The organism is Terrabacter sp. NPDC080008, from assembly GCF_040702505.1.
In the GTDB taxonomy this organism is placed as follows: Bacteria; Actinomycetota; Actinomycetes; order Actinomycetales; family Dermatophilaceae; genus Terrabacter.
In genome coordinates, this window is record NZ_JBFBLC010000011.1 from 1 (window position 1) to 56,281 (window position 56,281).

At 73.2% G+C, this 56,281-nt stretch carries 54 protein-coding genes and 1 rRNA gene; 25 read left to right on the forward strand and 30 right to left on the reverse strand.

Annotated features, from left to right (window positions below):
- Nucleotides 1–91, forward strand: a 5S ribosomal RNA gene (rrf, locus tag AB0316_RS20325); the annotation flags it as partial.
- Nucleotides 92–202: 111 nt separating this feature from the next.
- Here the strand turns inward: rrf and arr are convergent.
- Nucleotides 203–1,144, reverse strand: coding sequence for an NAD(+)--rifampin ADP-ribosyltransferase (gene arr / locus AB0316_RS20330; protein ID WP_366275016.1), 942 nt, complete (start codon nucleotides 1,142–1,144; stop codon nucleotides 203–205).
- Between the two features lie 218 nt (nucleotides 1,145–1,362).
- Here arr and AB0316_RS20335 point away from each other — a divergent pair, with 218 nt between their 5' ends.
- Nucleotides 1,363–1,758 (forward strand): VOC family protein, encoded by a 396-nt coding sequence (locus AB0316_RS20335; protein ID WP_366275018.1) that lies wholly within the window; start codon nucleotides 1,363–1,365, stop codon nucleotides 1,756–1,758.
- Between the two features lie 47 nt (nucleotides 1,759–1,805).
- Here AB0316_RS20335 and AB0316_RS20340 read toward each other — a convergent pair whose 3' ends face one another.
- Entirely contained in the window at nucleotides 1,806–3,050 is a 1,245-nt protein-coding gene (locus AB0316_RS20340) for a M48 family metalloprotease (protein WP_366275020.1), read from the reverse strand.
- Nucleotides 3,051–3,110: 60 nt separating this feature from the next.
- On the opposite strand from AB0316_RS20340, the gene AB0316_RS20345 reads away from it, so the two are divergent.
- The 4 genes from AB0316_RS20345 to AB0316_RS20360 all read left to right on the forward strand — a co-directional run bounded on the left by AB0316_RS20345 (nucleotide 3,111) and on the right by AB0316_RS20360 (nucleotide 8,232).
- Nucleotides 3,111–3,527: a nitroreductase family deazaflavin-dependent oxidoreductase gene (locus tag AB0316_RS20345; protein WP_366275021.1), complete on the forward strand. Its 417-nt coding sequence runs from the start codon at nucleotides 3,111–3,113 to the stop codon at nucleotides 3,525–3,527.
- A gap of 124 nt (nucleotides 3,528–3,651) precedes the next feature.
- Nucleotides 3,652–5,667, forward strand: coding sequence for a phosphocholine-specific phospholipase C (locus AB0316_RS20350; RefSeq protein WP_366275023.1), 2,016 nt, complete (start codon nucleotides 3,652–3,654; stop codon nucleotides 5,665–5,667).
- 157 nt (nucleotides 5,668–5,824) lie between these two features.
- The gene (locus AB0316_RS20355) at nucleotides 5,825–7,432 is read left to right on the forward strand and encodes an alkaline phosphatase PhoX (RefSeq protein WP_366275024.1); all 1,608 of its coding nucleotides are present in this window, start codon (nucleotides 5,825–5,827) and stop codon (nucleotides 7,430–7,432) included.
- 131 nt (nucleotides 7,433–7,563) lie between these two features.
- Complete coding sequence (locus tag AB0316_RS20360) at nucleotides 7,564–8,232, forward strand: VOC family protein (protein ID WP_366275025.1); 669 nt, start codon at nucleotides 7,564–7,566, stop codon at nucleotides 8,230–8,232.
- A gap of 9 nt (nucleotides 8,233–8,241) precedes the next feature.
- Here AB0316_RS20360 and AB0316_RS20365 read toward each other — a convergent pair whose 3' ends face one another.
- From AB0316_RS20365 to AB0316_RS20380, 4 genes are all read right to left on the reverse strand, one after another.
- Nucleotides 8,242–9,006 carry an alpha/beta hydrolase family protein gene (locus AB0316_RS20365; RefSeq protein ID WP_366275026.1) on the reverse strand — a complete coding sequence of 255 codons (765 nt, stop codon included), beginning with the start codon at nucleotides 9,004–9,006 and terminating at the stop codon, nucleotides 8,242–8,244.
- 156 nt (nucleotides 9,007–9,162) lie between these two features.
- Entirely contained in the window at nucleotides 9,163–10,038 is an 876-nt protein-coding gene (locus tag AB0316_RS20370; protein ID WP_366275027.1) for a glycosyltransferase, read from the reverse strand.
- Complete coding sequence (locus AB0316_RS20375; RefSeq protein WP_366275029.1) at nucleotides 10,035–11,024, reverse strand: glycosyltransferase; 990 nt, start codon at nucleotides 11,022–11,024, stop codon at nucleotides 10,035–10,037. Before AB0316_RS20375 ends, AB0316_RS20370 begins: the two co-directional genes overlap by 4 nt.
- A 6-nt stretch (nucleotides 11,025–11,030) precedes the next feature.
- Complete coding sequence (locus AB0316_RS20380) at nucleotides 11,031–12,374, reverse strand: UDP-glucose/GDP-mannose dehydrogenase family protein (RefSeq protein ID WP_366275031.1); 1,344 nt, start codon at nucleotides 12,372–12,374, stop codon at nucleotides 11,031–11,033.
- Nucleotides 12,375–12,573: 199 nt separating this feature from the next.
- On the opposite strand from AB0316_RS20380, the gene AB0316_RS20385 reads away from it, so the two are divergent.
- Genes AB0316_RS20385 through AB0316_RS20420 form a run of 8 tightly spaced genes read left to right on the forward strand, consistent with a single transcriptional unit; the run spans nucleotide 12,574 to nucleotide 22,025 of the window.
- Nucleotides 12,574–14,208 carry a carbamoyltransferase C-terminal domain-containing protein gene (locus AB0316_RS20385; RefSeq protein ID WP_366275033.1) on the forward strand — a complete coding sequence of 545 codons (1,635 nt, stop codon included), beginning with the start codon at nucleotides 12,574–12,576 and terminating at the stop codon, nucleotides 14,206–14,208.
- Nucleotides 14,205–15,755, forward strand: a complete 1,551-nt coding sequence (locus AB0316_RS20390) for an HAD-IIIA family hydrolase (RefSeq protein ID WP_366275034.1) — start codon at nucleotides 14,205–14,207, stop codon at nucleotides 15,753–15,755. Before AB0316_RS20385 ends, AB0316_RS20390 begins: the two co-directional genes overlap by 4 nt.
- Complete coding sequence (locus tag AB0316_RS20395) at nucleotides 15,752–16,858, forward strand: glycosyltransferase family 9 protein (RefSeq protein WP_366275036.1); 1,107 nt, start codon at nucleotides 15,752–15,754, stop codon at nucleotides 16,856–16,858. The genes AB0316_RS20390 and AB0316_RS20395 overlap by 4 nt, the downstream gene beginning before the upstream one ends.
- On the forward strand, nucleotides 16,855–18,057 hold the full coding sequence (locus tag AB0316_RS20400; protein WP_366275038.1) for a glycosyltransferase: 1,203 nt from the start codon (nucleotides 16,855–16,857) through the stop codon (nucleotides 18,055–18,057). Before AB0316_RS20395 ends, AB0316_RS20400 begins: the two co-directional genes overlap by 4 nt.
- 53 nt (nucleotides 18,058–18,110) lie before the next feature.
- The gene (locus tag AB0316_RS20405; protein WP_366275090.1) at nucleotides 18,111–18,689 is read left to right on the forward strand and encodes an SIS domain-containing protein; all 579 of its coding nucleotides are present in this window, start codon (nucleotides 18,111–18,113) and stop codon (nucleotides 18,687–18,689) included.
- The gene (locus tag AB0316_RS20410) at nucleotides 18,686–20,173 is read left to right on the forward strand and encodes a PfkB family carbohydrate kinase (RefSeq protein ID WP_366275040.1); all 1,488 of its coding nucleotides are present in this window, start codon (nucleotides 18,686–18,688) and stop codon (nucleotides 20,171–20,173) included. The genes AB0316_RS20405 and AB0316_RS20410 overlap by 4 nt, the downstream gene beginning before the upstream one ends.
- Nucleotides 20,170–20,952 (forward strand): SDR family oxidoreductase, encoded by a 783-nt coding sequence (locus tag AB0316_RS20415; RefSeq protein WP_366275041.1) that lies wholly within the window; start codon nucleotides 20,170–20,172, stop codon nucleotides 20,950–20,952. Before AB0316_RS20410 ends, AB0316_RS20415 begins: the two co-directional genes overlap by 4 nt.
- The gene (locus AB0316_RS20420) at nucleotides 20,943–22,025 is read left to right on the forward strand and encodes a glycosyltransferase family 9 protein (RefSeq protein ID WP_366275042.1); all 1,083 of its coding nucleotides are present in this window, start codon (nucleotides 20,943–20,945) and stop codon (nucleotides 22,023–22,025) included. The genes AB0316_RS20415 and AB0316_RS20420 overlap by 10 nt, the downstream gene beginning before the upstream one ends.
- On the opposite strand, the gene AB0316_RS20425 is transcribed toward AB0316_RS20420, so the two are convergent.
- Both AB0316_RS20425 and AB0316_RS20430 read right to left on the reverse strand, forming a co-directional pair.
- Nucleotides 22,014–23,009 (reverse strand): UDP-glucuronic acid decarboxylase family protein, encoded by a 996-nt coding sequence (locus tag AB0316_RS20425; RefSeq protein ID WP_366275044.1) that lies wholly within the window; start codon nucleotides 23,007–23,009, stop codon nucleotides 22,014–22,016. The two genes, AB0316_RS20420 and AB0316_RS20425, sit on opposite strands and share 12 nt — an antisense overlap.
- Before the next feature lie 44 nt (nucleotides 23,010–23,053).
- Nucleotides 23,054–23,551, reverse strand: a complete 498-nt coding sequence (locus AB0316_RS20430) for a MarR family transcriptional regulator (protein ID WP_366275046.1) — start codon at nucleotides 23,549–23,551, stop codon at nucleotides 23,054–23,056.
- Nucleotides 23,552–23,591: 40 nt separating this feature from the next.
- Between AB0316_RS20430 and AB0316_RS20435 the strand changes: the two genes are divergently transcribed.
- The 6 genes from AB0316_RS20435 to AB0316_RS20460 all read left to right on the forward strand — a co-directional run bounded on the left by AB0316_RS20435 (nucleotide 23,592) and on the right by AB0316_RS20460 (nucleotide 29,626).
- Nucleotides 23,592–24,767, forward strand: a complete 1,176-nt coding sequence (locus AB0316_RS20435; protein WP_366275047.1) for an EamA family transporter — start codon at nucleotides 23,592–23,594, stop codon at nucleotides 24,765–24,767.
- Nucleotides 24,665–25,966, forward strand: coding sequence for an FAD-dependent oxidoreductase (locus AB0316_RS20440; protein ID WP_366275092.1), 1,302 nt, complete (start codon nucleotides 24,665–24,667; stop codon nucleotides 25,964–25,966). Before AB0316_RS20435 ends, AB0316_RS20440 begins: the two co-directional genes overlap by 103 nt.
- A gap of 157 nt (nucleotides 25,967–26,123) precedes the next feature.
- A complete protein-coding gene (locus AB0316_RS20445) occupies nucleotides 26,124–26,981 on the forward strand; it encodes an HAD family hydrolase (RefSeq protein WP_366275048.1) in 858 nt (285 codons plus the stop codon).
- Nucleotides 26,982–27,085: 104 nt separating this feature from the next.
- Complete coding sequence (locus AB0316_RS20450) at nucleotides 27,086–27,526, forward strand: YciI family protein (protein ID WP_366275049.1); 441 nt, start codon at nucleotides 27,086–27,088, stop codon at nucleotides 27,524–27,526.
- A 178-nt stretch (nucleotides 27,527–27,704) separates the two neighbouring features.
- Complete coding sequence (locus tag AB0316_RS20455; protein WP_366275093.1) at nucleotides 27,705–28,973, forward strand: RNA polymerase sigma factor; 1,269 nt, start codon at nucleotides 27,705–27,707, stop codon at nucleotides 28,971–28,973.
- A gap of 23 nt (nucleotides 28,974–28,996) precedes the next feature.
- On the forward strand, nucleotides 28,997–29,626 hold the full coding sequence (locus AB0316_RS20460) for a hypothetical protein (protein WP_366275050.1): 630 nt from the start codon (nucleotides 28,997–28,999) through the stop codon (nucleotides 29,624–29,626).
- Between the two features lie 16 nt (nucleotides 29,627–29,642).
- On the opposite strand, the gene AB0316_RS20465 is transcribed toward AB0316_RS20460, so the two are convergent.
- From AB0316_RS20465 to AB0316_RS20490, 6 genes are all read right to left on the reverse strand, one after another.
- The gene (locus AB0316_RS20465) at nucleotides 29,643–30,719 is read right to left on the reverse strand and encodes a TerC family protein (RefSeq protein WP_366275051.1); all 1,077 of its coding nucleotides are present in this window, start codon (nucleotides 30,717–30,719) and stop codon (nucleotides 29,643–29,645) included.
- A gap of 171 nt (nucleotides 30,720–30,890) precedes the next feature.
- Nucleotides 30,891–31,610 (reverse strand): NADPH-dependent F420 reductase, encoded by a 720-nt coding sequence (locus AB0316_RS20470; RefSeq protein ID WP_366275095.1) that lies wholly within the window; start codon nucleotides 31,608–31,610, stop codon nucleotides 30,891–30,893.
- A 27-nt stretch (nucleotides 31,611–31,637) separates the two neighbouring features.
- Nucleotides 31,638–33,035 carry a HAMP domain-containing sensor histidine kinase gene (locus tag AB0316_RS20475; protein ID WP_366275052.1) on the reverse strand — a complete coding sequence of 466 codons (1,398 nt, stop codon included), beginning with the start codon at nucleotides 33,033–33,035 and terminating at the stop codon, nucleotides 31,638–31,640.
- Entirely contained in the window at nucleotides 33,032–33,784 is a 753-nt protein-coding gene (locus tag AB0316_RS20480) for a response regulator transcription factor (RefSeq protein ID WP_366275053.1), read from the reverse strand. Before AB0316_RS20480 ends, AB0316_RS20475 begins: the two co-directional genes overlap by 4 nt.
- Before the next feature lie 78 nt (nucleotides 33,785–33,862).
- Nucleotides 33,863–34,351, reverse strand: a complete 489-nt coding sequence (locus AB0316_RS20485) for a VTT domain-containing protein (protein WP_366275054.1) — start codon at nucleotides 34,349–34,351, stop codon at nucleotides 33,863–33,865.
- A 10-nt stretch (nucleotides 34,352–34,361) separates the two neighbouring features.
- Nucleotides 34,362–34,784 carry a VOC family protein gene (locus AB0316_RS20490; RefSeq protein ID WP_366275096.1) on the reverse strand — a complete coding sequence of 141 codons (423 nt, stop codon included), beginning with the start codon at nucleotides 34,782–34,784 and terminating at the stop codon, nucleotides 34,362–34,364.
- A 177-nt stretch (nucleotides 34,785–34,961) separates the two neighbouring features.
- Here AB0316_RS20490 and AB0316_RS20495 point away from each other — a divergent pair, with 177 nt between their 5' ends.
- A complete protein-coding gene (locus AB0316_RS20495) occupies nucleotides 34,962–35,819 on the forward strand; it encodes a TrmH family RNA methyltransferase (RefSeq protein WP_366275056.1) in 858 nt (285 codons plus the stop codon).
- Between the two features lie 152 nt (nucleotides 35,820–35,971).
- Nucleotides 35,972–36,607, forward strand: a complete 636-nt coding sequence (locus AB0316_RS20500) for a VOC family protein (protein WP_366275057.1) — start codon at nucleotides 35,972–35,974, stop codon at nucleotides 36,605–36,607.
- A gap of 90 nt (nucleotides 36,608–36,697) precedes the next feature.
- Here AB0316_RS20500 and AB0316_RS20505 read toward each other — a convergent pair whose 3' ends face one another.
- From AB0316_RS20505 to AB0316_RS20545, 9 genes are all read right to left on the reverse strand, one after another.
- On the reverse strand, nucleotides 36,698–37,585 hold the full coding sequence (locus tag AB0316_RS20505) for a hypothetical protein (protein WP_366275058.1): 888 nt from the start codon (nucleotides 37,583–37,585) through the stop codon (nucleotides 36,698–36,700).
- Nucleotides 37,586–37,815: 230 nt separating this feature from the next.
- Nucleotides 37,816–38,142 carry a VOC family protein gene (locus tag AB0316_RS20510; RefSeq protein ID WP_366275059.1) on the reverse strand — a complete coding sequence of 109 codons (327 nt, stop codon included), beginning with the start codon at nucleotides 38,140–38,142 and terminating at the stop codon, nucleotides 37,816–37,818.
- 75 nt (nucleotides 38,143–38,217) lie between these two features.
- On the reverse strand, nucleotides 38,218–40,551 hold the full coding sequence (locus AB0316_RS20515; protein WP_366275060.1) for a heavy metal translocating P-type ATPase: 2,334 nt from the start codon (nucleotides 40,549–40,551) through the stop codon (nucleotides 38,218–38,220).
- Nucleotides 40,548–40,769: a heavy metal-associated domain-containing protein gene (locus AB0316_RS20520; protein WP_366275061.1), complete on the reverse strand. Its 222-nt coding sequence runs from the start codon at nucleotides 40,767–40,769 to the stop codon at nucleotides 40,548–40,550. The genes AB0316_RS20515 and AB0316_RS20520 overlap by 4 nt, the downstream gene beginning before the upstream one ends.
- 33 nt (nucleotides 40,770–40,802) lie before the next feature.
- A complete protein-coding gene (locus tag AB0316_RS20525; RefSeq protein WP_366275062.1) occupies nucleotides 40,803–41,084 on the reverse strand; it encodes a metal-sensitive transcriptional regulator in 282 nt (93 codons plus the stop codon).
- Between the two features lie 90 nt (nucleotides 41,085–41,174).
- On the reverse strand, nucleotides 41,175–42,587 hold the full coding sequence (gene purB / locus AB0316_RS20530; RefSeq protein WP_366275063.1) for an adenylosuccinate lyase: 1,413 nt from the start codon (nucleotides 42,585–42,587) through the stop codon (nucleotides 41,175–41,177).
- Between the two features lie 126 nt (nucleotides 42,588–42,713).
- Entirely contained in the window at nucleotides 42,714–43,487 is a 774-nt protein-coding gene (locus tag AB0316_RS20535) for a VOC family protein (RefSeq protein ID WP_366275064.1), read from the reverse strand.
- 44 nt (nucleotides 43,488–43,531) lie between these two features.
- A complete protein-coding gene (locus tag AB0316_RS20540) occupies nucleotides 43,532–44,302 on the reverse strand; it encodes a VOC family protein (protein WP_366275065.1) in 771 nt (256 codons plus the stop codon).
- Between the two features lie 26 nt (nucleotides 44,303–44,328).
- Complete coding sequence (locus AB0316_RS20545; RefSeq protein WP_366275066.1) at nucleotides 44,329–44,874, reverse strand: low molecular weight protein-tyrosine-phosphatase; 546 nt, start codon at nucleotides 44,872–44,874, stop codon at nucleotides 44,329–44,331.
- A gap of 139 nt (nucleotides 44,875–45,013) precedes the next feature.
- Here AB0316_RS20545 and AB0316_RS20550 point away from each other — a divergent pair, with 139 nt between their 5' ends.
- Entirely contained in the window at nucleotides 45,014–45,469 is a 456-nt protein-coding gene (locus AB0316_RS20550) for a nuclear transport factor 2 family protein (RefSeq protein ID WP_366275068.1), read from the forward strand.
- Nucleotides 45,470–45,478: 9 nt separating this feature from the next.
- On the forward strand, nucleotides 45,479–46,876 hold the full coding sequence (locus tag AB0316_RS20555) for an MFS transporter (protein ID WP_366275070.1): 1,398 nt from the start codon (nucleotides 45,479–45,481) through the stop codon (nucleotides 46,874–46,876).
- Between the two features lie 113 nt (nucleotides 46,877–46,989).
- On the opposite strand, the gene galE is transcribed toward AB0316_RS20555, so the two are convergent.
- The 7 genes from galE to AB0316_RS20590 all read right to left on the reverse strand — a co-directional run bounded on the left by galE (nucleotide 46,990) and on the right by AB0316_RS20590 (nucleotide 55,636).
- The gene (gene galE, locus AB0316_RS20560; protein WP_366275072.1) at nucleotides 46,990–48,006 is read right to left on the reverse strand and encodes a UDP-glucose 4-epimerase GalE; all 1,017 of its coding nucleotides are present in this window, start codon (nucleotides 48,004–48,006) and stop codon (nucleotides 46,990–46,992) included.
- Between the two features lie 69 nt (nucleotides 48,007–48,075).
- A complete protein-coding gene (locus AB0316_RS20565) occupies nucleotides 48,076–48,972 on the reverse strand; it encodes a M56 family metallopeptidase (RefSeq protein ID WP_366275073.1) in 897 nt (298 codons plus the stop codon).
- A gap of 47 nt (nucleotides 48,973–49,019) precedes the next feature.
- Complete coding sequence (locus AB0316_RS20570; RefSeq protein ID WP_343985707.1) at nucleotides 49,020–49,430, reverse strand: BlaI/MecI/CopY family transcriptional regulator; 411 nt, start codon at nucleotides 49,428–49,430, stop codon at nucleotides 49,020–49,022.
- Between the two features lie 12 nt (nucleotides 49,431–49,442).
- On the reverse strand, nucleotides 49,443–51,326 hold the full coding sequence (gene cydC / locus AB0316_RS20575) for a thiol reductant ABC exporter subunit CydC (RefSeq protein ID WP_366275074.1): 1,884 nt from the start codon (nucleotides 51,324–51,326) through the stop codon (nucleotides 49,443–49,445).
- Entirely contained in the window at nucleotides 51,323–53,083 is a 1,761-nt protein-coding gene (gene cydD, locus AB0316_RS20580; protein WP_366275075.1) for a thiol reductant ABC exporter subunit CydD, read from the reverse strand. The genes cydC and cydD overlap by 4 nt, the downstream gene beginning before the upstream one ends.
- A gap of 8 nt (nucleotides 53,084–53,091) precedes the next feature.
- Complete coding sequence (gene cydB, locus AB0316_RS20585) at nucleotides 53,092–54,141, reverse strand: cytochrome d ubiquinol oxidase subunit II (protein ID WP_366275076.1); 1,050 nt, start codon at nucleotides 54,139–54,141, stop codon at nucleotides 53,092–53,094.
- 16 nt (nucleotides 54,142–54,157) lie between these two features.
- Nucleotides 54,158–55,636: a cytochrome ubiquinol oxidase subunit I gene (locus tag AB0316_RS20590; RefSeq protein ID WP_366275077.1), complete on the reverse strand. Its 1,479-nt coding sequence runs from the start codon at nucleotides 55,634–55,636 to the stop codon at nucleotides 54,158–54,160.
- Nucleotides 55,637–55,822: 186 nt separating this feature from the next.
- On the opposite strand from AB0316_RS20590, the gene AB0316_RS20595 reads away from it, so the two are divergent.
- Nucleotides 55,823–56,188: a GntR family transcriptional regulator gene (locus tag AB0316_RS20595; RefSeq protein ID WP_366275078.1), complete on the forward strand. Its 366-nt coding sequence runs from the start codon at nucleotides 55,823–55,825 to the stop codon at nucleotides 56,186–56,188.
- The last annotated feature ends 93 nt before the right edge of the window (nucleotides 56,189–56,281 follow it).

The following is a 56,281-nucleotide window of genomic DNA, read 5'->3' on the forward strand; positions in this document are numbered from 1 at the left end:
GCCCGGCTCCATTCCGAACCCGGAAGCTAAGCCCTTCAGCGCCGATGGTACTGCACTGGTGACGGTGTGGGAGAGTAGGACGCAGCCGGACACACATTCAGACAACCCCGCCGGGTCACCCGGCGGGGTTGTCGCATTTTCGGACCGTTTCCGGAATGGCTTCCCCCCAAAAGAACTGCACTTCACGGGTGCTCGATGTGGCTCAGTCGTCCATCGCCTCGATGCCGAGCTCTGCCAGCTCGACCATCCCCTTGCGCATCCGCCGGATCAGCTCTGGATCGGGCCGCTCCCACCCAGTGATCTCCTCGATGACCCGCAGTGGCTCGGTGGTCCGGTAGGAGCGGGTCGGATTCCCCGGGAAGCGTTTGTCGGTCACGTTGGGGTCGTCCTCGATGCGGCCGAGCGGCTCCACTCGGTAGACGCGGCCCGGCCCGTCGCCCTGCGCGAGCTCCGCCGCCAGCGGTGCGCCCGCCAGCGTTGCTGTGAGGTAGATGTGGTTGGACTGTCGACGGGAACCGTAGTTCGAGCGCCACCCCGGCGTGAGCAGCTCGCCCGGGCGAACGTCGGCCCGGGTCCCGTGGAAGAAGGGCCCTGGGTCGTCGACGACGCGGGGAGGTGGAGGCGGGTCGCGCAGGAGGCTGTCGAGGCGCCGCATCAGTACCGCCACGCGGCTACGGCCCTCAGGCGCCCGTGGATAGCGCTCGAGCACGTCGAGCACGACCGGAGTCATCCGCTTGGCGGCCGCGGTCACGACGTACTCGGCGACGACGGGATCATCCCCGCGCGCGAGCTCTGCCGCACGTGCGGCGTGGGCGCCGGCCCCGAGGATGTGCCGTACCTGGGTCGCCGAGGCGAGGGGATGCAGGTATGCCGACGCGGCCGCGTCGCCGGCGGCGATCGCCGCATGCTGAGCCGGCCCACCCACGGCCTCCTTGCCGGCGCGATGCGCCTGCGTCGCTGTCGATCGCTGGAGCCGGGAGCGCGGTGCCCCGGTCGCGAACGCCCGCGCCGCCTCCAGCGCCTCGGCGGGCCTGGGGTCATCGGGCCGCTCCCGCTCGAAGAGGACGAGGGCGCGCTCGGCGCACGACACGGCATACGCGGTGACGGCTCGGATCTCGTCCATGGTCAGCTCGACGCCATTCATGCGCGACGCCCTACGGAGGATGGTCGGGGATGGGTCAGCATGTCGGCCTCCGGACCGCAGGGGGTGGTCTGCCAGCCTGTCACCGCTCGGGCCCTCATGGGGACGAATGGGAACGGTCCCGTGGATCGGCTGCGGCCTCGCCCGTGAGGGTGTAGAGCGGGATGAGGGCCGAAACGGCTCCCCGAACCATTCACGTGCAGCCCATCGGGAGGACCTCCATGCTCACACGTGCATCTGTCACCGCCAACATCCCCGCGGCCGATCTCGCTCGCGCCCGGACCTTCTACGCCGACACCCTGGGGATGGAACCCGCCGCAGACCTGAGCGACATCGGGATGCTGGTCTACCGCACCGAGGGAGGAACGGAGTTCAGCGTCTACCAGACCGAGTACGCCGGACAGGCCGGCCACACCGTGGCCCAGATCCACGTCGACGACGTCGAGGGGGAGGCGCGCGCCCTGCAGGGCAAAGGCGTCACCCTCGAGACCTACGACATGCCGGGCGTCGAGTGGGACGACGGCATCGCGACCCTCGGCAAGATCGGGAAGGCCGCCTGGTTCAAGGACAGCGAGGGCAACATCCTCTGCATCGACTCCGGCTTCCCGCAGGCCTGAGCTGCGCGGACTTCCGAGGCCGGCGGCCAGCAAGGTCAGCGCGGCGCTCACGTCGCCTCGCGCGCGGCTGCCAGGCGCTCGACCGTGTCGGGATGGGTGGCGAAGAGGACGTACTCAAGGCGCGGGGGCCGGACGTCGGCGACGTTCACCGTCGCCAGCCGCAGCTGCACGGCCGCGAACTGCGCGGGGTCGGCGGTGAGCCGGAGGGCGTGCTGGTCCGCCCGGGCCTCGGTCCGGCGCGAGGCGAGGTTCTGCAGTGGGCCGGTGACGAGCCCCGTGACTGCCGCCACGGCCAGGACGAGGCCGATCGCGCGCGGGGAGCCGATGGACGGCGCCCCCGCTCGTCGGAGCAGTGGCTCCCACTGGCCCACGACGAAGAGCAGGACCACGGCAGCCGCGGCGGCGACCGCGCCGAGCGCCGCACCCACCTCGGGGTCCCGTGCCCTGGCATGTCCCAGCTCGTGCGCCACGACGCTGCGCACCTCGCCGCTCGGTGCCTCGCGCAGCAGGGTGTCGTAGACGACGATGCGCCGGGTCGCGCCGAAGCCGGAGACGTACGCGTTGAGCCCGGTCGTGCGCCGTGACGCGTCCGCGACCAGCACCTCCCGCACCGGCAGTCCGTCGCGGGCTGCCAAGGCGACCAGCTCCTCGCGCAGCGGGCCGGCCGGCATGGGCCGGAACCGGTTGAAGACCGGCTCCACGAGTACCGGGAAGACGAAGGAGAACAACACGACGAGACCTGCCGCGGCACCGGCGCCCCACGCCCACCACCACGAGGGCACGAACCTCGCCAGCGTGTAGAAGCCGGCCAGCAACACCGCGCCCAGCACGAGCCCGAGACCCGCCCCCTTGAGCAGGTCGACGGCCCAGGCGCCCCAGCCCTGGGTGGACAGCCCCTGGCGCCTCAGCACGGTGTGCCGCCAGGCCGCGAAGGGGAGCGGCACCAGCCACACGATCGCCAGGACGGCGAGGCCGCCGAGGACCGCCTCCGCCAGCCACTGCCCACCGGAGGGAGCGGCCGCCCAGGCGACGACGTGGGCCCCGGCCGGCGTCAGACCGAGCAGGAGCGGAACCAGCAGGCCTGCCACGAGGGAGCCGTAGGTGCTCGGGCGCAGCGCGGCGTGCAGGGCCTTACCCCTCCCGACCACGTCGGCGGGGATGTCGAGCAGGGCGGCCGTTCGAGCGGCGTCGGTCGGTCCGGGCGTCGCGCGAGGCACGAGCGCCACCGCTGCACCCGCCAACGCGAGGACGAGGGCGGCCAGTGCGACCAGCGCCCACGAGATCGGGTTCACGGCTGCCCCCTCCGGGTCGAGGACGGGTTCAGGCTACGCGCCCCCGTAGGGTGCGGAGCCATGAGTGACTGGAACGACAGGGTCATCGCCGAGTTCCGTGCGAACGGCGGACGCGTCGGCGGCAACTTCGAGGGCGCGCCGATGCTGCTGCTGCACACGACGGGCGCCAGGTCGGGCGAGCCTCGCACCCACCCGATGATGTACCAGGCGGTCGCCGACGGCTGGGCCGTCTTCGCCTCGTACGCGGGGCTCGACGTCAACCCGGCCTGGTTCCACAACCTCAAGGCCCACCCCGAGGTGTCCATCGAGGTCGGCGTCCACGGCACGGTGGAGACCATCGACGTGCACGCCCGGGTGCTGGACCCCGAGGAGCGCGAGCCCATCTGGCAGGAGCAGAAGCGGCGCTACCCCGGCTTCGCCGACTACGAGAGGAAGACCGACCGTGTGATCCCGGTCGTGCTGCTCACGCGGCGCTGACCTCGGGCCTGACCAACGGCTGACCGTGACTTCGCGCGCCGGTCACCTGCGCGCCGAGCCACGTTCGCCGGGGGAGAGGAAGTTGGGGACGCTCCCCACACCGCCCTCCACCCCAGGAGAACCCATGGTCAACCTCGACCGCCGCCGCTTCCTCCAGATCGCCGGCGGCGCCGCTGCCGCCACGATGCTCGACCAGAGCATCGCCCGGGCTGCCGCCATCCCGGCCAACCGGGCCACCGGCTCGATCAAGGACGTCGAGCACATCGTCGTCCTCATGCAGGAGAACCGCTCCTTCGAGCACTACCTCGGCAGCCTTCGTGGCGTCCGCGGCTTCGGCGACCCGCACCCGGTCCAGCTCCCGAGCGGCCGGAACGTGTGGCACCAGTCCGACGGCACCCGCGAGATCCTGCCGTTCCACCCCACCGCCGACGACCTCGGCGCGGCCTTCCTCGAGGGCCTGCCGCACGGCTGGAGCGACGGCCAGGCCGCGGTCGACAAGGGCCAGTACAACGGATGGATCCCGGCCAAGGGGACGACGACGATGGCATACCTCCAGCGCGAGGACGCCGCCTTCCACTACGCCCTCGCCGACGCGTTCACGGTCTGCGACGCGTACTACTGCTCGTTCATCGGCAACACCGACCCGAACCGCTACTACATGTGGAGCGGCTGGACCGGCAACGATGGCAAGGGCGGCGGCCCGGTGCTCTACAACGACGAGGCGGGCTACGACTGGCGCACCTACCCCGAGCGCCTCGAGCGAGCCGGCGTCTCGTGGAAGGTCTACCAGGACGAGGGCAACGGCCTCGACGCGGCCGGCTCGTGGGGCTGGACCTCCGACCCCTACATCGGCAACTACGGCGACAACTCGCTGCTCTACTTCAACAGCTACCGCAACGCCGCCCCCGGCTCGGCCCTCTACGAGAAGGCGCGCACCGGCACCAAAGCGCGCGACGGGCAGGACTACTTCGAGCTGCTGCGCAAGGACGTCGCGGCCGGCACGCTGCCCTCCGTCAGCTACATCGCGGCCCCCGAGGCCTTCAGCGAGCACTCGAACTGGCCGACCAACTACGGCGCCTGGTACATCTCCAAGGTCCTCGACACCCTGACCTCCAACCCCGAGGTGTGGGCGAAGACGATCCTGCTCATCACCTACGACGAGAACGACGGCTTCTTCGACCACCTCGTGCCGCCGCACACGAACTCGCCTGTCATCCCCGGCGCCTCGACGGTCCCGACCGACAACGAGTTCTACGACGGGAAGTACGGCGCCGGCGACTACGGCATGGGCCCGCGTGTGCCGATGTTCGTCGTCTCGCCCTGGAGCACCGGCGGCTGGGTCTGCTCCGAGACGTTCGACCACACCTCGATCATCCGGCTCATGGAGACGCGCTTCGGCGTCAAGGAGCCCAACATCACGCCGTGGCGCCGCGCCGTCGCCGGCGACCTGACGTCGGCGTTCGACTTCTCCAAGACGGTGCAGGAGGTCCCGGCGCTGCCGAGCACGACGAGCTGGAAGCCCTTCGACGACAAGCGCCACCCCACCTACCGCCCCCAGCCCCCGGCGCAGGGCACGATGCCCAGCCAGGAGCCCGGCACCCGTCCCGCCCGTCCCATCGGCTACGACCTCGAGGTCCGCGAACGGCAGACCACGGGCGCCATCACGGTCGACCTCGACAACCGCGGCCGGCGCGGCGTCCACCTGCAGGCACGGCTGATCGCACCCGCGGGCTCGCCGCACAGCTACACCGTCGGCGCCGGCGACGAGCTGCGCGCGACGTGGCCCGTCACGGGTGAGTACGACATCCACCTGCACGGGCCCAACGGCTTCTTCCGTCGCTTCGCGGGCGGGCCGGGCACCGAGCACGTACGCGTCGAGCTGCGTCGCGAGGGACGCAGCCACCGCGTCTCCGTCGTCGTGGACGCCCCGCGCGGTGTCGAGGTGACGGTCGAGAACGCATACGGCGGACGCACCCGCGTGGGCCGGCGACCCGTCACGATCGACACCGCAAGCACGGGCGGCTGGTACGACCTGACGGTGGTGGCCGACGGCACGACCTTCCTGCGGGCCTTCGCCGGGCACCTCGAGAACGGTCGCCCGTCGACCAGCGAACCGGCGCTGGGTCGCCGCAACGCCTGACGGCCGCCCACGAACCCCGGCGACACCGCCACGTCGTGAAGTGATCGTCGGGTGTTCACGCAGTGTGAACGCTGCTGCCAGCCTGCACGGAGAGAGTCGGGGGTGTCTGAGAGCCAACTGTCAGACACCCCGACTCCCTTGCACGAGAGGCATCTCCGTGAAGACTCACACCACGCTCAAGGTCGGCCTCGTCGGCACGCTCGCCGCAGCCGCCGCCTTCGCCCTCGGCGGCTCCGCAGCGGACGCGCACGACGGCCTGCCGGTCGTGAACGTGCCGCACGCGAACCCGCGCTTCGGCATCCAGAACAACGTGCTCACCCCCTCCGCCACCCAGACGTCGGTGGCGTGGGGCAACCTGCCGCTGACGAACCCCGACGCCGCGAACGGGGTCACGCACTACGGCTACAACACCCTCGACGGCGCCCCGCTGACGCAGACGAAGGACGAGGCGCACAAGACCGAGCCCGACAAGAACGTCTACCTCGTCCTCGGCGGGAAGCACTACCTCTACCAGGGCCACGAGATCGGCCCGCGCGGCTACGTCACGCGCATCAACCTCGACGAGACCGACCCGCTCAAGCGGGTCACGCTCATCTCCGACACCGACACGGCGGGCGCCGCGTACCCGACCATCGACGGCATCACCTGGAACCCGTTCACGAAGCAGCTGCTGCTGACGGCTGAGTCGGGCTCGCCCAGGGGCGGCGTCTGGGCCGTGGGCCTCGACGCCAACGGTGACGCCGTCGACGGTGGCAAGGCGACGCGTCTGCCGGCGCTCGGCTCCGGAGGCTACGAGGGCATCCAGAACGACTCCGACGGGAACGTCTGGATCGTCGAGGACATCGGCGGCAAGGGCGCGAGCGGCGGCAAGGTGCCCAACAGCTTCGTCTACCGCTTCGTGCCCACCGACAAGACCGACCTGACCAAGGGCGGCAGCCTGCAGGCGCTGCAGATCCAGCGCCGCGACGGCTCCCCGGCCACGACCTCGCAGCTGCAGGCCAACCCCGCCGACAGCTTCATCGGCGAGCTGCACACCTACGGCACGTCCTTCGCCACGAAGTGGGTCACGATCCATACCGGCACGACGGAGGCCTTCGACGCGACGGCCGCCGCCAAGGCCGCGAACGCGACCCCGCTCAAGCGCCCCGAGAACGGTGTGTTCCGCCCCGGCACCGGGTTCAAGGAGTTCTACTTCACCGAGACGGGCGACACGAGCACGTCGAGCACCCTGCCCGGCGCGTACGGCGGCGTCTTCCGCATCTCGCAGGCCGGCCCCAGCGCCGACACCGGTCGCATCTCGATCGCCGCGGTCGGCGACAAGGAGCACACCGGCTTCGACAACATCGCCTTCGCGACCGCCGACGACCTGCTCGTGGTCGAGGACGCCGGCGACGGCCTGCACGCCCAGCGCGACGCGCTCGACTCCGGCTACGTCTTCCACCTCGGCAAGGGCCGTGGCGAGGAGAAGCGCTCGGACGCCGCCCGGGGTGGCCAGGCTCCCCGCCCGGTTCGCTTCCTGGCCGAGGGCCGTGACGCCTCCGCCACCTTCGACGCGATGAGCGGCCCGTCCTACAACGACGGCGACAACGAGATCACCGGCATCCACGTGTCCGACGGCGACCCCACGGTGGGTGGTCTCCTCGGCGCCAAGCTGCCGCAGCCGACGACGAACCCCGCGTGGCGCACCTTCTGGACCCAGCAGCACGGCGACAACACCACCTGGGAGATCCGTTGGAACGGCTCCCGCACGGGCGAGCGGGACTGACCCGCGCATCTCCTGCTCACGCGTGACCCAGGGCCCGGCAGCGTTCTCGAGCGCTGCCGGGCCCGGCGGCTGCCGGGCCCCGGCGGCTGTGGGGCCCGACGGCTGTCGGTCGGCGGGTCTACCGTCGCCCCATGGCAGACACACCCGAGAAGCTGACCCGGCAAGCGGCCTCCGACGCGCTGCCGAACTGGCGGTTCCTGCTCCAGCGCGTCCACCGCACCGTCCGGGCGGCCGACCCCGGAGCTGCGCTCCAGCTCGTCGCGCGCATCGGCGAGATCGGGCAGCGGCTGGGCCACCACCCCGACATCGACCTGCGCCGCGAGGTCGTGCACGTCGTGCTCTCGACCGGGGACGTGGACGGCGTGACGGAACGGGACGTCGCCGTGGCACGAGCGATCGACGAGGTGGTGGCCGAGCTCGACCTGAGGTCGGAGCCCGGTCAGCTGACCGTGGCCGAGATCGCGATCGACGCCCTCGACATCGACGCGGTGCGCCCCTTCTGGCAGGCCGTGCTCGGCTACGACGCCGTCGGTCGCGACGACCTGCGCGACCCGCTGCGGATGGCACCGGCCATCTGGTTCCAGCAGATGGACGAGCCACGTCCCCAGCGCAACCGCATCCACATCGACGTCACGGTGTCGCACGACGAGGCACCCGGGCGTCTCGAGCGGGCCCTCGCTGCCGGTGGCCGGCTCGTGTCCGACCGGCGCGCACCGGCCTTCTGGATCCTCGCCGACGCCGAGGGCAACGAGGCGTGCCTGTGCACCTGGCAGGGCCGCGACCCGGGCGCTGTCGGCTGACGGCCGCCCTCAGTGCGCGGTGGCTGCGTCCTGCGCGGCGAGCACGACGAGGTCGGCGACCTGCTCGGGATGGGTGAAGAGGTTGTTGTGCGAGCCGCCGAGCCGTGCCGTGCGCGTCCTCGGGGCCTTGACGGCCGACGCGGCGAGCCGGTCCAGCCACTCGAACGGGGCGTATGCGTCGTCGACCCCTGAGGTCAGCGTGACCGGTACCTTCAGGTGGGCGATGCGCTCGTCGGGCGCGTCCCGAAGTCCGGAGCCGAGGATGGCGAGGATCCCTGCCCGGCCGCGCCACGTCTCGGCGGGGTCGAGCTCATCCGGGCGGTCGCGCCGGTAGGCGAGCGTCGTGGCCAGGGCCAGGCCCGTGAGTCGGCGCTGCGGTGGGCAGAAGGTCGGGCCCGCCATGACCAGGGAGACGCCGGCGCGTCGCGCCCCCAGGGCGAGGGCTGCCGTGAGGGCCGCCTGCGCCCCGGTCGAGTGCCCCAGCACGACGACGGGACGTGCCGGCGCGTGGGTCTCGACCCAGCGCGCGGCCGTCAGGCCGATCGCGTTGATGTCGGGTCGCGCAGGCCAGGGCCGGTCCGACCCGAAGCCCGGCAGGTCGAGCACGGCGCACGACAGTCCGCGGGACGCCACGGCCGCCGCGGTCGGGCGCGTGTAGTGCGTCAGCCCGAGGCCGGGCAGCACGACGACGAGCGCCTTTGCGTCGCAAGGCCCGTCGTCGGCCCACAGGGAGCGGACGACGCGTCCCCGGATCGTCGACAGGTGCTGCTTCACGATCGCGACTCTAGGTCAGGCCCGCACGGTCGCCGCACACACCGGGGCAGTGCACACCTCGTGTCCGGCGTGTAGCGACCCCCGACGGGTGCAGCCGGCCCGGGCGTGCACCTCACCCGGGGCGTGGGCGGCTGGCCGGTGTGCGTGCGGCCGGAGTCAGTGGGGGAGCCGGGCGGGGGCCGGGGCGCTGGTGTCGAGCAGCGACCGGTCGGCCTCCACCGGCGCGGGGAGCAGGTGGCGGGCCCTCAGCGCGGCGGGCGCCCTGGGCGCCGCCGCCAGCACCCCGCGTACGCCATGAGGGCTGCGAGAGAGCCGGGCGGCGGTCCGCGCGACCACGCGCCACGGCCGACGCATCAGCGCGGTCAGCACGGTGTTGCGGGCGATGCGGACGTGCCGCGCCGCCACGTCGCGGGTCGCCGAGGGGAAGTGGCGGGCGACGAGGGCCGGGGCGTAGCAGACGGCCCAGCCGAGGGACGCGAGGTCGAGGGCCAGGCGCTCCTCCTCGCCGGCGAAGAAGACGACCGGGTCGAAGCCGCCCGCCTGCAGGTAGGCGGTCCGGCGGACGACCGCGCCGCAGGCGATGAAGCCCAGCACGCGCGGGCCCGGTTCCCCGTCGTGCGCGCCCAGCGGCGACTCGGCCATCTGCACGCACACCGGCTCGAGGGTCGCGTCGTCCCCGACGAGGATGCGGGCCCCGAGCAGCCCCAGCCCTGGATCCGCGTCGAGCAGGTCCGCGGCCAGGTCGAGCGCACCGGGCTCCCACCACGAGTCGTCGTCGGCGAACGCGACGTAGGGCGTGCCGGCCTGCTCCACCCCGAGGTTGCGGGCGACCGCGCCGGCGTTGCGCGGCAGCCGGATCACCCGCACCTCGGGGAAGGCGAGTTCGACCTCGTCGGGCGTGCCGTCGTCGGAGGCGTTGTCCACCAGGATGACGGGGTGGGGCGGATGGTGCGGGAGCGAGACGCGCAGGTCGTCCCAGCGGTTGCGGGTCGCGACGACGACAGTGACCCGGGCGCCCGAGTCGGTGCTCACGGTGCTGATCCCGGCAGTGACTGCCCGGCGTGGACGGCGGCGAGCACGGCGTCCCACTCGTGGAGGAAGCGCTTGAGCCCGAAGCGGTGCAGCGCGTGCTCCCGGGCGCGGGCACCCATCGCGCGGGCCAGGTCCGCGTCATGGAGCAGGTCGCGCACGCTGGCAGCCAGCTCCTCGGGACGGGTGCTGACGATCCCGGCCTCCGGCGGCACGGCGATCGCGCTCTCGGTGCTCGCGACGACGACGACCGGCATGCCCAGCGTCATCGCCTCGACGAGGGACAGCCCGAGCGACGTCCAGCGGTTCGGGTGCAGGTAGACGCGCCGCCGAGCCATCTCGGTGTGGAGCCGCTCCTGGTCGAGGTCCTCGAAGGTCCTGAGGCCGGCCGGGACGTCCGGCAGGTCCCGGAGCGCGTGGGCCTTCATGCCGAACACGTCGACCGGGTGTCGGCGCGCCAGGTCGACGACGAGGTCGGTGCCGACGGCCCGCCCGCGGCGCACCGGCTCGTTCACGACGACGGCGGCGCGCTCGAGCTCACCCGTGTAGCGGTGGCCCGGGTCGACGATCCCGTGGTCGATGACCGTGAACGGCGCCTGCCCGTTGTCCCAGAGCAGGGCGTTGAAGTCGGTGACGTGCACGACGGGGATGCGCCGCTGGTCGGCCAGCGGGTGCCGGTCGAAGGGCACCCGGCCCCCCGGCACGTTGTGCTCGAGGTAGACGGCCGGCAGGTCCTGGCCGGGTCGGCGCCCGGTCCACTGCCGGACGAGGTCGAGCTCGTGCGGGCGCTGCAGGACGACGACGTCGAGGTCCTCGTCGCCCAGGCGCTCCGGGGCGACCTCGCGCACGGTGTCGGGCCAGTCCCACGACTGGGCACGGCCGACGCCGTCCGGGCCGCGGTCGGGCAGGACGGGGACGACGTAGTCGTGCGGGCCCTGCACGAAACCGGTGGTCCACGAGCCGTGGACGTGCCAGAGGAGGATGCGCACGTGCCGTCACCCGGCCTTCCGGGAAGCCGCTCGCGGGGTGGTCTCACCGCGACCGAAGGCGTGGACCTGCCAGCCGGCGCGGGACCAGCGAGCGGGGTCGAGGACGAGGCGCCCGTCGACGACGACCCTGCGCGCGACGACGCGGCCCAACGTGGCCGGGTCGAGCTGCGCGAACTCGGGCCACTCCGTGAGGACCAGCGTGACTTCCGCTGCCGCACAAGCGGACTCGGCGCTGTCGGCCGTGTCCAGGTCGATGCGGTCACGGAGGTGGCGGGCAGCTTGGGGGTCGAAGACACGTACGCACGCACCAAGCCGGGCGATCGAGGTGGCCACGGCCAGCGCGGGGGAGTCGCGCACGTCGTCGGAGTCGGCCTTGAAGGCGGCCCCCAGCACCGCGACGTTGCGGCCCCGCGGGTGCCCGTCGAGCAGGCGCACGGTGAGGTCGACCGCGCGCTGTCGCTGGTGGATGTTGACCGAGTCGACGGCCCCCAGCAGCTCCGAGGCGGAGTCCACGCCGAGCTCGGCGGCCCGGCTCGCGAAGGCGCGGAGGTCCTTGGGCAGGCAGCCGCCGCCGAAACCGATGCCCGGGGAGAGGTACCGCGAGCCGATCCGGGCATCGAGGCCCAGGATCTCGGTGAGGCGCTCGATGTCCGCGTCGGCGACCTCGCACACCTCCGCGAGCATGTTGACCAGGGAGATGCGGCTCGCGAGCATGACGTTGGCCGACGCCTTCGCGAGCTCGGCGGTCTGCAGGTCGGTGCGGACCGCGCGTATGCCGTCGCGCAGCACCGGCGCGTAGACCTCGCGCAGTCGCGCCTCGGCGGCGTCGGAGGCAACGCCGAGCACCAGCCGGTCGGGGCGCAGCGAGTCCTCGACCGCGTGCGCCTCGCGGAGGAACTCCGGGTTCCAGGCGACCTCGACGCCGTGCCCCGGCGCCACGAGCTCGTCGAGTCGCTCCTGCACGAGGGAGGCGGTGCCGACGGGCACGGTCGACTTGCCGACGACCAGGGCTCCGCGGCGAAGGTGCGGGGCGAGCGCCTCGACCGCCTGCCAGAGCGCCCCGAGGTCGGCGCCGTGCCCGGAGTCCAGCTGGGGCGTGCCCACGCAGAGGAAATGGACGTCGGCGTCCGACACCGCCGACAGGTCGGTGCTGAAGGTGAGGCGTCCCGCGCGCACGCCGTCGCGGAGCAGCTCGTCGAAGCCCGGCTCGTGGAAGGGCGCCACGGCGGCGCCGAGCTGCGCCACTCGGGCCGGGTCGACGTCGATGCCGACGACGTTGTGGCTCCAGCTCGCGAGGGCGGCGGCGTGGGTCGCGCCGAGGTATCCGGCGCCGATCACGGAGATACGCACGCCCGGCTCTTTCCCGCTTCTCGGGTCGCCAAACGCCCAGGGCTTCGCGCCGGCCCGGCGCTCGCGTGCTGGCGCGGCCGGGCAAAACGGGCCAATCCGAGCACGAGAAGCACTTCTCCACCGAGAAGCGGTTTGACGGCACCGAGAAGTGGGCACCGCTTCTCCGAGAAGCACCACACCCACCTGTCCAGGAGGCGTCGTGAAGGTCCTCGGAGTCAACGCGCTGTTCCACGACCCCGCGGCGGCGCTCGTCGTCGACGGGGTCACGGTCGCCGCGCTGGAGGAGGAGCGGCTGTCTCGCCGCAAGCACGGCCACCGCCCGGTTCCCTTCGCCGCGTGGGAGGTTCCCGAGCTGGCGGCACGCTGGTGCCTCGAGGAGGCCGGCCTCGAGCCGTCCGATCTCGACGCGGTCGCCTACTCCTACGACCCTGCGCTCGCGGAGCCGGCGGACGAGCTGGGGCTGCACGACCCGTGGGACCACCTTCGCCAGACCTACGCACAGCGTGTCCCGTCGTTCCTCGCGAGCGCGCTCCCCGGGCTCGACCCCGCCTGCGTACGCTTCGTCCCCCACCACGTGGCCCACGCCGCCTCCGGGGCCCTCGCCGCACCGAGCGGTGACACCGACGTGCTCGTCCTCGACGGTCGTGGCGAGCGCGCCAGCCACCTCGCCGGGCACTACTCCGATGGGGCACTGGAAACGCTTGCGACGCAACGACTTCCGCACTCTCTGGGTCTGCTCTACGAGGACGTCACGCAGCACCTCGGCTTCCTGCGCAGCAGCGACGAGTTCAAGGTGATGGCCCTCGCGTCCTACGGCACCCCCCAGTTCGCCGACGAGCTCAGGCGGGCCGTCACGACGACCGGCGACGGCGGCTTCCGGACCGAGCCCATCGACTGGGGATCCCTGGCCAAGCCACGGGGCCCCGACGACCCGTGGACGCAGGAGCACGCCGACCTCGCGGCGAGCGTGCAGGCCCGGCTCGAGGAGGTGCTGCTCGAGCTCGTCGGCTGGCTGCACGACCGGACGGGCGCGCGCCGCCTGGCTCTCGCCGGCGGCGTCGCGCTGAACTGCGTGGCCAACACCCGCTTGCACGCAGACGGGCCCTACGACGACGTCTGGGTGCAGCCGGCGGCCGGTGACGCGGGCACGGCCCTCGGGGCCGCGCTCACCGTCGCCTCCGACGGCGGTGACCGGTGCGCCCCGATGCCGGGTGCCGACCTCGGCCGATCCTGGAGCGACGACGAGCTGGAGGGCGTGCTGCGGACGGCCCGGGTGCCCTACGAACGGTCGAAGGACGTGGCACGCGAGGTTGCCGAGTGCCTCGCGGCAGACGGCATCGTCGCGTGGTTCCAGGGGCGCAGCGAGTACGGTCCCCGAGCCCTCGGGCACCGCTCGCTGCTCGCGCACCCGGGGCGGGAGCAGAACCTGGAACGCCTCAACGACGTCAAGGGCCGCGAGCAGTTCCGGCCCGTCGCCCCGATGGTCCTGGCCGAGCGGGCGCAGCAGATCTTCGGCCGAGGCCCCCTGCCCTCGCCCTACATGCTCTTCGTGCACGACGTCGCCGCCGAGTGGCGCGACCGGATCCCCGCCGTGGTGCACGTCGACGGGACGGCTCGCGTCCAGACGGTCGATGCCCACGACGAGCCCCTCGTGGCCCGCATGCTCTCGGCCTTCGAGGAGCTGTCCGGCATCCCGGTCGTCGTCAACACCAGCCTCAACACCGCAGGCCGGCCCATGGTCGACAGTCCGCGGGACGCGCTGGAGTGCTTCGGCTCGGCTCCCGTCGACCTCCTCGCGATGGGCCCCTTCGTCGTGCGGCGGCCCCGGGCATGACGACCAGCCAGGCCGGCACCACCGACGGCACCGGCGAGCCGGGCGCTGGAGAGCCGGTCACCACGATCGTCGTCCCGACCATCGGTCGGGACACCCTGCTGACCCTGCTCGAGCGCCTCGCCGGGCAGTCCACCACGGTGACGGCCCCCGTCCTGCTCGTCGATGACCGCCGCGAGGACCACCCCGTGGCTCCGCCTGCGTGGTTCGACGAGCTGCCCTTCCCCGTGACGGTCCTGCGCAGTGGCGGTCGGGGTCCCGCCGCGGCGCGCAACCTCGGCTGGCGCCACGCCCGCACGCCCTGGGTCTCGTTCGTCGACGACGACGTGCTGCCCGGGGAGGACTGGTACGCACATCTTCTCGAGGACCTCCGCCGAGCCGGCCCCGACGTCGTCGGCTCGCAGGGCCGTCTGAAGGTCCCGTTGCCGGTCGACCGCCGTCCCACCGACTGGGAGCGCTCGACGGCCGGTCTCGAGGGAGCGCTGTGGATCACCGCTGACATGTCCTTCCGCCGTGCGGTGCTCGCGGCGGTCGGTGGCTTCGACGAGCGCTTCCCTCGCGCCTACCGCGAGGACGTCGACCTCGGGCTGCGGGCCACGGAGGCCGGTGGCCGCATCGAGTGGGGCGAGCGCGAGGTGCTCCACCCCGTGCGTCCCGCCGACGACTGGGTCAGCGTCCGCCGCCAGAACGGCAACCTCGACGACGCGCTGATGCGGCGGCTGCACGGTCGCGACTGGCGGGCCCGCACCCACGCCGCCCGGGGCCGGCTGCCGCTCCACGTGGCCACGGTGGCCGCGGGCATGACATCACTGGCGGCCACCGTGCTCGGACGCCGCCGCGCTGCCACCGTGGCCGGCCTCGGCTGGGCAGCCCTGACCGCTGAGTTCCTCACCGCCCGTGTGCGTCCCGGCCCGCGTGACCGCCGTGAGGTCGCGAGGATGGCCGCCACGAGTGTCGCCATCCCCTTCGCCGCCGTGGCGTATGCCGTCCGCGGCCGTCTGCGGCACCGCACGGTGGAGCCGTGGCGGGGCACCCCCGACCTCGTCCTGCTCGACCGGGACGGCACGATCGTGCACGACGTCCCGTACAACTCCGACCCGGACGCCGTCCGACCCGTCGACGGCGCCCGGGAGTCGCTGGACCGCCTGCGCGCCAACGGGATCCGGATCGGCGTGGTGACCAACCAGTCCGGCGTCGGCCGGGGCCTGCTCACCGAGGACGAGCTCCACGCCGTCAACGCGCGCGTCGAGCAGCTGCTCGGGCCCTTCGACGTCTGGAACCAGTGCCTGCACGCCCCCGACGAGGGCTGCGACTGCCGCAAGCCCGAGCCGGGCCTCGTCCTCGACGCCTGTGCCCGGCTCGGCGTGGACCCCGGCCGCACCGTCGTCGTCGGTGACATCCGCTCCGACATGGCCGCCGCAGGGGCCGCCGGGGCTGTCGGGGTGCTCGTGCCCAACGGCGCCACCCGCCGGGAAGAGGTCGACGAGGCAACGCTCGTGGCGCCCGACCTCGGCTCGGCGGTCGACGCGCTGCTGGGAGGTCGCTGGTGAGCCACGTGCTGGTCGTCCGGCTCGACAACGCCGGAGACGTCCTCGTCGCAGGGCCGGCCGTCCGTGCCGTTGCCGCGGGAGCCGACCGGGTGACGCTCGTGTGCGGACCCCACGGGGCCGCGGCCGGTGAGCTGCTGCCCGGCGTCGACGAGGTGGTGACGTGGGGCTGCCCCTGGATCGACCCGAGCCCGGCACCGGTCGAGCCCGCGCACATGGACGCGCTCGTCGAGCTGGTCCGGATGCTGGCGCCGGACCGGGCCCTCGTCCTCACATCCTTCCACCAGTCGCCGCTGCCGACCGCCCTGCTCCTGCGCCTCGCCGGCGTCCCCTGGGTCGGGGCCGCGAGCACCGACTACCCCGGCAGCCTGCTCGACCTGCGGCACCAGCCACCGGACGACCTCCACGAGGTGGAGCGGGCCCTGTCGCTCGTCCGTGCCGCCGGCTACGAGCTGCCCGACGGCGACGACGGCCGGCTCGCCGTGCGGCCACCGCAGGCGCCCTGGCTGCCGTGGGTCGCGTCGGCGCCGTGGTCCGACGGCTTCGTCGTCCTGCACCCCGGCGCCTCGGTGCCCGCCCGCGCGTGGCCCGAGCACCGGTGGCAGGAGCTTGCACGGCTCCTCTCAGACCGTGGACGCCAGGTCGTCGTGACCGGTGGCCCCGGGGAGCGGGCGCTCACGGCGAGGGTCGCGGCGGCATACGGCAGCGGTGACGTGCTCGACCTCGGAGGGCAGACGACGCTCGGCGAGCTCGCCGGTGTCCTCGGCGCCGCGTCGGTGGTCGTGGCGGCCAACACGGGTCCGGCGCACCTGGCGGCAGCCGTCCGGACCCCGGTGGTCTCGCTCTTCGCACCCACGGTGCCGTTCGAGAGGTGGCGGCCGTGGGGGGTGCCCGTCGTGGCACTGGGCCGGGGCGACGCGCCCTGTCGTGGAACCCGGGTCACGACGTGCCCCTTCCCCGGCCACCCGTGCCTGACGTCGGTCGCCGCCTCCGAGGCGTGCCAGGCCGTCGAGGCGCTTGCGCCGCAACGACGTCCGTCGCTCGCCTCGCCAGAACCATTGGAAGACAGAGCCGTCCGCCAGACCGTCCCAGGAGGTACGTCATGAGGATCGCCATGGTGTCGGAGCACGCCAACCCCCTCGCCCTGCTGGGCGGCGCGGACGCGGGCGGCCAGAACGTGCACGTCGGCGCCCTGTCGGCGCAGCTCGCGGCCCGGGGGCACGAGGTGACCGTCTACAGCCGGTGGACCGCCCCCGACGTCCAGGAGCGGGTGGAGACCGCCGACGGCTACGTCGTCGAGCACGTCCCCGTCGGCCCGCCCGAGGAGGTCCCCAAGGACGACCTGCTGCCGCACATGCCGGCCTTCGCGCGCTACCTCGAGGACCGGTGGAGTGAGCGCCCCGTCGACATCGTGCACGCCCACTTCTGGATGAGCGGGATGGCCGGCACGCGGGCGGCCCGCCGCGTCGGCATACCGGTGGTGCAGACGTTCCACGCCCTCGGCACGGTCAAGCGCCGCCAGCAGGGGGCCCGTGACACGAGCCCACCCGAACGGCTCGGTATCGAGCGGCGGCTGTGCCGGCAGGTCGACCGGGTCATCGCCACGTGCACCGACGAGGTCGAGGAGCTCGGCGTCATGGGGCTGCCGGCACGCCGCGCCACCGTCGTGCCGTGCGGCGTCGACACCGACGTCTTCCGGCCGTATGCCGTCCCGCCCCGCCGGCGACCGCGGCTGCTCTCGATCGGGCGCCTCGTCGAGCGCAAGGGCGTCGGCAACGCCATCGAGGCGCTGGCTGCCGTGCCGGACGTCGACCTCGTCGTCGCCGGCGGGCCGCACCCGTCGCAGCTCGACACCGACCCCGAGATCCGGCGGCTGCGCGAGGTGGCCAGGCGCTTCGGCGTCCAGGACCGGGTCAGCTTCCTCGGCGGCGTCGGCCGCGAGGACGTGCCCCGGCTGATGAACGAGGCCGACCTCGTCGTCGCGGTGCCGTGGTACGAGCCGTTCGGCATCGTGCCCGTCGAGGCCATGGCCTGCGGGCGTCCGGTCGTCGGGTCCGCCGTCGGTGGCCTGCTCGACACGGTGCTGCCCGGCCAGACCGGCGAGCTGGTCCCACCGCGCCACCCCGAGGCCCTGGCCGGGGTGCTGCGCCGGCTGGTCGCGGACGAGGAGCGGCGGGAGGCCTACGGGCGCGCCGGTCGCGACCGCGCCGTGGCGCTCTACCGGTGGTCGTGCGTGGCGGCAGCCACGGAGGACGTCTACGCCGAGGTGGTCGCCGACACGGCGGGGAAGGCGGTGGCACGGTGAACGCCGGTCCGACGAGCTTCACCCCGTGCGACCACGAGCACCTCGCGGCCCTCGTGCAGGCGGCCAGCACCTTCACCCCCTGCGTCGAGCTCGCCGACCGGTGGGGAGCCCGTCTCGCGGCGACGCTCGAGAACGGCGGCCGCCTGCTGGCAGCGGGCAACGGCGGCAGTGCCGCCCAGGCCCAGCACCTGACCGCAGAGCTCGTCGGCCGCTACCGGCTCGACCGCCGCCCCTTCTCCGCGATCTGCCTCAGCTCCGAGACCTCGACCCTGACCGCGGTCGTCAACGACTACCCGCCCGAGGAGCTCTTCGCGCGGCAGGTCGAGGCGCACGGGCGCGAGGGCGACGTGCTCGTGCTGCTCTCGACGAGCGGGCGCAGCCCCAACGTCGTCGAGGCGGCGCGCCGAGGGCGTGAGGCGGGCCTGGTCGTGTGGGCGCTCACGGGGCCGGCGCCGAACCCGCTCGCCGAGGTGGCCGACGAGGCCCTCAGCGTGGACGCCGAGTTCACCGCGACCGTGCAGGAGCTGCACCTCGTCGCGCTCCACATCCTCTGCGCCGGGCTCGACCGCGCCCTCGGCGTGCTGCCGAGCCGCACGCGGGAGGACGTCACCGCCATGGGGAGGCCGGCATGACCGGCCGCTCACGCGCCACAGGGACGACGGCCGGCCTGAGCGGTCCGCTCGTCGTCGTCGGCGACGCCTTGCTCGACGTCGACGTCGAAGGCCGGGCGGGGCGGCTGTGCCCCGACGCGCCGGTCCCCGTGCTCGACGAGCTCGTCGAGCGGGCCCGTCCTGGTGGGGCGGCTCTCGCCGCCGCACTGGCGGCCCGGGACGGCGTCGAGGTGGTGCTCGTGACCGCGCTCGCCGACGACGAGGGCGGCCGGCGCCTCCGGCAGCTGCTCGCACCGGTCGAGGTCGTGGCACTCGCCCCGCAGGGGGCCACCCCGGTCAAGCGCCGCGTCCGCGCCGACGGCCAGTCGCTGCTGCGCCTCGACACCGGGGGCGCCCCGGGCGGCGTCGGCGCCGCACCCGAGCGGGCCCTCGACGCCGTGCGCGCAGCAGGCGCCGTGCTCGTCTCCGACTATGGCCGCGGCACCGTGGACGCGCCCGGCCTGCGTGAGGTGCTCGCGGAGGTCGCGGGCGGCATACCCGTCGTCTGGGACCCGCACCCTCGCGGCGGCCGACCGGTGCCCGGCGTACGACTGGCCACCCCGAACGAGGAGGAGGCGGCGGTGCTGGCGGCGCGCGAGGGCCTCGAGGCCGGCGGACCGCCACACTCCCTCGTCGCAGCGCGACGTCGCGCCGAGGCGCTGTGCCGGGCCTGGCGGGCGCAGGGCGTCGCCGTGACGCTCGGTGCTCGAGGTGCCCTGCTGACCTACGGGAGCGGTACGCCGGTGCTGGCCCCCGCACCCGACGTCCAGTGCGTCGACGCATGCGGGGCCGGCGACCGCCTCGCCGTGTCGGCCGCCGTCGCCCTCGGCTCTGGTGCGGTCATGGCCGACGCCGTGGCCGAGGGGGTGCTGCGCTCGGCCGAGTACGTCTCCACCGGGGGGCCGGCGTGCCTGGACCACCGCGACGGCTCGGCACCGGCCTGGGAGGCGCTGAGTGTCCCCGGCGCCGACGGTGCCCCGGGCCCCGGGGCACCGACGGTCGTGGCGACGGGTGGCTGCTTCGACCTGCTCCACACCGGACACATCGAGACGCTCCGCGCCGCCCGGGCGCTCGGCGACCGGCTCGTCGTGTGCCTCAACTCCGACGCCTCGGTGCGCCGGCTCAAGGGCCCGGGACGGCCCATCGTGCCCGAGGCCGACCGGGCCCGGGTGCTGCTGGCGCTCGAGTGCGTCGACGAGGTGGTGCTCTTCGACGAGGACACCCCCGTCGAGGTGCTGCGTCGGGTGCGGCCGGCCATCTGGACCAAGGGCGGCGACTACGCCGGTGCCGACGTGCCCGAGCTCGCCGTGCTGGAGGAGTGGGACGGGCAGGCGGTCGTCCTGCCCTACGTCGAGGGCCGCTCGACGACGGCCCTCGTCGCGGCCGCGACCCGTCAGGACGCCAGGCCCGATGCACCAGCGGCCGCAGCCGCGAACCGATCAGCGACAGGAAGGACGGACGCATGACGACCTCGACAGTGGGCTCGGCAGACGGCTCGACGGATGCCTCGACACAGGGCTCGACACAGGGCTCGACACAGGGCTCGACCTTGGGAACCGTGCTCGTGACGGGCGGAGCCTCCGGCCTCGGGGCCGCCGTGGCCCGGGCCGTCGCCGAGGAGGGCGGCCGCCCGCTCGTGCTCGACCGGCGAAGGCCGGAGCCCGAGGTGCTCGAGCTGCCGGATTCCGACGTCGGCATCGTCGACCTGGCCGACAGCCGGGCCGCCGAGCAGGCCGTGCGTGACCTCGTCGACGAGGCCGGCGGCGTCGATGCGGTCGTCACCTGTGCCGGCACCGACGCCTGCGGCCGCTTCGACGAGATCGACGGCCCCGACTGGGACCGGGTGCTGCAGGTCAACCTGCTCGGCACCGCCGCCGTCGTCCGCGCCGCCATGCCGTCCCTGCTCGAGCGCGGTGGCCGGGTCGTCACGGTCGCCTCGACGCTCGGCCTGCGCGTGCTCAGCGACGCGACGGCGTACTGCGCGTCGAAGTTCGGGGTCATCGGCTTCTCCCGGGCGCTGGCGGTCGAGACGCAGGGCCGGCTGGGCGTCACCACCCTGGTGCCCGGCGGCATGCAGACGGCCTTCTTCGACGGACGGCCGGACCAGTACAAGCCCGGCCCGGATGCCAAGCTCAACCGCCCCGAGGACGTCGCCGCCGCGGTCGTCTTCGCCCTGCGCCAGCCCCGCGGGTGCGAGGTGCGCGAGCTCGTCATCACGCCCTCCGTCGAGGGGTCTTGGCCCTGAGCCGGCAGGAGACGGTGGGGCGAACCGGACGAGGGACGGCAGGCCGTGCCCTCGTCCTGCGGGCGCTCGGCCTCGGCGACGTGCTCACCGCGGTCCCGGCCCTACGCGCGATCCGGCGCGGACTGCCGGACCACGAGATCGTCCTCGCGGGACCGGCTGCCCTCGCTGACCTGGTCGTGGCGCCGGACCTCGTCGACCGGGTGCTGCCGGCGCAGGGCCTCGCGCCCATCGAGTGGGACGGGCCAGGACCGGACACGGCCGTCGACCTGCACGGCTGCGGCCCCGAGAGCCACCGGCTCCTCCAGTCGCTGCACCCGACGCGGCTCGTCGGTTTCGCCTGTGCCGCAGCGGGCATCGCCGGCCCCCCGTGGCGAGCGGGTGAGCACGAGGTACGCCGGTGGTGTCGTCTCGTGACCGAGGCCGGCTGGCCGGCCGACCCGTCCCAGCTGCGGCTCTCGCCTCCGTCGGTGTCCAGTCCCGCGCCGGGCGCCGTCGTGGTCCACCCCGGCGCCGCCTACCCCTCCCGCCGGTGGCCGGCGGAACGCTTTGCAGCAGTGGCGCGCTGGGCTACCGACCAAGGACTCCACGTCGTCGTGACCGGCAGCGCCGCCGAGGTGCCGCTCGCCCGGACCGTTGCCGATGCGGCCGGTCTGGGGTCCGGCGCCGTCCTCGCCGGCCGCACTGAGCTGACCGCGCTGGCCGCGCTCGTCCACGGCGCTCGCCTCGTGGTGTGCGGCGACACCGGAACCGCTCACCTCGCCACGGCGTTCGGCACGCCGTCCGTCGTCCTCTTCGGCCCGGTGCCGCCCTCGGAGTGGGGACCGCCGGCGGACGGCCCACACACCGTGGTGTGGCACGGCGCGGGGCGCGCGGCGGCCGGTGGCCGCGGCGACCCGCACGGCGACGCGGTGGACCCTGCGCTCCTGGCGACGACCGTGGACGAGGTCGTCGCCGCGATGCGCGAACGGTTGCGCTTCAGTCGATCCCGTGACTCCGACTCACGCTCCGGCGCCGACCGCGAGGCCCTTCAGCCGGCCATGAACCAGACCACGGGCGGGGCGTCAGGCCGCTGAGCCGAGCTGCTCCTCGAACCACTCCAACGTGCGGCGCAGCCCCTCCTCGGCGGGCACCTGCGGCTTCCAGCCGAGCAGCTGCGCGGCCCGTGACGTGTCCGGGCGGCGCACCCGCGGGTCGTCCTCCGGGAGGTCCACGAAGGTGATCGGCGAGCTCGACCCCGCCAGACGGCATACGGTCTCGGCCAGCTCGAGGACGCTGATCTCCTCGTCGCCCCCGAGGTTGACCGGACCGGGGTGGTCGCTCTCGGCGAGGGCACAGAGGCCGGCGACGGTGTCGGTGACGTAGCAGAGCGAACGCGTCTGGCTGCCGTCGCCGGTCACGGTGATCGGCTCGCCGCGCAGGGCCTGGGTCATGAAGGCGGGAATCATCCGGCCGTCGTCGGTGCGCATCCCCGGCCCGTAGGTGTTGAAGATGCGGGCGATGCCGGTGTCGACGCCACGGCTCGTGCGATAGGCCGTCGTCAGCGCCTCGGCGAAGCGCTTCGCCTCGTCGTAGACGCTGCGGGGCCCGACCGGGTTGACGTTGCCCCAGTAGCTCTCCGGCTGCGGGTGCACGAGCGGGTCGCCGTAGACCTCGGAGGTGGAGGCGAGCACGAAGCGGGCGCCGTTGACCTGGGCGAGGTCGAGGGCGTGCATCGTGCCCTGGCTGCCGACGAGCATGGTCTCGACCGGCAGCGCCGCATAGTGCACGGGAGAGGCGGGGGAGGCCAGGTGCATGACCTGGTCGACGTGCCCGGGCACGTCGAGCACTCGCGTCACGTCGGCCTCGACGAAGCTGAAGCAGGGATGGGTCGCGAGCTCCTCGACCACCGCGGGCGTGCCCGTGACGAGGTTGTCGACGGCCACGACCTCGCAGCCGTCGTCGAGCAGGCGGCGGCAGAGCCACGCCCCGAGGAACCCCGCGCCTCCCGTCACCACGACCCGTCGCGGGCCGGCATTCCGGGGGCCCCGCAGCGCGGTGGCTGCGTCTACGCCTTCCACGCCGGACGCGTACCCGAGCCCTTCGAGGGCCAAACCGCCGCGGCTCAGACCCCGAGCGAGCGGCCGAGCTTCGCGAGCAGGTCGGCGAGCGTCGACCGGTCCGCGGCGGTGAGGGCCTCGAGCAGGCGCGCCTCGTTGGCGAGGTGTGCCTCCACTGCCCGGTCCATCAGCTCACGTCCCTCGCGGGTCAGCGCGACGATGCGACTGCGCCGGTCGTCCTGGGCGGGCCGTCGCTCGACGAGCCCGGCCCGCTCGAGGCGGTCCAGGCGCTTGGTCACCGCTCCTGACGTCACCATCGTCTGCTCCATGAGCTCGGTGGGCCTGAGCTCGTAGGGCTCCCCGGTGCGCCGCAGCGTCGCGAGGAGGTCGAAGTCGCCCTCGCCCAGGCCGAACTCGGAGTAGACGTGCACCAGCTCCGACGTCAGGGCCAGGCCTACGCGGTGGAGGCGGCCGATCACGAGGATCGGCGAGGCGTCGAGGTCGGGGCGCGCGGCGGCCCACTGGTCGACGACGTGCTGGGCGTGGTCGGGCTGCTGGGTCATGCCGTGGAATATATCTTCCCCGGAAGGTAGATTACCTTCCATGGAAGGTAATCGCCGGGGCTGGTCGGACGCCGCCCTCACCGCCGTCCCCGCCGTCGTGTGGGGCTCCACGTATGCCGTCACGCAGCAGTGGCTGCCCCCGGGTCGTCCGCTGTTCGCCGCCACCGTGCGGGCACTGCCCGTCGGCCTGCTCATGGTGCTGTGGCTGCGATGCCTGCCCGAGCGGGACTGGTGGTGGCGCTCGCTCGTGCTCGGCGCCCTCAACATCGGCCTCTTCTACGCCCTGCTCTTCTTCGCGGCCTACCGCCTCCCGAGCGGCCTGGGCGCCACGCTCGTGGCCACCGCCCCGACAGTGACGATGGTCGTGAGCCGGATCCTGCTGGGGAAGCGACCGGCCCCCATCGCGGTGACAGCCGGCCTCGTCGGCCTTACGGGCGTCGCGCTGCTGGTGCTCCAGAACGGCTTCGACCGGCCGCTCGACGCGCTGGGCCTGGCCGCCGCCCTGCTCGCCGTGCTCCTCTCCTCGATCGGGTTCGTCCTCACACGCAAGTGGGCCCCGCCCGTCGCCGTGGTCACTGCGACCTCGTGGCAGCTGGTCGCGGGCGGTCTCGTGCTGCTGCCCCTCGGGCTGGCGGTCGAGGGAGCCCCGCCCGCGCTCGACCTGCCGGCCGTCGGTGCACTGCTCTATCTCGGCCTGCTCGGCAGCGGGGTCGCCTACGTCCTGTGGTTCAGGGGACTTGCCGTCCTGGGCCCGACGTCGGCGTCCATCATCGGACTGCTCAACCCGGTCGTCGGGGTGCTCCTCGGAGTCCTGCTCCTCGGCGAGCACTTCGGTCCGGTCCACCTGCTCGCGACGGTCCTCGTGCTCGGTAGCGTAGTCGTGGCGCAGGAACCGGTGCGGGTCCGCCTCGCACGTCTGACGGCCGGTCCCCGGCTAACGGGCCGACCGCCCCGAGCCGACCTGGTCCGGGGAGCCGGCCACGCGGCACACGACCCCGCTCTTCCGTCGACTGCCCCAGCGGGTCATGCTGTGGCATGGCAACCGACCACGCGCCCGACAGCGACCACACCTTCGACGTCATCGTCATCGGACTCGGCCCGGGCGGTGAGCAGGTGGCCGGCACCCTCGCCGAGCGCGGCCTGCGCGTCCTCGCCGTCGACCGCAACCTCGTCGGGGGCGAGTGCCCCTACTGGGGCTGCGTGCCCTCGAAGATGATGATCCGCGCCGCCGATGCGCTCGGCGAGGCCCGCCGCGTCGAGGGCCTGGCCGGCTCGGTCGGTGAGGTGCGGCCCGACTGGACGGTTGTCGCGAAGCGCATCCGCGAGGAGGCCACCGACGACTGGAACGACCACGTCGCCGTCGAGCGCCTCGAGGGCAAGGGCGCCACGGTGCTGCACGGCACCGGCCGGATCACCGGGCCGGGGCGGGTCGACGTCGACGGCACCGCGTACGCCGCCACGAAGGGGGTCGTCGTCAACCCGGGCACGACGCCTGCGGTCCCGCCGATCGAGGGGCTGCGCGACACGCCCTACTGGACCAACCACGAGATCATCGAGGCCGCCGAGCTGCCCGCCTCGCTCGTCGTCCTCGGTGGTGGCGCCATCGGCTGCGAGCTGAGCCAGGTCATGGCCCGCTTCGGGGTCGAGGTGACGATCGTCGAGGCGGCCGAGCGCATCCTGTCCCCCGAGGAGCCCGAGGCGTCCGAGAAGGTCACCGCGGCGCTCGAGGCCGACGGCATCACGGTCCGCGCGGGCGTCGGGGCCGACAAGGTGGGCCACGACGGCTCCATGTTCACGATCACGCTCGCCGACGGCTCCACGCTCGAGGCGGAGCGGCTCCTCGTCGCGACCGGTCGCCGTACGGACCCGGCCGCCGTCGGCCTCGACGCGGTGGGCGTCCCGTCCGACGCCCGCACCGCGCCCGTCGACGACCGCTGCCGCGTCACCGACAGCGTGTGGGCGGTCGGCGACATCACCGGCAAGGGCGCCTTCACGCACGTGTCGATGTACCAGGCGGGCATCGTGATCCGCGACGTCCTCGGTGAGGACGGGCCTCCGGCGGAGTATGCCGCCCTCCCGCGCGTCACCTTCACCGATCCCGAGGTCGGGGCGGTCGGGATGACCGAGAAGCAGGCCCGCGAGAAGCTCGCGAACGTCACGGTCGGCCTCGTGCCGCTCGGGGAGACGACCCGCGGCTGGATCGCCAAGGCCGACGGCTTCATCAAGGTCGTCGCTGATGCCGACCGGGGGGTCCTCGTGGGGGCGACGTCGATGGGACCGGCGGGCGGCGAGGTGCTCGGGGCGCTCGCCGTCGCGGTGCACGGGCAGGTGCCGGTCGACCGGATGCGGTCGATGATCTACGCCTACCCGACGCTGCACCGCGGCATCGAGACCGCGCTGGGCGACCTCTCCTGAACCGGTCGACCGCCTACCTCGCCACGTCAGTGACCCGCCTCGCGACTCACTGACGTGGCGACCGGCGGTCGACGCCTGGATGACGAGTCGATGACGACCCGGTGCGGGTGTCCCGTGGTCGCCGTGGCCCGGGCGAACCGGGAGATACGGTGAGCGCATGGCTCAGCGACTGCTCGCCCTCGATCTCGACGGCACGACCCTCAACCACCTCGGCGAGCTGTCCCCGCACGTCCGCGACGCCGTGCAGGCGCTGCCCGACGACGTCGCCGTCGTCATCGCGACCGGTCGTTCCATCCTCGCGACGACGCCGATCCTCGAGGCGCTCGGCCTGACCGAGGGCTACGCCGTCTGCTCGAACGGGGCGCTGACGCTGCAGCTGAGCCCGAGGTTCCCCGGCGGCTACTCGATCATCGACCAGGTGACGTTCGACCCGCGCGCGGTCCTCGAGAAGATGCGCGTCGAGCTGCCCGATGCCCTCATCGCGGTCGAGGAGCCGGGCGTCGGCTTCAAGGTGAGCAAGCACTTCCCGGACGGTGAACTCATGGGCAGCTCGCGCGAGGTCCCGTGGGAGGAGCTCGTCGCCAGCCCGGTCACCCGTGTCACCCTGCGCCAGCCGGAGTCGACGGCCGAGGAGTTCATGGAGCTCGTCGAGCGCGCCGGTCTCCACGAGGTGTCGTATGCCGTGGGCTGGTCCGCGTGGCTCGACATCAATCCGGAGGGGGTGTCCAAGGCCAGCGCGCTCGAGCTCGTGCGCCGGCAGCTGCGCGTCGAGCCGGTCCACACGGTCGCCTGCGGCGACCAGCGCAACGACCTCGAGATGCTGCACTGGGCGGCGTGGGGGGTCGCCATGGGAAACGCACCCGACGAGGTGAAGGCGGTTGCAGACGAGGTGGCCGGTCACGTCGACGAAGACGGTCTTGTGCCGATCCTCGAGGCGGTCGGCCGAGCCGCCCGCGACGGCGTGCCGTTCCGGCACGGGGTCGAGTCGGCCGCGACCGCCCGCCTCGAGCTCTGAGCCCGCCAGATCGTCCGGCACCTCGTGTCGAGAACCGGCCGTCTCGTTCGACGTGGGGGTGAGTCGGGCGCCACGGCCCGCACCAATCTCACGAGGAGAGCTCCATGCGCTTCATGATCATCGTCCCCGGCGGCCCCGAGACCGAGGCCGGCGTCACCGGCACCGAGCAGCAGTTCGCCGACATGCAGGCCTACAACGAGGAGATGTTCAAGGCCGGCGTCTTCGTCGACGGCGAGGGCCTGCACCCGACGTCCAAGGGTGCACGCCTGACCTACGACGACGGCGAGTGGACCGTGACGGACGGCCCGTTCGCCGAGGCGAAGGAGCTCATCGCCGGCTTCACGATCATCGACGTCAGCTCGCGGGAGGAGGCGATCGAGTGGCTGCGCAAGTGGCCCGCCTCGTGCGCCCCCGGGCCCGGCCAGGCGCTCGAGCTGCGCCAGGTCTTCGCGGCGGAGGACTTCGGCGAGGAGTACACCCCCGAGCTGCGCGAGCGCGAGGAGAGGATGCGAGCAGAGGCGGCGCGCAACGCCGCCCGGGGCTGAGCGACAGGACGATCCCTGCGTCAGTGTTGCGCCCAGCGAAACACTGACGCAGGGCGTGGCCGGGAACCTGCGGTCTTCGCCACGTCACTGCTGGGGGAGATGAAACAGTGTCGTGGTGACGAGCCGGAGCACGCCCAGCGACGACGACGTGAGCCGGACCCTCGAGGCGGTCTGGCGCATGGAGGCGGCCAAGGTCACGGCCGTCGTCGCCCGCCTCGTCGGGGACATCGGCCTCGCCGAGGACCTCGCGCAGGACGCCTTCGTGCAGGCGCTCGAGCAGTGGCCACGCGACGGCATACCGCATAAGCCGGGCGCCTGGCTCACCTCGACCGCACGACGCAGGGCCATCGACCGGATCCGGCGGGAGGTGAACCTCGCCGGCAAGCTGCAGCAGGTCGGGCACGCCGAGGAGCTGCGAGTGGCCGAGCTCGCCGAGGGAGACTTCGACGCAGCCCTCGAGGACATCGACGACGACGTCCTCGGGCTCGTCTTCGCCGCCTGCCACCCCGCTCTGACAGCTCAGGCGCGAATCTGCCTGACACTGCGGATGATCGCCGGACTGACCACGCGCGAGATCGCCCGGGCGTTCCTGACGACCGAGGCGACCGTGGCCCAGCGCATCTCGCGCGCGAAGAAGACCCTGCGACAGGACGGGGTCACGATCGAGGTGCCGTCCGGCGCCGAGCTGGCGCCGCGCCTCGCGTCGGTCCTCGAGGTGGTCTACCTCGTCTTCAACGAGGGGTATGCCGCGACGTCGGGGCGCGACTGGCTGCGCGGTGACCTGATGGAGGAGGCGATCCGGCTCGGCCGCGTGCTGTCGGCGCTCGCCCCGCGCGAGCCCGAGGTGCACGGGCTGCTCGCCCTCATGGAGGTCCAGGCCTCGCGCACCCGGGCACGCATCGGCCCGGGCGGCGAACCGGTCCTGCTGCTCGACCAGGACCGCACCCGGTGGGACTGGGCCCTGGTCAACCACGCCCTCGCCGAGCTCGACCGTGCGATGGCGCTCGTGGGCCCGGAGATCCGGGACGCCGGCCCGTACGTGCTGCAGGCGGCCATCGCCGCCTGCCACGCCCGAGCCCGCACCGCCGAGGCCACCGACTGGGCCCTCATCGCGGCGCTCTACGGACGGCTCGGGCAGGTCCGACCCTCGCCCGTCGTCGAGCTCAACCGCGCCGTGGCCCTGTCGTACGCGGAGGGCCCCGGGCCCGCCCTCGAGGTCGTCGACCGCCTGGTCGAGGCCGGTGCCCTCGGCGACTACCACCTGCTGCCGAGCGTCCGCGGGGACCTGCTGGCCCGGCTCGGTCGCGAGGAGGAGGCCCGCGCCGAGTTCGGCCGGGCCGCCGCGCTCACCCAGAACGAGGCCGAGCGGGCATTGCTGCAGCGCCGTGCCGGCGCGCCCGTCGACGGGCCCGAACACGATCCGAACATGACGCGAACGCAGCACTGACCTGTGTGGGAGACAGTGGAGCCATGAACAACGACACCCGCCGGAACGCCCGGTTCGCCCGCTCCTCCACCGCGCTCGGCGCGGCCGTCCTCGTGCTCGGCTGCCTCGGTCTCGGCGCCTGCTCGAAGGCCGACTCGTCCGCGGCACCCGCATCAACCGCCGGCCAGGTCCAGCAGCAGGGCGCCGGCAACGGCGTCGTCGACGGCGACACCATCGACCTCGTCAATGCCGCCCTCCAGACCCCAGCCGCCGACCAGACCGCGACCAACAAGGACGCCAAGGACGCGAAGGCCGACCGCAAGGGGTGGCGCGGCCAGCTCCTCCGGTCGCTGCACGCCACCTGGGTCACCGAGAGCAAGGCCGGCCCGGTCACCCACCAGGCGATCCGTGGCGAGGTCACCGCCGTGTCCGGCACCTCGGTGACGGTCAAGGCCAAGGACGGCTTCTCCCTGACCTGGACGGTCACCGGCAGCACCAAGGTCCGCGAGCGCCAGAACGGCAAGGGCGCGACCTCCAGCGTCGGCGCCGTCAAGGTCGGCTCGAAGGCCCTCGTCGTCGGTGTCGGCGCGAGCAACCCGACCGCCCGCGTCCTCGTCTTCAAGGCTGCCTCGTCCCAGCCCGCCGGCTCGCCCACCCCGAGCGCGACGAGCTGAGACGTCTGCCCCTCGCTCAGGCGCGGGTCGTGGGCGCCGGCGCGCCCTGCGCGTCCGGGCCGTCCGTCGGGTCGGCCTCACCGTTCCGGCCGGTGGCCAGGCTGGTCACCGTGACGACGGCGAGGATGCCGACGATGACGCCGAGCGAGAGCAGCGTGGGGATCTCCGGCACACCGGGCCACACGCCGTGCGCCCAGTGCAGCACGAGCTTGACGCCGATGAAGGCGAGGATCAGCGACAGCCCGTGCGCGAGGTGGACGAGCTTGGCCAGCGCCCCCTCGAGCAGGAAGTAGAGCGCGCGCAGGCCGAGCAGGGCGAAGGCGTTCGTGGCGAAGACGAGGTAGGCGTCCCCGGTGATGCCGTAGACCGCCGGCACGGAGTCGATGGCGAAGACGATGTCGGTGCCGAGGATCGCGATCGCCACGAGGGCCAGCGGCGTCAGGGCCCTGCCCCCGTCGCGACCGTCACGTCGCACGGTGAGCTGCGTGCCGGCATACGCGTCGGTGACCGGCAGGACCCGGCGGATCAGCCGCACGCTGCGCATCGAGTCGACGTCGATGTCGTGCTCGGCGTGCGACAGCGCATCGCGCCCGACCTTGACGGCGGTGGCGAGCAGGACCGCGCCGAAGAGCAGGAAGGTCCACGAGAAGCTCGCGATCATCTGCGCGCCCAGGGCGATGAAGACGCCGCGGAGCACCAGCGCGCCGCCGACCCCGATGAGCAGCACCCGCTGGCGCAGCTCCCGCGGCACGGCGAACGCCGAGAGCAGGATGATGAAGACGAAGAGGTTGTCGACCGACAGCGACTTCTCGACGAGGTAGCCGGTGTAGTACTCGACGCCCTGCTCCGAGCCGTAGCGCGACCAGAGCCAGCCGCCGAAGGCGAGGGGGACGGCGACGTAGAAGGCCGACCAGCCGACCGCCTCGCGCAGGCTCGGGTCGTGGGGTCGGCGCGTGATGAGGAAGTCGACGACGAAGAGCGCCGCGACACCGGCAATCGTCGCGATCCAGAGCGTCGGCGAGCCGATCGACTCGGTGGCGGTCGTGGCGGTCGTGGCGCTTGCCGGGATGGCCGCAGAGAGGTTCGAGAGCATGGGTCTCCTCAGAACGTGATGTCTGAGGTCTCCTTCACCGACTGCCGTCGGCCGCGGACCGGGGTGGCCGTGGGACCACCGTACTGACCGGTGCGCGCGAGGAAGTACTCCCCTCACCGGCCATCATACCGGGCGCCCGGCGGGAGCCGAGACGCCCCGCTGAGCTGGCGCTCAGACCTCGCGAGTGGCGCGCACGGCGAGGCCCGCGAGCTCGTCGGACGTGACGGGCTTCGCGCCGGCCGCCCAGTCGCTCGGGTCCTTGGCGTACTCGGTGCCGTATGCCGGCTGGCCGGGCTGGGTGCGCCAGCCCTCGGCCAGCGCGCCCAGGTCGAGGGTGTCGTAGCCGATGGCGTCCAGCGCCTTACGCACCGTCTCCTTGGCCGCGGGGTCGTCGCCGGCGATGGCCAGGGCGCTTCGGCCCTCGGCGCCGGAGTTCAGGTGTGGCTGGGCCAGGTCGCGCAGGTGCTGGAAGAAGATGTTGTTGAAGCCCTTGACGACGTGCGACTGCGGCAGGTGCGCCTGCAGCAGCTCGGAGCTGGTCGTCGAGCCGTCGTCGAGCGCCTCGATCTGGCCGTCGCGCTCGGGGTAGTAGTTCATCGTGTCGATGACGACCTTGCCGGCCAGCGCGTCGACGGGCACGTCCCGGTAGGCCTTGAGCGGGATCGTCACGACGACGACGTCGCCGGCCGATGCGGCCTCGGACGCGGTGGCAGCTCGCGCGTGCTCGCCGAGCTCCGCGACGAGGTCCGCGAGGGTCTCCGGCCCCCTGCTGTTGCTGAGCACGACGTCGTGGCCGGCCGCGATCGCGAGCCGGGCGACGGTGCTGCCGATGTTGCCGCTGCCGATGAATCCCCAGGTGGTCATGGAGTGGTCAACCCCGGGCGACCGCAGCCCATTCCGGGTGGAGTAGGGCTCAAGTCAGTCCGTCGCGCGGTGGGGCAGGCGCAGGGTGAAGCGCGCGCCCCCCTCGGGCGCGTGCCCGGCCTCGACCGTGCCGCCGAGCAGCTGCGCGAGCCGGGCGACGATGGCGAGGCCCAGGCCGGTGCCCACCGGGCGGAGCCCGCGGTAGCGCTGGTGCAGCACCGACGGCTCGAACGCGACCTCGAGGTCGTCGTCGGTCAGCCCGGGGCCGCCGTCACGGACCTCCAGCACGTCGACGTCTGCGCCGGGACCGTCCTCGCGGCGCACCTCCACGACGACGGGGAGCCCTGCCGGCGTGACGCGGAGGGCGTTCTCGAGCAGGCCGTCGAGGAGCTGGCGCACGCGCGTCGGGTCGGTCACGGTGGGGGCGTGCGCAACCGAGGCCACGAAGCTGAAGGGGACGCCGACCGCGGCGCACCGGCGTGACCAGACCGACTCGATCTCCCGGCCCAGCACGACGAGGTCGGTCGGCTGCGGCGCGAGGCTCGGCCGGTCGGCGCCGAGCCGCGCGAGGTCGAGCAGGTCCCCGACCAGGCGCTCCAGGCGGCCGGCCTCGGAGAGGACGACCTCGCCGACCCGGGCCGTGTCCTCCGCCGGCACGACCCCGGTCGCGAGCGACTCGGCGTAGCCGCTGATGCCGGTCAGTGGGGTGCGCAGGTCGTGCGACACCGAGAGGAGGAACTCCCGCTGGCGCGCCTCGGACCGGGTCAGGGAGCCGGTCAGCGAGTTGAGGGCGCTCGCGACCTCGGCCACCTCCTCGGGCCCCTCGACCGGCACGCGGACGTCGCGCCGACCGGCCGCCAGCGCGTGCGCCGCAGCGGCGGTCCGGCGCAGCGGACGCGAGAGGCGCCGGGCGACCGTGACGCTCACGGGCACGGCGACGAGGGTGGCCAGGGCCAGTGCCAGCAGGACCCGGCGCACCAGCCGGTCCGCGTCGGCCGTCGCGTCCGAGCGTCGCTGGACGAGCACGATGCCGCCGGCAGCAGTGGGACGCCCCTCGACGAGCACCGCCGTGCCGCCGAGGACGTCGACGGCCGAGACGGTGCGGCCGGCGAGCAGGACCTCCTGCCGTGCCGGGGTGAGGGCGGCCGCCGCCAGCGGGCTGGTGGAGACCACGGCCCCGTGGCGCCCGACGCTCGCGGACTCGATGCCGACGGCCCCGAGGGTCCGGACCGCGCGGTTCTGGGACGCGCGCGCGGTCGAGGTCCCGAAATCGGCTCGCTCGGAGGCCGCATCGGCGATGCGGGACAGCGTGCTGCGGGCTGCGTCGTCGGCCGAGGCGCGCGTCAGGCCGAACGCGAGCGCCCCGGCGAGCAGCGCCGTGAGGACGGCGATGCCGACGGCCAGCAGCACGACCTGCCGCGACAACGAGGGGCGCCGGGCGCTCGCGGTCACGCCCGTGGCCGCCGGTCGTCGTCACCGGCGCGCGGAGCCCGCTCGGCGGCATACCCGACGGATCGCAAGGTGCGGATCGGGCTGGCGGCGCCGAGCTTGGCGCGGACTTGGGCGACGTGGACGTCGACGGTGCGCGCCCCCGCGGTCGCGGCGTACCCCCACACCTCGCTGAGCAGCTGCTCGCGGGTGAAGACGACCCCGGGCCGGCGCATCAGGTGAGCGAGCAAGTCGAACTCCGTCGCCGTGAGGCCGATCTCGCGGTCGGCGACGCGCACCTCGTGACTGGACAGGTCGACGGTCAGCTCGCCCGAGCGCAGCATCTGTGGCCCAGCGAGGTCGCCCCGGGTGCGGCGCAGGACGCCGGTGAGCCGCGCGACGAGCTCGCGCGGGGAGAAGGGCTTGGTGACGTAGTCGTCGGCACCGAGCTCGAGGCCGACGATGCGGTCGACCTCGTCGTCGCGGGCCGTCACGAAGAGCACCGGTGTCCAGTCGCCCCGGGCGCGCAGGCGGCGGCACACCTCGATGCCGTCGAGCTCGGGGAGGCCGATGTCGAGCACGACAGCGCTGGGCCGCAGGTCGCGTATCGCACCGAGGGCGCTCACGCCGTCACCGACGACCTCGACGCCGTAGCCCGCCGCGCGCAGGTTGAGCCTCAGCACGTCGGCGATGGCCGGCTCGTCCTCGACGACGAGCACGAGGCCGCGACTGGGGGCGACGGCGTCGCGGTTCGCCTCGGCTGCGGTGGACACGCTCGCAGCGTAGTGAGCGTCGGTGTCACCGGGGCCACACGCGTGTTCGGACCGTGTTCGGGCCGTGGCCGGCAGGCGTCAGGGCGCGGCGGGCGCGGGCGCCTCGGGGACCGGACCGCGGCTGCGGCGGCGGCGAACCACGAGCCCGACCCCGGCCACGAGGGCCACGGCGACGATGGCCAGTCCCCACCACGAGCCGGCCTCGGCGGCCAGCCAGGCCCGCACGACCGCCAGGCCCACCGTCGCGTAGAGCGCCGCCCACATCGCCGACCCGACGACCGCAGCAGGCACGTAGAGCCGCAGCGGCATGCGTACGGCCCCCGCCGTCAGGTGCACCGCGGTCTGCACCCCGACCGTCAGGTAGGACAGCGTGACCGCGAGCGGACCGAGCCGGCGCAGCAGGGCCTCGGCCCGCGCCGCCAGCTCGCCGTGCGTGCCGCGGTAGCGCTGCCAGCCCGCGACCGCGCCGCGTCCGACCCAGTAGGTGCCGTGGGAGCGGACCGTGGCGCTCGCGAAGAGGGCGAGGAAGGCCCACCGGAACGGCAGCGCGGCCAGCGTGTCGAGCATGGCCATGAGCCTAGGGGGAGCCGGTCGCCGGCTCTCGGGGCGGAGCGACGAGCAGGCAGAACGGGTGGCCGGCCGGGTCGGCGAGCACGACGAGCGGCTCGTCCTCGTCGTCGCGGCGGTCGAGCAGCGCCTGCGCGCCCAAGGCGAGGGCCCGGTCACGGTGCCGCTCGAGGGCGGCCACGTCGGGCACGGCGTAGTCGACGTGCAGCTGCATCGGCACCTCGTGGGAGGGCCACGTGGAGCGGGGGAGCGGGCCGTCGACGCGCTGGAACGCCAGGCGCCGCACGCCGTCCGCGTCGAGCAGCACGAGCCAGTCGGCCTCGTCGGCGCCCTCGGCGGGCGGCTCGTCGCCCGGGCGGTAGCGCAGCCCGAGCAGCTCCCGGTAGAACTCGGCGAGCCCGCGGGCGTCCGTCGTGTCCAGGGCCGTGTGCATCAGGCGGGGGTACGCGTCCTGCTCCGTCACGGGTCCTCCTCGGTGGCGTCCTCCCCACCGTAGAGCCGTCGGTGCCACGACGTGCGCTTCGCGTCACCCGTGGCGGATGTGGCGGCGTGGCGTGACACGAAGCGCACGTCGTGCGACCGAGCGCGTGAGTGGGATGCTGGGCCTGCCATGACGAACCCCACGCGCCCGCCCCGCGAGCGGACCATCACGTCCGCGTCCAACCCGCGGCTGAAGTCCGTGCTCGCCCTGCGCCGGCGCCGCACCCGCGAGGAGACCGGACAGACGCTCGTCGAGGGCTACGAGGAGATCGGCCTGGCTCTCTCCTCCGGGGTGCGGCCCGGCACCGTCTACGTCTGCGAGGAGCTCTTCAGCCCCGCCGGGCGCGCGGGCTCGCAGGACATCGGACACCAGGACGACCTGCTGGCCCGGCTGCGCGACGACCGGGTCGAGGTCGTGCACCTGAGCCGCGGCGCCTTCGAGAAGGTCAGCTACCGCGAGGGCCCCGACGGCCTCCTCGCCGTCGTCGGCCGCGTCGGCGTCACGCTCGACGACCTGCGCGTCGACGGGCCCGACCACCTGACCCTGCTCAGCCAGGGGGTCGAGAAGCCCGGCAACCTCGGCGCCATGCTGCGCACCGCCGACGCCGCCGGGGTCGACGCCGTGGTCGCCGCCGATCCCGTCACCGACTGGGGCAACCCCAACGTCGTGCGCGCGAGCAAGGGGACCGTCTTCGCGGTGCCGGCCGCCAGCGCCACGACCGCCGAGGCCCTCGACTGGCTCAAGAGCCACGACATCCGGCTCGTCGTCACCACTCCCGAGACCGACCTGCTGCACACCGACGTCGACTACACCGGACGCGTGGCCATCGCCGTCGGCAGCGAGAAGCACGGCGCCGACCGCACCCTGCTCGAGGCCGCGACGCAGCGCGTCCGCATCCCGATGCGCGGGAAGGCCAACAGCCTCAACGTCGCCGCGTCGGCTGCCATCGTGCTCTACGAGGCGGTCCGCCAGCGCGACCGCCGCTGAGCGTCTTGCCCAGGCGGCGCACCCTCCGAACGGCGGCGAGACGGCATACGAGATGACGCCCGTGTTTCGACCGTGTGACGGTTGGGACGAGCGCTAGCGGGTAGGGGTGGGGTGGTCAAGAGCACCCCTTGGCGTGTGTCACGATGTTCTGTATGCGAGTTGACCACGTCTCCTATGCAGCGGAGGCCGGTGGCCTCAAGGCCACAGCCGCCCGGCTGTCCGAGCTCATCGGCGTCGCGCCGGTCGACGGAGGGGTGCATCCCCGGTTCGGCACGCGCAACGTGATCTTCCCCCTGGCCAAGGACCACTACCTCGAGGTCGTCGAGGTGCTGGACCACCCCGCCTCCGACAAGGCTCCCTTCGGGCAGGCCGTCCGCGCCGCGTCCGAGGCCGGCGGCGGCTGGCTGGGCTGGGTCGTCGCCGTCGACGACATCAGCGCCGTCGAGCAGCGCCTCGGCCGCGAGGCGGTCCTCGGCAACCGCCACCGCCCCGACGGCACCGAGCTCAAGTGGCGCCAGGTCGGCATCAAGGGCCTAATGGCCGACCCGCAGGTCCCCTACTTCATCGAGTGGGACGACATGACGGTGCACCCGTCGGCGGGCGCCGACACGTCGGTCTCGATCGACGACCTCCAGATCGCCGGCGACCCCAAGCGGGTGCGCGAGTGGCTCGGCCCGGACGACACGTTCGACAAGGGCGGCATCCACTTCACCTTCGTCGCGCCGCACGGCACCCCGGGCCTGCTCTCGGTCACCTTCGACACCCCCAACGGCAAGGTCACCATCTGACCTTCCCCCCTCGACTCGCACGCGAAGCGGCGGCCACCCTCGTCCGGGTGGCCGCCGCTTCGTCGTGCCCGAGGCCGTATGCCGTCCGGCTCAGTCGGCCGAGCCGCGCTCGTCCGCGGTGGCCGACCTCTTCGCCCGGACCGCCAGGCCGCTCAGCCCCAGACCCACGACGACGGCCACGACGAGCCCGACGAGCGGCGGTGAGAGCGGCGCGCCCCAGGCCGTGAGGGTGGTCGACAGTGATCCCCGGAACACGCGCGTCCCGTCGACGAGCAGGTCCTGCAGGTCGGTGGATCGTGGCCGGGTGCCGCGGAGAGACTCGAGGACGTAGCGGGCGGCGGTGAGCGCGGCAGCGGTGAGCACGAGCAGGCCGAGGGCGCCGACCCACGCCGCTGCCCGGGCTGCGACCCGGCTGCGTGCGGTGCCGGCGAGGAGCGCACCGACCACGGCTCCGGAGAGCGCTGCGAGCGCCGTCGGCAGCCACGTGGCCGCGGAGGCGTCGCGGGTCGCGCCGACCACGAGCTGGCCGACCCAGTCCGCGCCGACCACGACCGCCGACGCGGCCGCCACGACCCGCAGGGCCGGGCCGCCGAGGGAGACCGCCAGCCCGAGGACCAGGCCCACGACGGACCCGGCGACCGTCAGCCCGATGAAGGCGAGCCGCACCTGCTGGGCGGTGCTGCCGGAGCCGCCGAGGTCGGGGTCGGGTGCCAGGGTCTGGGCCACCGCCCACGTCGTGGCCACGGCCGCGCCGAGCGTCGCAACCGCCACGAGCAGCTGCCGGTGCGAGCGGCGCGCCGTGCGCCACGCGGGTGCCAGACCGGCCAGCACACCGGCCGTGACCGTGACGACGAGCAGGAGGGGGAGCAGCTGGTGGTGATAGGGCAGCAACGCCTCCCGCAGGTCGTTGCGCGGGTTCCACGGCGTGCCGAACGTGCCGCCACCGGTCCGTCGCACGAGCCAGGGCAGCAGCCCCACCAGCCACCCGAGGACGGCAAGTGGAAAGACGGGCCAAGACCTCGCGCGCAGGGGCTCGTCGGGTGGAGGTCCGAGCCGGTCCGGTGGTGTCGGCGTGGCCGCTGGAGGGCTCGCCCCTGTCGTCGACGTCATCGTCGTTCTCCCCTGTCGTGTGCCCGCGCCGGTGCGGCGCTGGGCCTCGACGACATCAGAGGTCAGCGCCGCCTGTCAAAGGCGGCCGGGCGACGGGCTCAGCTCTCGAGGCAGAACTCGTTGCCCTCCGGGTCGGCCATGACGACGACGTCGCCGTCAGCGCCGGTGACGGTCGCGCCCAGGGCGACGAGCCTGTCGACCTCGTCCTCGACGGGTCCGACCGCTCGGAGGTCGAAGTGCTGGCGGTTCTTCGCCGTCTTGGGCTCGGGCACCGGCTGGAACCACAGGGTGGGACCGCCCCAGCCGGCCGGCTCGACCCAGGCGCGACGGTCCGTGCTGTCCTCGTCGACGTTCGAGCCGAGGGCGGCCGCCCAGAAGGCCGCGAGCCGCAGCGGGTCCGAACAGTCGAACGTCACCGACTTCACGAAGCACACCATGGACCGGACCTACCCGCCGGCCAGGAGGTCCTGACCGGCGAGCGACAAGGTCCAGCGGCGCGGTCAGCGGCTCCAGCGCTTGAGGCGCAGTGAGTTGCTGACGACGAGGACCGACGACAGCGCCATCGTGGCCCCGGCGATCATCGGGTTGAGCAGGCCGAACGCCGCGAGCGGGATGGCGGCCGTGTTGTAGCCGAAGGCCCAGGCGAGGTTCTGCTTGATGATGCGCAGGGTCTCGCGGGACAGGCCGATGGCGTCACCGACGGCGTCGAGGTCGGGGCGCACCAGGACGATGTCGGCGGAGTCCATGGCGACGTCCGTCCCCGAGCCCATCGCCAGGCCGAGGTCGGCCTGGGCCAGGGCGGCCGCGTCGTTGACCCCGTCGCCGACCATGGCCACGACCTTGCCGGACTGCTGCAGTGCCGTGACGACCTCGTGCTTCTGCGCCGGCATGACCTCGGCGCGCACGTTGGCCTGGTCGATGCCGACCTGCTCGGCGACGCTGCGTGCGTTGGACAGGCTGTCGCCGGTCAGCAGGTAGGGCGTGAGGCCGAGCGCCCGCAGCCGCGCGACGGCGGCCGTGGACGACTCCCGCACCGTGTCCTCGACGGTGAGGGCGGCCTGGGCCACCCCGTCCCAGCCGACGAAGACGGTGGTGCCGGCGTGGCTGCGGGCGTGCTCGAGCAGCTCGGGGTCGACTCTCTCGAAGAGCACATCCTTGCCGACCGTCACCTCGGTGTCCTTGATCCGCGCCGTCGCGCCCTCGCCGGGGTTGGCCTGGAAGTCGGTGATGCGCGGCAGGTCGAGGTGGGCGAGGCGGGCGCCGGCGACGACCGCGTGGGCCACGGGGTGCTCGCTGCCCTGCTCGACGGCGGCCGCGGCCGTGAGCGCGGCCTTCTTCGAGAGCTTGCCGCGCACCGCGATGCTGCGCAGCCGCAGCTCGCCGGTGGTGATGGTGCCGGTCTTGTCGAGCACGACGGTGTCGACGCGGCGGGTGTCCTCGAGCACCTGCGGGCCCTTGATGAGGGTGCCGAGCTGGGCACCGCGGCCGGTTCCGACCAGCAGCGCCGTGGGCGTGGCGAGGCCGAGCGCACAGGGGCAGGCGATGATCAGGACGGTGACGGCCACGGCCAGGGCGGTGCCGACGTCGTGGCCGGTGACGAGCCAGCCCACGAAGGTGACGAGGGCGAGCACGAGCACGACCGGGACGAAGACGGCCGAGACCCGGTCGGCCAGGCGCTGCACGTCGGCCTTGCCGGTCTGGGCGCTCTCGACGAGGCGCTGGATCCCGGCGAGCATGGTGTCGGCGCCGACCTTGCGGGCCTCGACGACGATCCGGCCGGTGCTGTTGACGGCGCCACCGGTCACCTCGTCCCCGGCGGCCACGTCGACCGGGGTCGACTCGCCGGTGACCAGACTGGCGTCCACGGCGCTCGAGCCCTCGATCACGACGCCGTCGGTGGCGACCTTCTCGCCCGGTCGCACGACGAAGTGGTCGCCGACGACGAGCTCGCCGACGGGGATGCGGGTCTCGCCGGTCACCCGGGTGCGCGGGTCGATGCGCAGCACCGAGACGTCCTTGGCGCCGAGGTCGAGCAGGGACCGCAGGGCGTCGCGGCCGGAGTCCTTGGCGCGCGCCTCGAGGAACCGGCCGGTGAGCAGGAAGGTCGTCACGACCGCGGCGACCTCGAAGTAGAGGTGCATCCCGCCCTGCAGCAGCTCCACGACGGAGTAGCCCCAGGCCGCGAGCACGCCGAGCGAGACGAGGGTGTCCATGGTGGAGGCCAGGTGCCGCGCGTTGACTGCGGCGGCCCGGTGGAAGGGCCAGGCGCACCAGAAGACGACGGGGGTGGCCAGGAGGAACTGCAGCCACGGGCTGGCAGCGAACGCCGGCAGCACCATGGCCAGCAGCAGCACCGGGACCGTCAGGGCGATCGCGGTGACGAGCCGGGGCTTGAGCACGTCCTGGGCCGGCGTGTGGTCGAGGTGGTCGGTGTGGTCGATGTGGTCGGTCTGGTCGGTGCGGTCACCGTGCTCGCCGTGACTGGGCCCGGCGGGAGACGGCGCGCTCGGCGCGCTGTGCCGCGCCAGCTCCTTCGCGCGCAGCTTCTCCAGCAGCGCCCCGGCGCCCGGCCGCTCGCCGCTGTCGATGACGGTGGCGCCGTAGCCGGTCTTCTTCACCTCGGCCACGATCTGCTCGACCGTGACGGGGGCGGTGAAGGCCACGAGGGCCTTCTCGGTGGCGAGGTTGACGCTGGCCGACTCGACCCCGGCGACCTTGGAGAGCTTGCGCTCGATGCGCGCCGAGCACGAGGCGCAGGTCATGCCGGTGATGGCGAGGCGGACCTCGTCGGGGGCCCGCTCGCCGGTCGTCACGGGCGCCTGGCCGGTGCTCATCGGAGGCTGTAGCCCGCCTCGGCGACGGCGGACGCGACGGTGGCCGGGTCGAGGGGGGCCTCGCTGGTGATGGTCACGGGCGAGTCCTCGCCCGGGTGCAGGTCGACGGCGACCGCGACGACGCCGGGCAGGGCTGACAGCTCCTCGCTGACGGCGGCGGTGCAGTGCCCGCACGTCATGCCGGCGACGGTGATCTCGGTCTGGGTGGTCTCACTCATCGGGTGCCTCCTCGGGCCTCGGGTATGAGGATGTCAGCTGCGCACGAGCCGCGCGATGGCATCGGACGCCTCGCGGACCTTCTGGGCGGCAGCCTCGTCGGACTCGCGTGCCGCGTCCACCACACAGTGGGCCACGTGGTCCTCGAGCAGGCCGAGGCTCACCGCCTGCAGTGCCTTCGTGATGGCGCTGACCTGCGTCAGGATGTCGATGCAGTAGGTGTCGGTGTCGACCATCCGCTGCACGCCACGCACCTGCCCCTCGATGCGTCGCAGCCGCTTCAGGTAGTCGTCCTTGCTGCCGGAGTATCCAGCCATTCCAACCTCCTCGTCGACACCAACAGGATACCCCCGCAGGGTATTCCTCGATGCGCCCTGCAGGGCGTGTCCCCGACGAGGCGTATGCCATCAGGCGAGGTAGTCGTCGACCAGCCGGCTCGCGAGGGCGGTGTAGGTCTGCGGCGTCAGGGCCACGAAACGGGCCTCGACGTCGGCCGGCAGGCCGAGCCCGCGGACGAACTCGCGCAGGTCGTCGCCGTCGATCCGCCGGCCGCGCGTGAGCTCCTTGAGCCGCTCGTAGGGCTCCTCCATTCCGGGGACGCCCTGCGCGCCGAGGGCCCGCATCGCCGACTGGATCGGCTCGCCGAGCACCTCCCAGTTGGCCTCGAGGTCGGCGGCCATCCGCTCGGGCACGGCGTCGAGCCCGGCGAGACCTCGGGCGACGTTGTCGAGGGCGAGCATCGAGTGGCCGAAGGCCGTGCCGATGTTGCGCTGCATGCTCGAGTCGGTGAGGTCGCGCTGCAGGCGGCTCTGCACGAGCGTGCTGGCGAGCACGTCGAGGAGGGCGTTGCTCACCTCGAGGTTGGCCTCGGCGTTCTCGAAACGGATCGGGTTGACCTTGTGCGGCATCGTGCTCGAGCCGACGGTGCCCTGGCCGCGCACCTGGGCGAAGTAGCCCATCGAGATGTAGGTCCACACGTCGGTGCAGAGGTTGTGCAGGATCCGGTTGAAGCGCGCGACGTCGGCGTAGAGCTCGGCCTGCCAGTCGTGGCTCTCGATCTGCGTCGTCAGGGGGTTCCACGTCAGGCCGAGGCCCTCGACGAACGCCTTCGACACGGCGGGCCAGTCGACGTCGGGCAGCGCGAGCGCGTGCGCGCCGAAGGTGCCGGTCGCGCCGTTGAACTTGCCGAGGTACTCCTGCTTCTCGATCCGGCGCAGCTGGCGGCCGAGGCGGTGCGCGAGGACGGCGAGCTCCTTGCCCATCGTCGTCGGCGTCGCGGGCTGGCCGTGGGTGTGCGCGAGCAGCGGCACGTCCTTGAGCTCGCGGGCCATCTCGGAGACCTGACCGAGGAGAGCCTGCGCCTTGGGCAGCCACACCTGCTCGACGGCGCCCTTGACCATGAGGGCGTAGGAGAGGTTGTTGATGTCCTCGCTCGTGCAGCCGAAGTGGACCAGCTCGGCGAGGCCCCTGTCCTCCTGCGCCGGCGCGATCTGCGACAGGCGCTTCTTCAGGAAGTACTCGACGGCCTTGACGTCGTGGACGGTGACCCGCTCGATCTCGCCGAGCTCGGCGACCTCGTCGGTGCCGAAGTCGTCGACGACCTTCCGCAGTGCCGCGATCTCCTCGTCGCTCAGCTTGCGCACGCCCGGCACGACGCCGTGGCTCGTCTGGTGGATCAGCCACTCGACCTCGACGTGCACCCGCTGCCGGTTGAGGGCCGCCTCGGAGAGGTGGTCCACGAGCGGCGCGACGGCGCCGCGGTAGCGGCCGTCGAGCGCCCCGAGCGCGATGGGCGGGGTTGCGTCAGCGAGCGAAGCCATGGCGCCATCCTCCCAGAGCAGCAGGAGTGGTCTGTATGCCGTCCGCCGCGCTGCGAGGGGACGCGCGGACCCCGGCGGGCGGCATACGTCAGCGGCGAGCGCTGCGCCAGTGACCCGGAGAGTGGGTCACTGACGCTGGAGGACGGCGAAGGTCTCGCCCTGGGCGCCGGCGACCACGGCCACCCGGCCGTAGCGGGTGTCCGACGGCTCCTGCCGCACCGTGCCCCCGAGCGCGCGCACCTGCTCGGCCGCCGCGTCGCAGTCGGCCACCGCGAAGTAGGCCATCCAGTGCGACCGCACGTCGGCCGGCGCCTGCGCGGGGATGGCGCCGATGCCGGCCACCGGTGAGTCACCCAGCAGCGCAACGGAGTAGGAGAAGTCGGCGTCCCCTATCTCCCGGAGCCGGTAGCCGAAGACGTCGGCGTAGAAGGCCTTGCTCGCCGGGTAGTCGCGGCTCATCGACTCCGCCCACACGAGGGTGCCCGGCTCGTCGACGAGCTCGCTGCCGGTGTGTTCGCGCGCCTGCCAGAGGCCGTACGCGGCACCCGTCGGGTCGGCCCCCACGGCGATCCGGCCGACCTGCAGGACGTCCATCGGCTCCAGGAAGAAGACCCCGCCGGCGCTCCGGGCCTGCTCGGCGGCCGCGTCGACGTCGTCCACGGCGAGGTAGACGGTCCACGTGTCGGCCTGGGAGGGGTCGTCGGGGTTCTTGGCCATGGCGCCCGCCACGGCATGACCGTCCTTGCGCGCCATGACGTAGCCGCCGGCCTCGGGCGGGAGGTCCTCGAACGTCCAGCCGAAGAGCCGGCCGTAGAACTCCCGCGCGTTCTCGAGGTCGCCGACCATGACGTCGGCCCAGCACGGGGTGCCGGCCGCGAAGCTCTCCTCGTGGACGGGCATCGGTCCTCCTGGACGTCGGTGGTGGGGCGGTGGGTGTCGGGGGGCTAGTCGAGGTCGGGAACCATCAGCGAGAAGACCTCCCCCTCGGGGCCGGCCAGCACGGCGCCCATCCCGTAGGGGCCGTCGAAGGGGGGCTGCAGGACCGTGGCGCCGAGGTCGGCGGCCCGGGCGACGTCACGCTCCAGGTCGAGGGTCGCGAACGAGACCACCCAGTGCGACGGGATCTCGGGTGGCCACTCCTCGTCGATCTCCGCCAGCCCGTAGGCAGGGTTGCCGTCCTCCGTGCGCGCGGTCGCCCATCGTGGGCCGCCCGGCTCGGTCTCGTCGGTGAAGCCGTGCCCGAAGACGCGCAGGTGGAAGGCCTGCACCGCGTCGTAGTCGCGCGTCAGCAGCTCGTTCCAGGTGAGCGAGCCCGGCTCGTCGAGGACGCCGCTGCCGAGCAGGTCGCCCGGCTCCCAGACGCCGAAGTAGGCGCCGCCGGGGTCGACCGCGATGAGGGTGCGCGCGAGGGCGCCGATCGGGACGGGCCGGCCCAGCGTGCGCCCGCCGTACGCGTTGACGGCCCGGGCGGCCACGGCGAGGTCACCGACACGCAGGTAGGTGGTCCACTGGCTGGGCACCGGGGCGTCCGGTGGACGCCGGCTCAGGCCCGCGACCGGCTGCCCGCCCAGCAGCGCCATCGTGTAGCCGCCGGTCGCCGGGTCGCCGGCCAGCCACTGCCACCCGAACAGCTCGCCGTAGAAGGCCTTGGCGCGGTCGACGTCGCTGGCGAGCAGGTCGACCCAGCACGGGGAGCCGTAGGGGTAGTCGGGCACGGTGACGTCGCTGGCCTCACATCAGGTCAGGGCCGCTCCCAGTCCACCCTGTCTCGAAGGCGGCCGGCCAGCTGGCCGTCCAGCTGGTCCCTGACGTGCTGAAGGATGCCACGGCAGGCGCGCTCCACCTCCGCGAAACACCGGGCGAAGTGCGACTCGTCGCCGTACCACGGGTCGCCGGTCTCGAGGGTCCCGGCGGCCACCGCCTCGGGGTCGAACTCGCGCACGAGCCGGATCTTGCTCCGGTTGAGCGGGGTCCGCGCCAGGCGCCGGAGCGTGCGCACGTGGCCCTCGTCGGAGGCCAGGACGAGGTCGACGTCGTCGAACTCCTCCGGGTCGAACTCCCGGGCCCGGTGGCGCGAGGCGTCGTAGCCGTGCGCGGCGAGGATCGCGATGGTCCGGGGGTCGGCCTGCTCGCCGACGTGCCAGTCGCCGGTGCCGCTCGAGCTCACCTTCACGTGGTCGGCCAGGCCGGCCTCCTCGACCATGCTCTGGAGGATGACGTGCCCCATGGGGGACCTGCAGATGTTGCCGCTGCACACGAAGGTGACGTGGACGGGGCGAGGCGACATGATCCCCATTCAACACCGCAGATCGGGCCCAGATGTCGGAAGCGACAAGACTCGTTGCGGACGGACTCTGAGCACGGCGCCGTTCCCTTATGCACCGGTGTGTCCGATGGCTGTCGGTGGTCGGTGCCACGGTGTGGCCATGACGACGACGACGCACTGCGGCCCCGCCGGGGCGAGCACTCCCGACGCCCTCGAGCCGGCCTTCCGCGCCGCCGTGGCCGCCGGCGACCTCGAGGCCGTCGTGGGGCTGTATGCCGCCGACGCCGTCGTCAGCCTTCCGCGCGGTCGCGAGGCGGCGGGCTCCGCGGCGATCCGGGCCGCCTTCGCCGCGGCGTTGGCCGCCGGGGTCCTGCAGGACTGGGCGAGCGTCGCCGGATCCGGGGCCGGTGAGGGGGACGAGGTCGCGCCGACCGTCCGGGCCGTCGTCAGCGGCGATCTCGCGATGACCACCGCCTCCGGCGTCGACGGCCGCGTCTGCACGCAGGTGGCCCGCCGCAGCGCCGAGGGCCGCTGGCTGTGGGTCCGGGACGGCTCGCGGCTGCGCGACGTCGAGGCCTGCCTCCCCACCACCTCGCACCACCTCGTGGTGGCGTAGTTTCGCTCCGTGACCGACGCATCCCCGGGGCCTGACCCGAGCGAGGCGCCAGGGTCGGGCGGCTCGAGCGGCTCGGGTGGTTCGCGCGGGAGCGTGCAGACGGCCGAGCGCCGCTCGCACTTCGTCGACCTGACCCCGCTGCGCTCCAGCTCCGCCTTCGCCCGGCTGTGGGCGGGCAACACCCTCGCCGGCATCGGCACCTTCGTGACTAACACGGCCGTCGGCCTGCACATCTACGACCTGACGCACTCGACCTTCATGGTCTCGCTCGTCGCGTGGTTCTCCCTGCTGCCGATGATCGTCGCCGGGCTCTACGGCGGCGCGATCGCCGACCGTTTCGACCGTCGGTCGGTGGCCCTGGTGGCGAGCACCGTGGCGTGGGGCTCCACCGTGGCGCTCGCGACGATCGCGTGGGCGCAGGTCCACGTCGTGTGGGCCTTCTACGTCATCACCACCGTCAACGCGGTGGCGGCCACCATCGCCTCGGCCACCCGCCAGGCGATCACGCCGCGGCTGCTGCCGGCCGAGCTGCTGCCCAAGGCGGCCGCCCTGATGGGCATCTCCGGCGGGGTCATGGTGACGGTCGGTCCCGGCGTGGCCGGGGTGCTCGTGGCCCGGGCCGGCTACGCCTGGACCTACACCGTCGACGTCGTGCTCTTCTTCGCCGGCTTCTTCGGGCTGTGGACGCTGCCGCGGATCCGTCCCGAGGGGGAGGCGCCGACCGCTGGCGGCTTCCGGTCGGTCGTGGACGGCCTCAGCCACCTGCGCCGGGCACCGAACGTGCGGATGAGCTTCATCGTCGACATCATCGCGATGACGTTCGGGCAGCCCATGGTGCTCTTCCCCGCGGTCGGGGCGATCGTCATCGGCGGCGGCTCCGTCACGGCCGGCATCCTGCTGGCCGCGTTCGCCGTCGGCGGCATCGTCTCGAGCCTCTTCTCCGGGCGGGTCACCGGCCTGCGCTGGCAGGGGCTCGCCATCCGCAACGCGATCGTCTCCTACGGCCTGGGCATCCTCGGCTTCGGCGTGGTGCTGGCCGTCACCCAGCTCGGCGGTCACGCGGTCGAGTCGATGGACTTCGGGGCGGCCAACCGCTGGGCGCTCGCCCTGGCCGCCGTGTTCCTCGCTGTCGCGGGCGGGTCCGACAACATCAGCGCGATCTTCCGGCAGGCGATCCTGCAGTCGGCCGTGCCCGACCACCTTCGCGGGCGCACCCAGGGCGTCTTCACGGTGGTCGTGACCGGCGGCCCCCGGCTCGGTCAGATGTTCGCCGGCACGCTGGCGACGCTGACCGCCACCTGGGTGCCGTCCGTCGTGGGCGGGGCGCTGGTCGTGCTCCTCGTCGTCGTCACGGTGGCGCGGGTCCCCTCGTTCCGCCACTACGACGCCCTCGACCCCCGACCCTGACCGCCTGACCCCGCACGCCCCAGTCGAGTGGGCACTTCCGACGTCGCGCCGGCCGGTCCCAGTCGAGTGGGCACTCTGCGTCGGCGAGTCGGTAGCCCGCTGGGGGTGGGACCTCAGGCGTCGGGGTAGCCGTGCGGGTTGGCGCTCTGCCAGCGCCACTGGTCGACGCACATGTCCTCGATGGTGCGCTCGGCGCGCCAGCCCAGCTCGGCGTTGGCCCTCGACGGGTCGGCGAACGACTCGGGCAGGTCGCCCGCGCGGCGCCCCACCACCTCGTACGGCAGCTCACGGCCGATCGCGCGCTCGAAGGCGTGCAGCACCTCGAGGACGCTCGTGCCGTGGCCCGTCCCGAGGTTCCACGTCGACACCGGGTGGTCGACCTTGCCCAGCTTGGCGAGCGCGGCGATGTGCCCGGCCGCCAGGTCCTCGACGTGGATGTAGTCGCGCAGCGGCGTGCCGTCAGGGGTGGGGTAGTCGTCGCCGAAGACGAGCAGCTTGTCGCGGCGGCCGACGGCGACCTGGGCGATGAACGGCATGAGGTTGTTGGGGATGCCCTGCGGGTCCTCGCCGATCGTGCCGCTCGGGTGGGCCCCCACCGGGTTGAAGTAGCGGAGAAGCGCGATGCGCAGCGACTGATCGGCGGCCGCGACGTCGCGCAGGATCTGCTCGATCATCACCTTGGTCCAGCCGTACGGGTTGGTGGCGGCGGTCGGCATGTCCTCGGTGAGGGGCGGCGAGTTGTGGCCGTAGACGGTGGCCGAACTGCTGAAGACGAGCCTGTTCACGCCGTGGCGCCGCATCGCGCGCACGAGGGAGAAGGTCGAGACGAGGTTGTTCTCGTAGTACTCGAGCGGCTTGTCCACGCTCTCGCCGACGGCCTTGAGCCCGGCGAAGTGGATCACCGCGTCGATCTTCTCGGAGGCGAAGAGGTGCTCGGTCTTGTCGTGGTCGGTGAGGTCGAAGGAGTGCACCTCCAGCGGGGTGCCGGTCAGCGCCTCGAGCCGGTTGACGACGGTCGGCTTGCTGTTGCCGAAGTTGTCGACGATGAGCACGTCGTGCCCCGCCGCGACGAGCTGGACCACGGTGTGGGAGCCGATGTAGCCGGCGCCGCCGCTCACGAGTACGCGCATGGCGCTCACCCTACCCACGCGCCGACGCGGCGCCGCGAGGCCGGCCGACGGGGCGACGTGCGCACGGCGTCAGACGACGCTGAGCTCGGCGATCTCGAGGCCGTAGAGCGCGAGGGGCAGCGCGACGAGGAGCGCCGACACGGCATACATCCCCGCGGCGACGAGGGGGACCGGCAGCCCGGCGATGTGCTGGGCGTCGAGCAGCCCGATGCGGGCGGTGGCGACCCGCGTACCGCCACCCATGGCCATCGAGCCGGCGGGCCGGGAGCCGCCGGCCATGGCGACGATGGCGCGGCCGGTGCTGACCGCGCCCGCGCGGCGCACGGCGGCGCGGTCGGCCAGGACCTCGATGAGCAGGTGCACCTCGAGCAGCGCCTCGTCGCACCGCAGGAAGCCGGGCATCGCCTCGTGCACGACGGTGAAGAACTCCATGACGAGGTCGTGGCGGGCGGTCAGGTGGGCGTGCTCGTGGGCGAGCACGGCGGTCAGCTCGTCGGGCTGGAGGCGTTCGAGGGTGCCCTGGGTCAGGACGACGCGACGGCGTACGCCGGGGACGCAGTATGCCGTCGGGGTCGTGTGCTCGAGCACGCGCATGTGCCGGTCGGGTCCCTCGCCCGGGACGCCGAGGAGGTCGACGAGGTCGCGGTGACGTCGCCGGGCTGCGCGCAGGCCGCGACCGATGCGGTCGGCTGACAGCAGCAGGCGCACCGCAACGAGACCGCTCAGGGCAGCCGCCAGCAGGAGCACCGGCCACTCCTCGGAGAGGCGCATCTGCCGGCCGACGATCGCGGGGATGGCGGCCGGCGCGGCGAGCAGCGCGGCCAGGACGGCGGCGACCGCCGTCGACTGCCAGAGCACCAGCGCCGCCCGGGGCGCGCGTCGCAGCGCCGTCGCCCGGGCCAGCGCGCGCGGCACCGGCCACGCGAGCAGGACCGCGAGGACGACGAGGGAGGCGACGATGAGCACGGGACCAGTGTGGAGGGTCGGCAGGTTCCGGGAGGGTGGTTCGCGGGTCAGCCGGCGAGGTCGGGGCGGCGCGCCTCGAGCTCGGCGAGGGCCGCCTTGAGCTCGTCGATCTCCTCGGGCGTCGACTCGTCGAGGAAGTGCAGCAGGGCTGTGCGCCGCTTGTCGCCGGCGAGCTCGCCGAGCGTGTGGTGCAGCGACTCGGAGGTCAGCTCCGCCCGGGTCGAGGCGGCGGTGTAGCGCCAGGCCCGCCCGTCGCGCTCGCGGTTGACGAGGTCCTTCTTCGCCATCCGGTCGAGCACCGTCATGAGCGTTGTGTAGGCGAGGCCGCGATCGACACCGATGGCGTCGTGGACCTCGCGGACCGTGCGGCCCTCGGGGTGGGCGTCGGCCGTCGTCCAGAGCTCTTCCATGACGGCGCGCTCGAGGTCGCCGAGCCGGTTGCGGGGGGTGGTGGGCATGGGAACTCCGATCTACCGACGGTGTGGGCCGTCGTCGTGCCTGTGGTCGTGCTCGTCCTGCTCCTGGTCGTCGCGGTGGACTCCCTGGGCGCGGTCCGTCGGCTCGGCCGTGATGAGGGACATCGTGCCCGAAGGACCCCCGATCTCCCACACCCGGTCGAAGAGGTCGGCGCCGTCGTCACGGTGCGTCACCATGATGATCGTTGGGGACGTACCCGCCTCGCGTGATCCGAGCGTGAGGTCCTCCAGTACGGCGCGGGCCGTCGGCGGGTCGAGGTGCGCGACCGGCTCGTCGAGCAGCACCACCGGTCGGGCGCTGACGTGGGCGCGGGCGATGCCGAGCCGGGCGCGCTCGCCGCCGGACAGGCCGCGACCGCCCGCACCGAGCCGGGTGTCGAGGCCATCGGGCAGCGCGTCGAGCAGGTCGGAGAGGCCGGCCGCGCGCAGCGCTCGCTCGAGCTCGGTGTCGTCGGCGTCGGGACGTGCGAGGGCCAGGTTGGCCCGCAGGGACGTCGCGAAGACGTGCGTCTCGTCGTCGACCACCGCGATGTGCCCGCGAGCCTCCTCGAGCGGCTGGTGGAGCACGTCCGTCCCGCCGAGCCGGTAGCTGCCACCGGTCGGGTCGAGGTGTCGCGCGAGCACGGCGAGCAGCGTCGACTTGCCGCTGCCGTTGGGGCCGGTGACCACCAGGCGGCTCCCGGCGGGCACCTCGAGGTCGGTGGGTGCGAGGTCGGCGCGTGCGCCGTTCCACGAGGCGGTGAGAGTGCGGGTCTCGATGTCGGTGCCGTCTCCGCTGCCGTATGCCGTGTGCCGCGCAGCCGCTGGGGTCGCCGCCTCGCTCTGGGGGCGGGGTTCGGGGCGGGTCTCGGGGCGCGACTCGTCCTGGGACTCGTCCGCGACGGCCGGGGTCAGGTAGAGGAGGGCGTCGAGGCGGTGCTGGCTGGCGCGGGCGCGGGCCAGGGCGCGCATCGCGTCGACGAGCGGGGTGATCGCCTCGGAGACGGCGACCGGGGTGAGCACGAGCAGGGCCTTGACGGGCGTCGAGACGGACAGGCCCTGGGCGAGGACCGCGGTGAGGGCCACGGCTGACCCGACCGTGACGAGGAAGAGCGAGGCCGCGGCGGCGCGTCCGGCGCTGATCCGGCGGGTGGCCCGGTCGAGCGCGGTGTGCGCGTCGTCGAGCCAGCCGAGCGCGGTCGCCCATCCGCTCACGGCGCGCAGCTCGGACGCCTGGCTGGCCATGAGCTCGCTGACGCGGGTCACCTCGGCCCGGGCTCCGAGCAGCTCGGGCAGAGACCGGGACTCCAGGTGTGCGGCGAGGGCGCTGACGACGCACACGGCGACGCCGAGTCCGAGCATGACGAGCCCGACCGGGAGGGCGATCACCATGGTGAGGGCGATGACGATGCCTCCCGCGACGGCGGTCGAGATGACCGGCACCGTCACCCGGACCTGGGCGTCGACGACGTCGGTGAGGTCGTCGACGACACCGGTCAGGACGTCGGACCGGCGGCGGCGCCCGAGCCGTGCCGGGGTCAGCGGGATGAGGGCCTCGTAGGCGGTGGTCCGGCGCTCGGCCAGCATCGACAGGGCGGCGTCGTGGCTCGTCAGCCGCTCCCAGTAGCGGAAGACGGGCCGGGCCATGCCGAAGGCGCGCACTGCGACGATGGCGGTCAGGAGGGTGAGGATCACGGGACGTTCGGCGGCCCGGACGATGAGCCACCCGGAGGTGGCGGTCAGGGCCATCCCGCAGGCGGTGGCGATGCCGCCGAGCAGGCCCCCGCGGACAGTCCCGGCCGAGGGCCACCAGACGCGCCTGCTGGACGAGCTGGTTCGAGGTGATCCGGTGGTGGTCTCCTGCTGCGACGTCACCTCGAACGGGGTGGTGGTGGTCATGGTCCGGCCCCCTCTCGGGCGGTTCGAGGTGATCCCGGGCGGGTCCCGGGCCTCGGGATCACCTCGAACCAGGAGTCGGCGCGATCGGAGTCGGCGAGATCGGAGTCGGCGCGATCGGAGCCGGCGGGATCGGGTGCGGCGAGGGTGACGTGGTGGTCCGCGTGGGCGAGCACCTCCTCGCGGTGGGTCACCGCGATGACCACGCGGCGCTCCGCGAGCTCGGCCAGGAGTGCCGCCACCTGCTCGGCGCCCTCCGGGTCCAGGTGCGCGGTCGGCTCGTCGAGCAGCAGGACGGTCTCGGGAGCGAGCCAGGCGCGGGCGAGGGCGAGTCGCTGCCGCTGCCCGGCCGACAGGCCGAAGCCGTCGTCGCCGAGATCGGCGGACAGGCCACCGGGCAGGGCCGCGACCACGCCGTCGACGCCGAGAGCGCGCAGGGCCTCCCACAGCTGGTCGTCGGTCGCCGGGTGGCCGATCGTCAGCGCGGCGCGCACCGAACCGGTCGCGAGGAACGGCCGCTGTGTCACGTAGTGCGACGCCGGCGCCTGCACGGTGCCGGCGCTGGGTCGTCGCAGGCCGGCGACGAGGTCGAGCAGCGTCGACTTGCCCACCCCGGAGGGCCCGGTCACCACCGTGAGTCCCGGCCCGGCCACGAGGTCTAGGTCGCGCAGCACGGGAACGGTCGACCCGGCATACGCGTACGTCACGCCGGTGAGGCACACCTCCCCGACCCGCGCCTCCCCACCGAACGCTGCGTTCGGTCGCGAACTCACTGTTCCAACAGCGCTTTCGGCATCGAACGCGGCGTTCGGCGCGGAAGTGGGGGAGGGCTCGAGTTCGGCGAGGATCGAGTCGAGGGCCACGGCGCCATCGGCGGCGGCGTGGTACTCCGCGCCGACGCGCCGGACCGGCCAGTACGCCTCGGGCGCGAGGAGGATGGCGACGAGCCCGGGGCCGAGCGCCATCGAGCCGTTCGAGAGGCGCAGGCCGACGGTGACGGCGACGATGGCCACCGAGATCGTCGCGAGCAGCTCGAGGGCCGCCGAGGAGAGGAACGCGATCTTCAGCGTCTCCATCGTGGCGCGGCGGTGCCGGTCGCTCACCTCGCGAACCGTCGCGTCCTGGCGCCTCGCGCGGCCGTAGGTGACGAGCGTCGGCAGGCCGCGGACGACGTCGAGGAAGTGGCCCGACAGGGCCGCGAGAGCCGACCACCGACGCTCGGTCGAGGCGGCCGTCGCCTTGCCGATCAGCGCGGCGAAGACCGGGAGCAGCGGCAGGGTCAGCACGACGACGACCGCGCTGGGCCAGTCGACGACGGCGAGCGTGACGATGGCGAGCGCCGGCACGACGGCGGCGGTCACGAGCGTCGGGAGGTAGCGGGCGGCATACGGCTCGACGGCCGCGGTCCCGGCGGTCGCGAGGGACACGGCCGCGCCCGGCTCGAGGCGTGAGTCCGCGTTGACAGTGCCCCAGCGGCCCAGCAGCGCGGCCCGCAGCGCCGACGACACGGAGACGCCGGCCCATGCCGCCACCCGCTCGGTGACCGCCGCGAGCACCGCGCGGGCGGCGAAGAGCGCGAGCAGCCAGGTGAGTGCCGTGCCGAGGTCCGAGCCGTCGACGACCGCGACGACGGCCGCCGACAGCGCGAACGCGGTGGCGATCGTCGCGACCCCCGAGGCGATGCCGGTCGCCGCGAGGACGGCGACGGGCCTCCGGGCGGCAGGCACCGCCCGGAGCAGGCGCGGGTCGAAGGGCTTCACAGGGGTCCTCAGTGGGACACGGTCTCGAGCGGGGCGTCCTCGGGGATGTGCTTGACGGTGAGGCGCTTGCGGAAGACCCAGTACGTCCAGCCCTGGTAGATCAGGACGATCGGGGTGAAGACGAGCGCGACGACCGTCATGACCTTGAGGGTGTAGTCGGTGCTCGAGGCGTTGTGGATCGTGAGGCTCCAGGCCGGGTTGGTCGAGCTCGGCATGACGTCGGGGAAGAGGACGAGGAAGTACGTCGCGACGGCCATCGCGATGGTGACGGCGGTTCCGATGAACGCCCAGCCCTCACGACCGGCCCGGTTGGCGGCGAGCCCGCCGAGGAGCGCGACCGCGGCGACGACGGTCGTGATCCACGAGGCGGGCTTGCCGTCGGTCAGGCCGATCCACAGCAGCAGTGCCACGGCGAGCACGGCGGCGACGACACCCACCCGCTCGGCGATCTGCCGGGCCTCGAGGCGGATCTTGCCGTCCGTCTTGAGGGCCACGAAGATCGCGCCGTGGGTGAGGAAGAGCGCCACGAAGACGAGCCCACCGAGCAGGCCGGCCGGGTTGAGCAGGGTGAAGAGGTTGCCCGTGTACTCCTTGGCCGCGTCGATCGGCACGCCGCGCACGATGTTGGTCAGCGCGACGCCCCACAGCAGGGCCGGGACGAGCGAGCCCCAGAAGATGGCCTGGTCCCAACGGGCCTTCCACCGCGCCTCGGGCCGCTTGTGGCGGTACTCGAAGCCGAGGTTGCGCACGATGAGGGCGACGAGGATGAGCAGCAGCGGCAGGTAGAAGCCGCTGAAGAGCGTCGCGTACCAGTTCGGGAAGGCCGCGAAGGTGGCGCCGCCCGCGGTGAGCACCCACACCTCGTTGCCGTCCCAGACGGGGCCGATCGTGTTGAGCAGGACGCGACGGCGCTTCTCCGCGTCGACCGCGTCGGAGGCGTAGCGCTTGCCGCCGAGGACGGGCAGGAGCATGCCGACGCCGAAGTCGAAGCCCTCGAGGACGAGGTAGCCCGTCCACAGCACCCCGATGACGATGAACCAGAAGGTTGCGAGATCCATTGCAGGCCAGTCCTTCTCAGTAGGCGAAGACGAGGGGTGCGTCCTCGTCCCGGTCGGCGGGGTCCTGCGGCTGCTCGAAGGGCTCGGCGCCCTTGCGGACGTAGTGCAGGAAGAGCTTGACCTCGACCACGGCGAGCGCGCCGTAGAGGAGCGTGAAGACGACCATCGAGGTGATGACCTCGCCCATCGAGACGCTCGGCGAGACGCCGTGGGCGGTCGTCATCAGGCCGAAGACGATCCACGGCTGGCGGCCGACCTCGGTGAAGATCCAACCGAAGCTGTTGGCGAAGACTGGCAGGAGCGGAGCGGCCACGGCGGCATACGTGAGCCAACGGGCCGTCGGGTGGGCGTTCTTGCGGGTCATCCACAGCACGGCTAGCGCGATGAGGGCCGTCGCCATGCCGAGCCCGATCATCAGCCGGAAGGTCCAGTACGTCGTCGGGATGTTGGGCACGTAGGCGGTCGCGACGTCGGCCACGAGCTTGTTGCCGCTCGCGCCGTAGGTCTGGGCGTACTCCGCCTTGAGGTCGTTGATGCCCTTGACGGCGCCGTCGAAGCTGCCGGTGGCCAGGAAGCTGAGCAGGCCGGGTATCTCGATGATCGGGTTGGCGTGGGAGCCGTCGAGCGAGCCGACCGTCAGCACCGAGAAGGGCGCCCCCTCGCCGGCCGGCACGGAGTTGTAGAGCCCTTCGGCCGCAGCCATCTTCATCGGCTGCACCTCGGTCATGATCTTGCCCTGGAGGTCGCCGCTCACCATGACGCCGACCGCGGCGACGAGGGTGAGCACGGCGCCGATGCGGGTGGCCCGGCGGTACATCGGGGCGTCGGTGGTCGCCACGTCCCGCGCGTCGTCGTGGGCGCGCTCGGCCTCGCGGCGCATGAGCCACAGGGCGACACCCATGATGACGCCGGCGCCGGTCATGTAGGCCGCGAAGATGACGTGCGGGAAGGTGACGAGCTGCACCTTGTTGGTCAGCACCGCCCAGAAGTCGGTGAGCTCCGCGCGGCCGCTCACCGGGTTGAAGCGGTAGCCGACCGGGTGCTGCATGAAGGAGTTCGCGGCGAGGATGAAGTATGCCGAGAGCACCGTCCCGATGTGGACGAGCCACATCGTCGTGGCGTGCAGCTTCTCCGGGATGCGACCCCAGCCGAAGATCCACAGGCCGAGGAACGTCGACTCGAGGAAGAAGGCGAGCAGCGCCTCGATCGCCAGCGGGGCGCCGAAGATGTCACCGACGAAGCGGGAGTAGTCGCTCCAGTTCATCCCGAACTGGAACTCCTGCACGATGCCCGTGACGAGCCCGAGGGCGAAGTTGATGAGGAAGAGCTTGCCGAAGAACTTCGCCAGTCTCATCCACTGCGGGTTGTGCGTGCGCACCCAGGCGGTGTGGAAGACGGCGACGACGAGGGACATGCCGATCGTGATCGGCACGAAGAGGAAGTGGTAGACGGTGGTGATGGCGAACTGCCACCGTGCCAGGTCCAAGGCATCCATGAGGGCTCCGCGAGGGTCGCGCCAAAACTACATTACGTAGTAGATGCTAGCGCCCCGGAAATCGGTGGGTGGTCCGGGTGTCGAGGGTCGGGGCGTGATGCCGCTCACCCACCGCTCCGGTGGTGGGCCGGTGAACCGCCCGTCGCGGCGTTGACAGTGCCGCGCCGTCGCTGCCTTACTTCCGGGGTGACCGAACTGGACGTTGCCGTCGACCCTTCCTCGCCCAAGGCGCCGTACGAGCAGCTGCGCAGCCAGGTCGAGAGCCTGATCCGCGGCGGTCGCCTCGTCCCCGGCGACCGGCTGCCGACCGTGCGCGGCCTGGCCGGTGACCTCGGCCTCGCCGCGGGCACCGTGGCGCGTGCCTACAAGGAGCTCGAGGCGGCCGGCCTCGTCGAGACCCGCAGCCGGTCAGGCACGGTCGTCGCGTCGGGGGAGCACGCTGCCGAGGCGGCGCTCGCAGCCCTGGCGGCCCGCTACGTCGCGGCCGCCCGCGAGGCCGGCATCTCTGACCCCGCCGCCCTCGATCTCGTGCTCCGCGCCCAGCGCGGCTGAGCCGGCAGTCAGCCGAGCACGTATGCCGTGTGCACCGTTCGGGGTCAGGGCCCCGATAGCTGCACACGGCTCAGGCACGCCACCGCAGGGCCG

Coding starts and splice junctions, on each gene's coding strand:
- AB0316_RS20445 (WP_366275048.1), top strand. CDS start 26,124: ATGGCTCAGCGACTGCTCGCCCTCGATCTCGACGGCACGACCCTCAAC.
- AB0316_RS20455 (WP_366275093.1), top strand. CDS start 27,705: ATGGAGGCGGCCAAGGTCACGGCCGTCGTCGCCCGCCTCGTCGGGGAC.
- AB0316_RS20535 (WP_366275064.1), bottom strand. CDS start 43,487: ATGCCCGTCCACGAGGAGAGCTTCGCGGCCGGCACCCCGTGCTGGGCC.
- AB0316_RS20435 (WP_366275047.1), top strand. CDS start 23,592: ATGGAAGGTAATCGCCGGGGCTGGTCGGACGCCGCCCTCACCGCCGTC.
- AB0316_RS20590 (WP_366275077.1), bottom strand. CDS start 55,636: ATGGATGCCTTGGACCTGGCACGGTGGCAGTTCGCCATCACCACCGTC.
- AB0316_RS20335 (WP_366275018.1), top strand. CDS start 1,363: ATGCTCACACGTGCATCTGTCACCGCCAACATCCCCGCGGCCGATCTC.
- AB0316_RS20410 (WP_366275040.1), top strand. CDS start 18,686: ATGACCGGCCGCTCACGCGCCACAGGGACGACGGCCGGCCTGAGCGGT.
- AB0316_RS20500 (WP_366275057.1), top strand. CDS start 35,972: ATGCGAGTTGACCACGTCTCCTATGCAGCGGAGGCCGGTGGCCTCAAG.
- AB0316_RS20450 (WP_366275049.1), top strand. CDS start 27,086: ATGCGCTTCATGATCATCGTCCCCGGCGGCCCCGAGACCGAGGCCGGC.
- AB0316_RS20465 (WP_366275051.1), bottom strand. CDS start 30,719: ATGCTCTCGAACCTCTCTGCGGCCATCCCGGCAAGCGCCACGACCGCC.
- purB (WP_366275063.1), bottom strand. CDS start 42,587: ATGGCTTCGCTCGCTGACGCAACCCCGCCCATCGCGCTCGGGGCGCTC.
- AB0316_RS20430 (WP_366275046.1), bottom strand. CDS start 23,551: ATGACCCAGCAGCCCGACCACGCCCAGCACGTCGTCGACCAGTGGGCC.
- cydC (WP_366275074.1), bottom strand. CDS start 51,326: ATGACCACCACCACCCCGTTCGAGGTGACGTCGCAGCAGGAGACCACC.
- AB0316_RS20400 (WP_366275038.1), top strand. CDS start 16,855: ATGAGGATCGCCATGGTGTCGGAGCACGCCAACCCCCTCGCCCTGCTG.
- galE (WP_366275072.1), bottom strand. CDS start 48,006: ATGCGCGTACTCGTGAGCGGCGGCGCCGGCTACATCGGCTCCCACACC.
- AB0316_RS20460 (WP_366275050.1), top strand. CDS start 28,997: ATGAACAACGACACCCGCCGGAACGCCCGGTTCGCCCGCTCCTCCACC.
- AB0316_RS20525 (WP_366275062.1), bottom strand. CDS start 41,084: ATGGCTGGATACTCCGGCAGCAAGGACGACTACCTGAAGCGGCTGCGA.
- AB0316_RS20520 (WP_366275061.1), bottom strand. CDS start 40,769: ATGAGTGAGACCACCCAGACCGAGATCACCGTCGCCGGCATGACGTGC.
- AB0316_RS20345 (WP_366275021.1), top strand. CDS start 3,111: ATGAGTGACTGGAACGACAGGGTCATCGCCGAGTTCCGTGCGAACGGC.
- AB0316_RS20485 (WP_366275054.1), bottom strand. CDS start 34,351: ATGCTCGACACGCTGGCCGCGCTGCCGTTCCGGTGGGCCTTCCTCGCC.
- AB0316_RS20350 (WP_366275023.1), top strand. CDS start 3,652: ATGGTCAACCTCGACCGCCGCCGCTTCCTCCAGATCGCCGGCGGCGCC.
- AB0316_RS20550 (WP_366275068.1), top strand. CDS start 45,014: ATGACGACGACGACGCACTGCGGCCCCGCCGGGGCGAGCACTCCCGAC.
- AB0316_RS20490 (WP_366275096.1), bottom strand. CDS start 34,784: ATGCACACGGCCCTGGACACGACGGACGCCCGCGGGCTCGCCGAGTTC.
- AB0316_RS20515 (WP_366275060.1), bottom strand. CDS start 40,551: ATGAGCACCGGCCAGGCGCCCGTGACGACCGGCGAGCGGGCCCCCGAC.
- cydB (WP_366275076.1), bottom strand. CDS start 54,141: ATGGATCTCGCAACCTTCTGGTTCATCGTCATCGGGGTGCTGTGGACG.
- AB0316_RS20570 (WP_343985707.1), bottom strand. CDS start 49,430: ATGCCCACCACCCCCCGCAACCGGCTCGGCGACCTCGAGCGCGCCGTC.
- AB0316_RS20545 (WP_366275066.1), bottom strand. CDS start 44,874: ATGTCGCCTCGCCCCGTCCACGTCACCTTCGTGTGCAGCGGCAACATC.
- AB0316_RS20360 (WP_366275025.1), top strand. CDS start 7,564: ATGGCAGACACACCCGAGAAGCTGACCCGGCAAGCGGCCTCCGACGCG.
- arr (WP_366275016.1), bottom strand. CDS start 1,144: ATGAATGGCGTCGAGCTGACCATGGACGAGATCCGAGCCGTCACCGCG.
- AB0316_RS20495 (WP_366275056.1), top strand. CDS start 34,962: ATGACGAACCCCACGCGCCCGCCCCGCGAGCGGACCATCACGTCCGCG.
- AB0316_RS20415 (WP_366275041.1), top strand. CDS start 20,170: ATGACGACCTCGACAGTGGGCTCGGCAGACGGCTCGACGGATGCCTCG.
- AB0316_RS20390 (WP_366275034.1), top strand. CDS start 14,205: ATGACGACCAGCCAGGCCGGCACCACCGACGGCACCGGCGAGCCGGGC.